The 57,671-nt window shown below is 72.5% G+C and carries 51 protein-coding genes (2 of these 51 only partly in view); 23 read left to right on the forward strand and 28 right to left on the reverse strand.

Going from position 1 to position 57,671, the window contains the following annotated elements; genetic code table 11:
* The 5 genes from V2J63_RS02585 to V2J63_RS02605 all read left to right on the forward strand — a co-directional run.
* Positions 1-1,081 carry the 3' portion of a mannitol dehydrogenase family protein gene (locus tag V2J63_RS02585; protein ID WP_331229414.1) on the forward strand. Its footprint begins 311 nt before the window's first position, so only the last 1,081 of its 1,392 coding nucleotides appear in the window; the start codon falls outside the window, past its left edge; it ends in the stop codon at positions 1,079-1,081.
* A gap of 2 nt (positions 1,082-1,083) precedes the next feature.
* Positions 1,084-2,676, forward strand: coding sequence for a gluconokinase (locus V2J63_RS02590; protein WP_331229415.1), 1,593 nt, complete (start codon positions 1,084-1,086; stop codon positions 2,674-2,676).
* Positions 2,677-2,773: 97 nt separating this feature from the next.
* On the forward strand, positions 2,774-3,055 hold the full coding sequence (locus V2J63_RS02595) for a DUF2277 domain-containing protein (protein WP_331229416.1): 282 nt from the start codon (positions 2,774-2,776) through the stop codon (positions 3,053-3,055).
* Positions 3,056-3,060: 5 nt separating this feature from the next.
* Entirely contained in the window at positions 3,061-3,660 is a 600-nt protein-coding gene (locus V2J63_RS02600) for an alpha/beta hydrolase family protein (protein ID WP_331229417.1), read from the forward strand.
* Positions 3,657-4,388, forward strand: coding sequence for a class I SAM-dependent methyltransferase (locus V2J63_RS02605; protein WP_331229418.1), 732 nt, complete (start codon positions 3,657-3,659; stop codon positions 4,386-4,388). Before V2J63_RS02600 ends, V2J63_RS02605 begins: the two co-directional genes overlap by 4 nt.
* An 8-nt stretch (positions 4,389-4,396) precedes the next feature.
* On the opposite strand, the gene V2J63_RS02610 is transcribed toward V2J63_RS02605, so the two are convergent.
* Entirely contained in the window at positions 4,397-7,801 is a 3,405-nt protein-coding gene (locus V2J63_RS02610) for a malectin domain-containing carbohydrate-binding protein (protein WP_331229419.1), read from the reverse strand.
* A gap of 113 nt (positions 7,802-7,914) precedes the next feature.
* Here V2J63_RS02610 and V2J63_RS02615 point away from each other — a divergent pair, with 113 nt between their 5' ends.
* Positions 7,915-8,751 (forward strand): PhzF family phenazine biosynthesis protein, encoded by an 837-nt coding sequence (locus V2J63_RS02615; protein ID WP_331229420.1) that lies wholly within the window; start codon positions 7,915-7,917, stop codon positions 8,749-8,751.
* 51 nt (positions 8,752-8,802) lie between these two features.
* Here the strand turns inward: V2J63_RS02615 and V2J63_RS02620 are convergent, their stop codons facing one another.
* From V2J63_RS02620 to V2J63_RS02630, 3 genes are all read right to left on the reverse strand, one after another.
* A complete protein-coding gene (locus V2J63_RS02620) occupies positions 8,803-10,392 on the reverse strand; it encodes an ABC transporter permease (RefSeq protein ID WP_331229421.1) in 1,590 nt (529 codons plus the stop codon).
* A 68-nt stretch (positions 10,393-10,460) separates the two neighbouring features.
* A complete protein-coding gene (locus tag V2J63_RS02625; RefSeq protein ID WP_331229422.1) occupies positions 10,461-11,378 on the reverse strand; it encodes an ABC transporter ATP-binding protein in 918 nt (305 codons plus the stop codon).
* Between the two features lie 64 nt (positions 11,379-11,442).
* Positions 11,443-12,198: a TetR/AcrR family transcriptional regulator gene (locus V2J63_RS02630; RefSeq protein WP_331229423.1), complete on the reverse strand. Its 756-nt coding sequence runs from the start codon at positions 12,196-12,198 to the stop codon at positions 11,443-11,445.
* A 138-nt stretch (positions 12,199-12,336) separates the two neighbouring features.
* Between V2J63_RS02630 and V2J63_RS02635 the strand changes: the two genes are divergently transcribed.
* Positions 12,337-14,262, forward strand: coding sequence for a glycoside hydrolase family 15 protein (locus V2J63_RS02635; protein WP_331229424.1), 1,926 nt, complete (start codon positions 12,337-12,339; stop codon positions 14,260-14,262).
* 297 nt (positions 14,263-14,559) lie between these two features.
* Here the strand turns inward: V2J63_RS02635 and V2J63_RS02640 are convergent, their stop codons facing one another.
* The 8 genes from V2J63_RS02640 to dnaB form a co-directional block, all read right to left on the reverse strand.
* Complete coding sequence (locus V2J63_RS02640) at positions 14,560-14,994, reverse strand: NAD(P)/FAD-dependent oxidoreductase (protein ID WP_331229425.1); 435 nt, start codon at positions 14,992-14,994, stop codon at positions 14,560-14,562.
* Positions 14,995-15,303: 309 nt separating this feature from the next.
* Complete coding sequence (locus V2J63_RS02645) at positions 15,304-15,705, reverse strand: type II toxin-antitoxin system VapC family toxin (RefSeq protein WP_331229426.1); 402 nt, start codon at positions 15,703-15,705, stop codon at positions 15,304-15,306.
* Complete coding sequence (locus V2J63_RS02650) at positions 15,702-16,394, reverse strand: hemerythrin domain-containing protein (protein WP_331229427.1); 693 nt, start codon at positions 16,392-16,394, stop codon at positions 15,702-15,704. Before V2J63_RS02650 ends, V2J63_RS02645 begins: the two co-directional genes overlap by 4 nt.
* A gap of 192 nt (positions 16,395-16,586) precedes the next feature.
* Positions 16,587-17,027, reverse strand: a complete 441-nt coding sequence (locus V2J63_RS02655; RefSeq protein ID WP_331229428.1) for an NUDIX hydrolase — start codon at positions 17,025-17,027, stop codon at positions 16,587-16,589.
* 56 nt (positions 17,028-17,083) lie between these two features.
* Positions 17,084-18,121, reverse strand: a complete 1,038-nt coding sequence (locus V2J63_RS02660) for an NAD(P)-dependent alcohol dehydrogenase (protein WP_331229429.1) — start codon at positions 18,119-18,121, stop codon at positions 17,084-17,086.
* Positions 18,118-18,342 (reverse strand): helix-turn-helix transcriptional regulator, encoded by a 225-nt coding sequence (locus tag V2J63_RS02665; protein ID WP_331229430.1) that lies wholly within the window; start codon positions 18,340-18,342, stop codon positions 18,118-18,120. Before V2J63_RS02665 ends, V2J63_RS02660 begins: the two co-directional genes overlap by 4 nt.
* Entirely contained in the window at positions 18,342-18,761 is a 420-nt protein-coding gene (locus V2J63_RS02670; protein WP_331229431.1) for a hypothetical protein, read from the reverse strand. Before V2J63_RS02670 ends, V2J63_RS02665 begins: the two co-directional genes overlap by 1 nt.
* A 117-nt stretch (positions 18,762-18,878) precedes the next feature.
* On the reverse strand, positions 18,879-20,243 hold the full coding sequence (dnaB, locus tag V2J63_RS02675) for a replicative DNA helicase (protein ID WP_331229672.1): 1,365 nt from the start codon (positions 20,241-20,243) through the stop codon (positions 18,879-18,881).
* Positions 20,244-20,576: 333 nt separating this feature from the next.
* Between dnaB and V2J63_RS02680 the strand changes: the two genes are divergently transcribed.
* Entirely contained in the window at positions 20,577-21,935 is a 1,359-nt protein-coding gene (locus V2J63_RS02680; protein ID WP_331229673.1) for an MATE family efflux transporter, read from the forward strand.
* A gap of 3 nt (positions 21,936-21,938) precedes the next feature.
* Here V2J63_RS02680 and V2J63_RS02685 read toward each other — a convergent pair whose 3' ends face one another.
* The 6 genes from V2J63_RS02685 to V2J63_RS02710 all read right to left on the reverse strand — a co-directional run bounded on the left by V2J63_RS02685 (position 21,939) and on the right by V2J63_RS02710 (position 26,557).
* The gene (locus tag V2J63_RS02685; RefSeq protein WP_331229432.1) at positions 21,939-22,157 is read right to left on the reverse strand and encodes a hypothetical protein; all 219 of its coding nucleotides are present in this window, start codon (positions 22,155-22,157) and stop codon (positions 21,939-21,941) included.
* Between the two features lie 143 nt (positions 22,158-22,300).
* Entirely contained in the window at positions 22,301-22,753 is a 453-nt protein-coding gene (rplI, locus tag V2J63_RS02690; protein ID WP_331229433.1) for a 50S ribosomal protein L9, read from the reverse strand.
* 14 nt (positions 22,754-22,767) lie between these two features.
* Positions 22,768-23,001: a 30S ribosomal protein S18 gene (rpsR, locus tag V2J63_RS02695; protein WP_331229434.1), complete on the reverse strand. Its 234-nt coding sequence runs from the start codon at positions 22,999-23,001 to the stop codon at positions 22,768-22,770.
* A 51-nt stretch (positions 23,002-23,052) separates the two neighbouring features.
* On the reverse strand, positions 23,053-23,607 hold the full coding sequence (locus V2J63_RS02700) for a single-stranded DNA-binding protein (protein ID WP_331229435.1): 555 nt from the start codon (positions 23,605-23,607) through the stop codon (positions 23,053-23,055).
* Positions 23,608-23,669: 62 nt separating this feature from the next.
* On the reverse strand, positions 23,670-23,960 hold the full coding sequence (rpsF, locus tag V2J63_RS02705; protein ID WP_331229436.1) for a 30S ribosomal protein S6: 291 nt from the start codon (positions 23,958-23,960) through the stop codon (positions 23,670-23,672).
* A gap of 188 nt (positions 23,961-24,148) precedes the next feature.
* Entirely contained in the window at positions 24,149-26,557 is a 2,409-nt protein-coding gene (locus V2J63_RS02710) for a penicillin-binding protein (protein WP_331229437.1), read from the reverse strand.
* A gap of 218 nt (positions 26,558-26,775) precedes the next feature.
* Here V2J63_RS02710 and V2J63_RS02715 point away from each other — a divergent pair, with 218 nt between their 5' ends.
* The 4 genes from V2J63_RS02715 (at position 26,776) to V2J63_RS02730 (ending at position 30,747) form a co-directional block, all read left to right on the forward strand.
* Positions 26,776-27,420 (forward strand): PadR family transcriptional regulator, encoded by a 645-nt coding sequence (locus V2J63_RS02715; protein WP_331229438.1) that lies wholly within the window; start codon positions 26,776-26,778, stop codon positions 27,418-27,420.
* Positions 27,417-28,496 carry an inositol-3-phosphate synthase gene (locus V2J63_RS02720; RefSeq protein WP_331229439.1) on the forward strand — a complete coding sequence of 360 codons (1,080 nt, stop codon included), beginning with the start codon at positions 27,417-27,419 and terminating at the stop codon, positions 28,494-28,496. The genes V2J63_RS02715 and V2J63_RS02720 overlap by 4 nt, the downstream gene beginning before the upstream one ends.
* Positions 28,497-28,737: 241 nt before the next feature.
* Positions 28,738-30,057 carry an MFS transporter gene (locus V2J63_RS02725; protein WP_331229440.1) on the forward strand — a complete coding sequence of 440 codons (1,320 nt, stop codon included), beginning with the start codon at positions 28,738-28,740 and terminating at the stop codon, positions 30,055-30,057.
* 177 nt (positions 30,058-30,234) lie between these two features.
* Positions 30,235-30,747, forward strand: coding sequence for a beta-class carbonic anhydrase (locus tag V2J63_RS02730; protein ID WP_331229441.1), 513 nt, complete (start codon positions 30,235-30,237; stop codon positions 30,745-30,747).
* Between the two features lie 18 nt (positions 30,748-30,765).
* Here the strand turns inward: V2J63_RS02730 and V2J63_RS02735 are convergent, their stop codons facing one another.
* Both V2J63_RS02735 and V2J63_RS02740 read right to left on the reverse strand, forming a co-directional pair.
* Entirely contained in the window at positions 30,766-31,200 is a 435-nt protein-coding gene (locus tag V2J63_RS02735; RefSeq protein WP_331229442.1) for a pyrimidine dimer DNA glycosylase/endonuclease V, read from the reverse strand.
* Positions 31,197-32,663 carry a CCA tRNA nucleotidyltransferase gene (locus V2J63_RS02740; RefSeq protein ID WP_331229443.1) on the reverse strand — a complete coding sequence of 489 codons (1,467 nt, stop codon included), beginning with the start codon at positions 32,661-32,663 and terminating at the stop codon, positions 31,197-31,199. Before V2J63_RS02740 ends, V2J63_RS02735 begins: the two co-directional genes overlap by 4 nt.
* A gap of 103 nt (positions 32,664-32,766) precedes the next feature.
* Here V2J63_RS02740 and V2J63_RS02745 point away from each other — a divergent pair, with 103 nt between their 5' ends.
* The 7 genes from V2J63_RS02745 (at position 32,767) to V2J63_RS02775 (ending at position 43,723) form a co-directional block, all read left to right on the forward strand.
* A complete protein-coding gene (locus tag V2J63_RS02745; RefSeq protein ID WP_331229444.1) occupies positions 32,767-33,291 on the forward strand; it encodes an NUDIX hydrolase in 525 nt (174 codons plus the stop codon).
* Positions 33,288-35,660 carry a DUF6049 family protein gene (locus tag V2J63_RS02750; RefSeq protein WP_331229445.1) on the forward strand — a complete coding sequence of 791 codons (2,373 nt, stop codon included), beginning with the start codon at positions 33,288-33,290 and terminating at the stop codon, positions 35,658-35,660. The genes V2J63_RS02745 and V2J63_RS02750 overlap by 4 nt, the downstream gene beginning before the upstream one ends.
* A 56-nt stretch (positions 35,661-35,716) precedes the next feature.
* Positions 35,717-39,781, forward strand: coding sequence for a murein biosynthesis integral membrane protein MurJ (locus tag V2J63_RS02755; protein ID WP_331229446.1), 4,065 nt, complete (start codon positions 35,717-35,719; stop codon positions 39,779-39,781).
* An 85-nt stretch (positions 39,782-39,866) separates the two neighbouring features.
* Complete coding sequence (trxB, locus tag V2J63_RS02760; RefSeq protein ID WP_331229447.1) at positions 39,867-40,865, forward strand: thioredoxin-disulfide reductase; 999 nt, start codon at positions 39,867-39,869, stop codon at positions 40,863-40,865.
* Between the two features lie 36 nt (positions 40,866-40,901).
* Positions 40,902-41,228, forward strand: a complete 327-nt coding sequence (trxA, locus tag V2J63_RS02765; protein WP_331229448.1) for a thioredoxin — start codon at positions 40,902-40,904, stop codon at positions 41,226-41,228.
* Between the two features lie 118 nt (positions 41,229-41,346).
* Positions 41,347-42,690: an aminotransferase-like domain-containing protein gene (locus tag V2J63_RS02770; protein ID WP_331229449.1), complete on the forward strand. Its 1,344-nt coding sequence runs from the start codon at positions 41,347-41,349 to the stop codon at positions 42,688-42,690.
* 31 nt (positions 42,691-42,721) lie between these two features.
* Positions 42,722-43,723, forward strand: coding sequence for a D-alanine--D-alanine ligase family protein (locus tag V2J63_RS02775; RefSeq protein ID WP_491062214.1), 1,002 nt, complete (start codon positions 42,722-42,724; stop codon positions 43,721-43,723).
* 42 nt (positions 43,724-43,765) lie between these two features.
* Here V2J63_RS02775 and V2J63_RS02780 read toward each other — a convergent pair whose 3' ends face one another.
* The 8 genes from V2J63_RS02780 to rpmH form a co-directional block, all read right to left on the reverse strand.
* Positions 43,766-45,184 (reverse strand): ParB/RepB/Spo0J family partition protein, encoded by a 1,419-nt coding sequence (locus V2J63_RS02780; RefSeq protein WP_331229451.1) that lies wholly within the window; start codon positions 45,182-45,184, stop codon positions 43,766-43,768.
* Complete coding sequence (locus V2J63_RS02785) at positions 45,177-46,133, reverse strand: ParA family protein (RefSeq protein ID WP_331229452.1); 957 nt, start codon at positions 46,131-46,133, stop codon at positions 45,177-45,179. The genes V2J63_RS02780 and V2J63_RS02785 overlap by 8 nt, the downstream gene beginning before the upstream one ends.
* A gap of 3,015 nt (positions 46,134-49,148) precedes the next feature.
* Positions 49,149-49,811, reverse strand: a complete 663-nt coding sequence (gene rsmG, locus V2J63_RS02790; protein ID WP_331229453.1) for a 16S rRNA (guanine(527)-N(7))-methyltransferase RsmG — start codon at positions 49,809-49,811, stop codon at positions 49,149-49,151.
* A gap of 35 nt (positions 49,812-49,846) precedes the next feature.
* Positions 49,847-50,383, reverse strand: a complete 537-nt coding sequence (locus tag V2J63_RS02795; protein ID WP_434056268.1) for a Jag family protein — start codon at positions 50,381-50,383, stop codon at positions 49,847-49,849.
* A 75-nt stretch (positions 50,384-50,458) separates the two neighbouring features.
* On the reverse strand, positions 50,459-51,634 hold the full coding sequence (gene yidC, locus V2J63_RS02800; RefSeq protein WP_331229454.1) for a membrane protein insertase YidC: 1,176 nt from the start codon (positions 51,632-51,634) through the stop codon (positions 50,459-50,461).
* A 12-nt stretch (positions 51,635-51,646) separates the two neighbouring features.
* On the reverse strand, positions 51,647-51,976 hold the full coding sequence (gene yidD / locus V2J63_RS02805) for a membrane protein insertion efficiency factor YidD (protein ID WP_331229455.1): 330 nt from the start codon (positions 51,974-51,976) through the stop codon (positions 51,647-51,649).
* Positions 51,973-52,347 carry a ribonuclease P protein component gene (gene rnpA, locus V2J63_RS02810; RefSeq protein WP_331229456.1) on the reverse strand — a complete coding sequence of 125 codons (375 nt, stop codon included), beginning with the start codon at positions 52,345-52,347 and terminating at the stop codon, positions 51,973-51,975. Before rnpA ends, yidD begins: the two co-directional genes overlap by 4 nt.
* A gap of 5 nt (positions 52,348-52,352) precedes the next feature.
* Positions 52,353-52,490, reverse strand: coding sequence for a 50S ribosomal protein L34 (rpmH, locus tag V2J63_RS02815; protein WP_231065466.1), 138 nt, complete (start codon positions 52,488-52,490; stop codon positions 52,353-52,355).
* 335 nt (positions 52,491-52,825) lie between these two features.
* Here rpmH and dnaA point away from each other — a divergent pair, with 335 nt between their 5' ends.
* From dnaA to recF, 4 genes are all read left to right on the forward strand, one after another.
* A complete protein-coding gene (gene dnaA, locus V2J63_RS02820; RefSeq protein WP_331229457.1) occupies positions 52,826-54,262 on the forward strand; it encodes a chromosomal replication initiator protein DnaA in 1,437 nt (478 codons plus the stop codon).
* Positions 54,263-54,907: 645 nt separating this feature from the next.
* Entirely contained in the window at positions 54,908-56,038 is a 1,131-nt protein-coding gene (gene dnaN, locus V2J63_RS02825) for a DNA polymerase III subunit beta (RefSeq protein WP_331229458.1), read from the forward strand.
* Positions 56,039-56,099: 61 nt separating this feature from the next.
* A complete protein-coding gene (gene gnd, locus V2J63_RS02830; RefSeq protein ID WP_331229459.1) occupies positions 56,100-56,996 on the forward strand; it encodes a phosphogluconate dehydrogenase (NAD(+)-dependent, decarboxylating) in 897 nt (298 codons plus the stop codon).
* Between the two features lie 18 nt (positions 56,997-57,014).
* Positions 57,015-57,671, forward strand: partial view of a DNA replication/repair protein RecF gene (gene recF / locus V2J63_RS02835; RefSeq protein ID WP_331229460.1) — the 5' portion only. It continues 540 nt past the right edge of the window; the window shows 657 of its 1,197 coding nt (coding positions 1-657); its start codon is at positions 57,015-57,017; its stop codon lies beyond the right edge, outside the window.

A 57,671-nucleotide genomic window follows, 5' to 3' on the forward strand; every position in this document is an offset into this window, starting at 1 on the left:
CTACCTCCGGGCGGAGGAGACGTCGATCATCACGCTCACCGTCACCGAGGCCGGGTACCTGCGCGGGTCCGACGGCGGCCTCGACCTCGGTCACCCCGACGTCAGGGCCGACATCACGGCCCTGCGCTCGGATCCGACGGCGCCCGCCCGCACGACCCCCGGCCGGCTCCTCGCCGGGCTCATCGCTCGTCGCACCGCCGATGCCGGCCCCATCACCGTCCTGCCGTGCGACAACCTGCCGGGCAACGGCGAGGTCGTCGCGCGCGTCGTGCGGGACCTCGCCGAGCAGGTCGAGCCCACGCTCCTGCCGTGGCTCGACTCCGACGTCGACTTCGCCACGAGCATGGTCGACCGCATCACCCCGGCCACGACGGACGCCGACCGCGCGACCGTCGTCGAGCGCCTCGGCGTCGAGGACGTCGCCCCCGTGCCCACCGAGCCGTTCAGCGAGTGGGTCATCGAGGGCGCCTTCCGCGCAGGCCGCCCACGCTGGGAGGACGCCGGCGCGCAGGTCGTCGCGGACGTGGCCCCCTACGAGCGGCGCAAGCTCTTCCTCCTCAACGGCTCGCACTCCCTCCTCGCCTACGCCGGCAGCATCCGCGGGCACGAGACCGTCGCCGAGGCCATCGCCGACCCCGTCTGCCGCACCTGGGTCGAGCAGTGGTGGGACGACGCGAGCCCGCACGTCGGCCTGCCGGCGGAGGACATCACGACGTACCGGGCGGACCTCCTGAGCCGCTACGGCAACCCCCGCATCCAGCACCTCCTCGCGCAGATCGCTCGCGACGGCTCGCAGAAGCTGCCGATCCGGGTCGTCCCCGCCCTGCGGGGCGAGCGCGCCGCGGGAAACCTGCCCGGTGGGGCCGTCGCCGCCGTCGCGGCCTGGGTCGCGCACCTGCGCGGCAGCGGGGCACCGGTCGGTGACGTCCGCGCCGAGCACGCCCTCGCCCTCGTCGCGGGCTCGCGCGAGGACGCCGTCCGCGCCGTCCTCGCCGACCTCGTCCCCGACCTCACGGACGACACCGAGCTGGCCGACGCGGTCCTCGCCCAGGTCACCGCCTTCGAGGAACCGGCGGCCTGAGCATGTCCGTCATCATCGGCCTCGACATCGGCACGACGGCCGTCAAGGCCGTCGCCTTCGACACCGAGTCGTCGTGGCGGCGCACCGCGCTGCGCGAGTACCCGCTCCTCGAGCCCCACCCACGCTGGCAGGTCCAGGAGCCGGCCGCCGTCCTCGCCGCCGTCGACGGCGCCCTCGCCGAGTGCGTCGCCGCCTGCGCGGGCCGGCGTGTGGACGTCATCGGGCTCAGCTCGGCGATGCACGGCCTCGTCGGGCTCGACACAGACCTGCGCCCGGTGACCGACATCCTCACGTGGGCGGACTCCCGCGCCCACCTCGAGGCCAAGGAGCTGCGCGCCCAGGGGCGGGCCCGCGAGCTCCTCCACCTCACCGGCACCCCGGTCCACCCGATGAGCCCGCTCGTCAAGCTTCGCTGGTTCGCCCGGCACGGCCGCGACGTCGCCGGCCGGGTGCACCGCTGGGCCGACCTCAAGGCCCTCCTCCTCCTCCACCTCACCGGGCGCCTCGCCACCGAGCTGTCCTCCGCCTCGGGCACCGGGCTCCTCGACCTGCGCACACGCGCCTGGTCCCCGGTGGCCCTCGCCGTCGCCGGCATCAGCGTGGAGGACCTCCCCGAGGTCCTGCCGACGACGACGGTGCTCGGCCTCGCGCCGGGCGTCGCCGACCGGGTGGGTCTGCCCGCCGGCACGCCGCTCAACGTCGGTGCCGCCGACGGCCCGCTGGGCAACCTCGGCACCGGCGCGATCACACCCGGGGTGGCCGGCCTGTCCGTCGGGACGTCCGGCGCGGTCCGCGTCGTCGTCCCCGAGCCCCGGTTCGACCCCGACGGGCGCCTCTTCTGCTACGCCCTCACGGAGGACACCTGGGTGGTCGGCGGGGCGGTGAGCAACGGCGGCCTCGTGCTGCGCTGGGCGGCCGACACCTTCGCCGCGGACCTCACGCCCGGGCCGGAACGGGACACGGCCGCGCTCGACCTCGCGTGCCGGGTGCCGGCGGGCAGCGACGGGCTCGTCATGCTCCCCTACCTCCTCGGCGAGCGGGCACCCCTGTGGGACCCCGACCTCCGCGGCGCCTACCTCGGCGTGCGGCGCTCCCACAGCCGCGAGCACTTCCTCCGCGCCGCCGTCGAGGGCGTGTGCCTCCAGCTCGCGGGACTCGTCGACATCCTCGAGGAGGTGACGACGGTGAGCAGCATCCGCGCGACGGGCGGGGTCTTCCGCTCCACCCTGTGGCAGCAGGTCATGGCCGGGGCCATGGGCAAGCCGGTCGTCCTCGCCGAGGACGCCGAGGGCACGGCCCTCGGAGCCGCCGCCCTCGCCCGGTTCGCGCTCGGCGAGGCACCGAGCCTCCTCGACGCCGTGCAGGACCTCAGCTTCGAGCAGGACGACACCGAGGTCCGGGCGAGCGAGGACGACGCCGCACTCTACGCGGGCCTGCGCCGGTCCGTCCCCGCCCTCCTCGACGCCTACGACGAGATGCGCGAGCACCTCGCCGCGGTCCAGGACCGGGCGGCGCTCCGCCACGGTGCGCCCGCACCGGTGCTCGACGCGCCCGACCGGCTCGAGGGTCCGATGCCGAGCCCCCTGCCGGAGTAGGGCCGTCCGGGCAACCGGCCGGGCCACCGCCCGGGCTGTCGGGCACGCACCTGGCTCGGGCCTTGGCACGGTCCGCAGCCCGTGCCACGCTCGACGCATGTGCCGAAACATCCGTCCCCTGCACAACTTCGAGCCTGCCGCGACGAGCGAAGAGGCCCGGGCGGCCGCCCTGCAGTACGTGCGCAAGGTGAGCGGGATGACGAAGCCGTCCGCCGCGAACCAGGCCGCCTTCGACGCCGCCGTCGATGCGATCGCCCACGAGACCGAGCACCTGCTCTCCCACCTCGTCACCCACGCCCCCCCGAAGGACCGCGAGGTCGAGGCGGAGAAGGCCAAGGAGCGCAGCCGGCGCCGGTTCGCCACGGCCGAGGCCTCCTGACCGGCGTGGGCGAGACGCTCGTCGACACCCCGCACGGTCCGGCGCGGATCCACCTCGACGCTCCCCCGCGCCCGCGAGCGCTGCTCGTGCTGGGCCACGGGGCGGGCGGAGGGGTCGGGGCCACGGACCTCGTCGCAACCGCGGAGGTCGCTTCCGGCACGGGGTTCGCGACGGTGCTCGTCGAGCAGCCCTACCGCGTCGCGGGGCGCAGGGCGCCCGCGCCCGCGCGTCAGCTCGACGCCGCCTGGTGCACCGTCGTCGCGCACCTGCGGGCCGAGGTGGGCGACGACGTGCCGCTCGTCGCGGGGGGCCGCTCCTCGGGGGCGCGCGTCGCGTGCCGGACGGCCGCCGCGACGGGAGCGCTCGCGGTCCTGTGCCTCGCGTTCCCGCTCAACCCGCCGAAGGACCGGCCGAGCCGGCTGCCCGAGCTGGAGACGGTCACGGTCCCGACCCTCGTCGTCCAGGGCACCCGCGACCCCTTCGGGATGCCGCCGGACGGGCCGGGCCGCAAGGTCGTCGCCGTCGCGGGCGACCACTCGCTCCGCGCGGATCTCCCAGGCGTGCGCGCCGCCGTCGGGGACTGGCTGGCGGGCGTGCTGGCATGAGCGACCACCGGTTCTACACCGACCTCGCGCCCTGGTGGCCGCTGCTGTCCCCGCCCGAGGAGTACGCCGAGGAGGCGGCCTTCCTCGCCACGCTCCTCGGCGCGGGCGAGGGCCGCGAGCTCCTCGAGCTCGGCAGCGGGGGTGGCCACAACGCCGTCCACCTCGCCCCGGACTTCACGTTGACGCTCGCCGACCTCTCCGCGGACATGCTCGCCGTCTCCCGCCGGCTCAACCCGGCTGCGGAGCACGTCCAGGGGGACATGCGCACCCTGCGCCTCGGCCGCACCTTCGACGCCGTGCTCATCCACGACGCCGTCGGATACATGACCACCGAGGACGACCTCCGCCGCGCCGTGGCGACGGCCTACGCGCACTGCCGCCCTGGCGGCCGCCTCGTCATCGCGCCGGACGCGACGACGGAGAACTTCCGGCCGGGGACCGGGTGCGGCGGCACCGACGCCCCCGACGGCCGGGGCGCCCGCTACCTCGAGTGGGAGTGGGACCCGGACCCCACCGACACGTGGACGCTCACCGTGTACGCGTTCGTCCTGCGGGAGGCCGACGGCACGGTGCGGTGCCTCGACGAGACGCACAGGACGGGGCTGTTCCCGCGCGCCGTGTGGCGCGACGTCCTCACGGACGCCGGGTTCGAGGCGTCGTCGGTGATCGAACCCGTGACCGACCGGACGCCGCGCGAGCTGTTCCTCGGGCGGCGCCCGGCCGGGTGAGCGTCCCGCTAGCGCGGGTTGTACGTCTCCACGACGGTCGAGTGGGAGAACCCGGCGGTCACGCCACCGCCGGCGACGACGATGCGGTTGCCGACGAGGACCGGGAAGATCCCGTGCCGGGCCGTCGGCATCGGCGTGCCGAGCCGCCACGTGTTCGACCCCGGGTCGTAGATGTCGACGCGGTTGTACACGCGCTGCGCCGTCGCCCCCGCGCCGTTCTGGGTCTCACCGCCGATGACGTAGAGCTCGCCGTCGTACCAGACGGCCTTGCCCATGCCGCCGCGGGCCTGCGGCAGCGGGGCCAGCCCGGAGCCGGGTGTGGCGCTCGAGCGCCACGTGCTCGTCGCCGGGTCGTAGACCTGGAGGGTGTTGAAGCCGTTGGCGACGACGTTGGCGTCGCCGCTGCCCGGGCCGCGTCCGCCCGCCACGTAGAGCTTGGCACCGTCCGTTGACGCCGCGGCGTGGTTGCGCCCCTGCGGCATGGGAGCGATCTCCGTCCACGTGTTCGTCGCGGGGTCGTACACGGCGCTGCGCGTCGTGGTCGACGAGCCGATGATCCCGCCCGCGGCGTAGATCTTGCCGTTGATGACCGCGGTCGAGCTCGAGCCGGCGGCGAACGGCATGTCCGCACCGAGCGTCCACGCGTTCGTCGCCGGGTTGTAGATCTGCACCTTGCCGCCGGCACCGCCGCCGAGCCCACCGATGAGGAAGAGCCGGTTCCCGACGACCTCGGCGGCGTGGTGGTGGCCCCGGTACGGCCGCACGGCGAGGTTCGAGCGCCACGTGGCGGTGGTGAGGTCGAACGCCAGTGTGGCGTTGTTGCTCTCCCCGATCATGTACAGCGTCTTGCCGATGACCCCGCCGGCGACCTCACCGATCGAGACGGGCATCGACGGGCCGGTCTCCCATCGGTCCGCGAACCGACCGGCCCAGGTCGTCACGGCGTGGCTGCCGGTGGTCAGGTAGAGGACGTCCCCGACCATCGCGGCGACCGCGGTCTTGCGCCCGCCCGGCAGCTGGGGCAGGTTCGTCCAGACGTCCTCGTCGGGGTGGTACGCCGTGACGTACCGGCTCGCGACATTGCCGGGGTTCGTCCCGCCGAGGACGACGATGGAGCCGTTGCGGACGACGACGGCCGTGTGGCTGCGCGCGACGGGCAGGCTCGCCACCTTCGTCCACGCGTTCGTCGCCGGGTCGTAGCGGTGGACGTCGGACTGCAGACCGGTGTTCTCGTTCTCGTTGTGCTGGCCGCCGATGGCGTAGACCTTGCCGTCGAGGGCCGCGCCGACGAGGTGGTTGCGCGGGTTGGGCAGCGGCGCCCGCGACTGCCACGTCGTGCCGCCGTCGAGGTTGAGCACCCAGTGGTCCGGCTCGTCCGGGTCCGCCGTCGAGCCGTCGACCCGGCTCGTCCCACCGAAGTAGTGGAGGGTGCGCCCGATGATGGCCGTCGCGCCCGCACCGCGTGGCTCGGGCAGCGGCGGTCCGGCGGACCACGTGCGCGAGACCGTGTCGAACTTCCACACGTTGCGCGTCGACCCGCCCGGGTGGTTGCCGTCGTACCCGCCGACGAGCCAGATCGTCGTGCCGTCGGCGACAGACGGTGAGTGGGTGAGCTGCTGCGGCATGTCGGGCAGCCGCGACCACGAGTTGGTCACGGTGTCGTAGACGTCGCTGCGCGCCGTCGTGGTCGTGCCGGTGTAGAAGCCGCCGAACACGTACACCTTGGTGCCGACCGCGGCGCCCTGGCCCTCCGACTTGCCGATGGGCGAGTTGGCCCGGCTGTCCCAGGAGAACGGCGACGGGTCCCGCGGCGACGGCGGGATCGGGTCCTCCTCGTCCGGGGGCGGGGGCTCCTCCTCGTCCGGCGGCGGCGTGGTGCCGCCCGGCGAGACGATCTCGATCGCGGAGACCTTCGGCTGGTCGGCCGAGGCGCTGAAGGCGAGGTTGAGCGTGCCGTCGGTGACGGTCGGGGTGAACGTGCGCACCACGGCGGCCTTCGAGCCGACCGCGGCGTGGATGTCGTAGTTGTCGATCTCGACGGGGCCACCCTCGAGGTTGACGTCGAAGATCCGCTTGCCGTTGGACGTCCAGTAGATCTCGGCGAAGTGCAGGCGCACGGTGTACGTGCCGTCCTGCGGGGCGGGAATGGCGTAGGAGAAGCCACCGAAGTTCTCGGTGGCGCTCCGCTCGGTGCGGTAGAGGACGTCGTTGGTCGTGCCGCTGATCGGGGTGGAGGCCGACGTCGACCAGGACTTGCCGCCCGAGACGTACGTGTCCGCCTGCCACGCGACGCCGCCGGTCGTGACCGCCGGGCCGCCGGCGTTGATGCGCAGGGTCGTGCCCTCGGCGGGCGGGTCGGTCGGGTCCGGGTCCGGCGTCGGGGTGGGGTCCGGCGTCGGGGTGTCCGGGTCCGGCGTCGGTGCCGGCGAGACGATCTCGATGGCGGAGACCTTCGGCTGGTTGACCGAGGCGGTGAAGGCGAGGTTGAGCGTGCCGTCGGTGACGGTCGCGGTGAACGTCCGCACCTGGGCGGCCATGGCGCCGACGGTGGCGTAGATGTCGTAGTTGTCGACCTCGACCGGGCCGCCCTCGAGGTTGACGTCGAAGACCCGCTTGCCGGCCCCACCCGCTCCCCCGCCCGTGGCGCCCCAGTAGATCTCGGCGAAGTGCAGCCGGACGGCGTACGTGCCGTCTTCCGGGGCGGGGATGGCGTAGGAGAAGCCGCCGAGGTTCTGGGTGGCGCTCCGCTCGGTGCGGTAGAGGACGTCGTCCGTCGTGCCGCTGATCGCCGAGACGCTCGCGTTCGAGTAGGACTTGCCACCGGAGAAGAAGGTGTCGGCCTGCCACTGGACGCCGTTCGTCGTCACGGCCGGGCCACCCGCGTTGATGCGCAGGGTGGTGCCCTCAGCAGGGGGGTCGGTGGGCGGCGGCTGTGCCGGCTCGCCGACCGTGAAGTTGATCTCGATGACCTCGACGTGACCGTCCGTGGCCGTGATGCGGGCGGTGATGGCGTGCGGTCCGTCGGCCACCGTGCTCGTGTTGAAGGGGTTGGCCGTCGTCGCCGACCCGCCGGCGAAGTCGTACGGTCCCTCGCGTTCCACCTGCCGCGCTGCGGAGCTCATGGCCGGGTTGTCGAGCCAGAACTCCACCTGCTGGATCGACGGGTCGGACGGGAGGTGGATGTAGGCGTTCCCGTCGATGGAGGCGCCGCTCAGCGGCGTCGAGCCCGTCCGGTTCGCATTCGCGCTCACCCACAGGTCGAGGTCGGCGGCGTGGCCGAGCGCGGGGAGCTGGGGGAAGAGCGCCGCGAGGAGGAACGCGGCGACGAGTGTCCACCACGGCCGGGGCCGCTGACGGCGCCGGGGGTGCAACGTGGTCCGAGGACGGATCTGCGGGCGCGACGAAGCGGACACTCAAGCCTCCACATGGAAAAACTGCCGTCCCCCGGGTGGGCCGAGCGTACGAGCATCGGCCCGGCGTGGCAAGCGTTTCCCGAAGCCGACGGCCGGCTCTCTAGGATCTGGCCATGGCTGAGCACCGCTTCTCCCAGGTCGACGTCTTCTCGAGCGAGCCGTTCCGCGGCAACCCGGTCGCCGTCGTCCACGACGCCGACGGCGTGGACTCCGCGACAATGGCCGCGTTCGCCCGGTGGACCAACCTGTCCGAGACGACCTTCCTCCTCGCGCCGCAGGAGGCCGGCGCCGACTACCGCCTGCGGATCTTCACCCCGGGCGGGGAGCTGCCGTTCGCCGGGCACCCGACGCTCGGCAGCGCCCGCGCATGGCTCGAGGCCGGCGGGGCGCCGCGGGGTGCGGGCGCCGTGGTCCAGGAGTGCGGGATCGGCCTCGTGCGCGTGCGGGTGGACGGCGGCGCCCTCGCGTTCGCGGCCCCCGCGCTGCTCCGCTCGGGTCCGCTCGACGCCGCGCTGCGCGAGCGCGTGGCGCGCGCGCTCGGGCTCGAGGCGGGCGCCGTCGTCGACGCCGCCTGGGTGGACAACGGGCCCGGCTGGATCGGCGTGCTCCTCCCGGACGCCGAGACGGTCCTCGGCCTGCGTCCCGACCTCGCCGCGCTGGGTGAGCTGCCCGTCGGCGTCATGGGGCCGCACGCGCCCGGCGGGCCGGCGGACTACGAGGTGCGCGCGTTCGTCCCGGGGATCGGCGTGCCGGAGGACCCGGTGACGGGGAGCGTCAACGCCGGCCTCGCCCGATGGCTGATCGGGGCCGGCCTCGCCCCGTCCTCCTACACGGTCGCGCAGGGGACCGCGCTCGGGCGGAGCGGCCGGGTGGGAATCCGCAGCGTCGACGGGGAGATCTGGGTGGGCGGTCAGGCGCGGACCCTCGTCACCGGTGCGGTCGACATCTGAGCCTGCCCAGACCCGCGTCGCCCCTCGTCCGAGCCGTCCCTCGCCAGCCCCTCACGTGGCCGTGAGGTCGCGCCGCTGGAACAGCGCGAGCCCGGCGGCGCCGGCCGCGAGGGCGAGCGCCGCCTGCACCGCGAGCGGCGCGAACGGGACGTCCTCGACCGGGTAACCGGGGGTGTGCTCCCAGGGCGAGAGGTTCGCCAGCCACGCCGGCGGGTCCAGCAGCGGGCCGAAGAACTCGACCACGCCGCCCACGACGACGATCACCCACGCGAGCGTGAGCGCGCGCGGCCGCGCCCCGTACAGGAGCGTGGCGAGGCCGAGGACGACGAGCACGGCGGGGTAGCCGACGAGCCCCCCGACGAGGAGCGTGGCGACGTGGCCGACGTCGCGCGTCACAGCCGCCGCTCCCACGCCCGTCGCGAGGCTGCCGGCGGCGAGGAGCACGAGGGCCGCGAGCGCGACGACGACGGTGTGGCCGGTCAGCCAGCCGGCCTTGCTCGTCGCGGTGGCGAGCACGGGCGCGGCCCGCCCCTCGAGCTCCTCCGCGCGGGTGCGCTGCACGGCGAGGACGACGAAGATCGCCGTCGCGATGATCATGAGGGACGCCATGAGCGCGAGGTACCCGCCCACCGGGTCCTCCTCCCCGCCGAGGACCGCGGCGAGGAGGTCGTTCATGTCCGCGAAGGCATCGACGAGTGCCTGCGTCGTCCCTCCGTAGACGAGACCGGCGAGGACGAGCCCGACCGTCCAGCCGCGCAGCCCGGAGCGGTGCAGGCGCCACGCGAGCGCCGCCGGGGTGCGGAGCCAGGCCGGCGCGTGCGCGGGCCCGCGGCGGGCCGCCCAGAGCCCGGCCCCGAGGTCGCGCCGGCGCGCCAGTGCGTACCCGAGGGCCGTCGTCGCGGCGGCGGCGAGCACGGACAGGCCCAGCGGCCACCAGCGGCCGTCGACGAAGACGCGCGTCTGCTGCGACCACGCGAAGGGGGAGAGCCACGACAGCGCGCTGCCGTGCTCCCCGAGGGAGTCGCCGGCGGCCCGGACGACGAACGAGGCGCCGAGGACGGCGCCGGCGAGCGCGGAGGACACGCGCGAGTACCCCGAGAGCTGCACCGTCGTGGCCGTGACGCCCGCGAGGACGAGCCCGAAGGCCCCGACCGCGCACCCGAGCAGCAGCGCCTCGCCCACCGGGGTGCCGTACCCCAGGAGGGCGAGCGTGAGGGTGCCCGCGAGCGCCGCGTCCGCGACGAGCGCGACGAGCACCGCAGCGGTGAGCGGCGCGAGCGGCCCGACGACGTTCGCGCGGACGAGCTCTGCCCGGCCGGTCTGCTCCTCGACCCGCGTGTGCCGGCTGACGAGCAGGATGTTCATGAACCCGGCCGCCACGAGGAAGTACAGCAGGTAGACGCCCGCGAAGAACGCGTGATGGGTGATGCCCTCGCCGAGGCCGTACCCGGGCCCGCCGAGCACCGTGACGACCGGGCCCTGGACGAACGACGCCGCCGTGAGCAGGTCCTCCCGCGTGGGGAAGATCGTGCGGAACGCGGTGAAGAAGTACGGGACGAACACCGAGATGCCCAGCACCCACGCCGGGAGCCGCACGCGGTCGCGGCGCAGCATGAAGCGCAGGAGCTCCGTTGTCCCCACGAGCGGTCCGCCGGGTCGCGCCGCTGCCCCGGGCCGGGGCGCGGGCGCTCGCGGGGCCGTGACGGCGCTCATCGCGCGCCCCCCGTCGTCGCGGCCGGCTCCTGGTCGGCGCCGTAGTGGCGCAGCAGCAGCTGCTCGAGCGACGGCGGGTGCGCGACGATCGCGCGGATCCCGAGCCCGCTGAGCGCGCGCATCGCGCCGTCGACGTGCTCGGTGTCGACGGCGAAGCGCACCTCGGCACCGGCGACCTCGAGGCCGTGCACGCCGGGCAGGCGCGCGAGCCCGTCGGCCGGGCGCGTCGTCGTCGCGACGACGGACGTGCGCGTGAGATGCCGCAGCTCGGCGAGGGTCCCCGTCTCGACGTTGCGCCCCTGCCGGATGATCGAGACGCGGTCCGCGAGGACCTCGACCTGGGCGAGGATGTGGCTCGAGAGCAGCACGGTCGTGCCCGCGTCCCGCGCCGCCCGGATGGAGTCCTGGAACACGGCCTCCATGAGCGGGTCGAGGCCGGAGGTGGGCTCGTCGAGGAGGAGCAGCTCGACGTCGGCGGCGAGCGCGGCGACGAGCGCGACCTTCTGCCGGTTGCCCTTGGAGTAGGTGCGGCCCCGCTTCGTGAGGTCGAGGTCGAATCGCCGGGCGAGCTCGGTGACCCGCGCGGGGTCACCGCCGCCGCGCAGCCGGGTGAGGACGTCGATCGCCTCCCCGCCGGTGAGGTTGGGCCAGAGCTCGACGTCCCCCGGCACGTAGGCGAGCCGGCGGTGCAGGGCCACGGCGTCGGCGACGGGGTCCTGCCCGAGCACCTCGGTGCTCCCGCCGTCGGCCCGCAGCAGGCCGAGGATGATGCGCAGGGTCGTCGTCTTGCCGGCGCCGTTGGGGCCGAGGAAGCCGTGGACCTCCCCGAAGGTGACCTCGAGGTCGAGGCCGTCGAGGGCGCGGGTGCGCCCGTAGGACTTGACGAGTCCGGTGGTGCGGATGACAGCGGTCATCGGGTTCTCCTTGGGGGCCGACGACGGCGTCGTCGTCGTGCGGGGGGTGAGGGGGGCGTGCGCGTCAGGGGCGCGCCGGGGACGCCGGCGGGTCCGTCGCGACGTCGTGCGGGGCGACGGCTGGGCCGGAGCGCTCGGAGCCTGCATGGCCCTCGCCGTCGGCCACCGGTGCGCCGGCCCGGGCCGCGAGCACCGTCTCGAGGACCCGGCTGTCGGTGAAGAGTCCGTCCGTGAAGAGCTCGAGCGCCGGCAGCATGCTCACCCGCTCGAACTCGTGCATGAACGCCGAGACGTCGGGCGGCCCGTCGTCGCGCGCCCGGTCGAGCCGGAGCTGGACGAGCATCCCGCCGAGCCCGACCTGGGTGAGGTACCTCGCTCGCGCGGCGGGGTCACGGCTGGGCCGGATGACGCCGTTGACGACGCCGGCCTCGAGATACTCCTCCGCGTCGGCGACCATGTGCTCGAAGAGCGTGCCGGCGAGGACCCCGCCGGCGTTGAGGCTCTCGACGACGTAGAGGGTCGCGTGCCCGAACTGGTCGACCTCGGCGAGCGCGCGGAGGACGGCCGCCGGGCTGCCGGTGCTCACCGTGGCGCGCTTGGACTCCCGGACGAGCCGCAGGACGTAGTCGTCGCACGCCTCGCGCAGGCCCGACTTGGACCCGAAGTGCCGGACGATGAGCGCGGCGCTCACCCCGGCCTCGGCGGCGATGGCGCGCAGCCCCACGGAGAACCCCTGGGTGCCGAAGAGGTGGACCGCGGCATTGCGGATCCGTGCCCGCGCATGCAGGTCGTCCTCGGGCGCCCCGGTCGGTGAACGCATGGTGACGATGGTAAACGCGCGTTTACCGTCTGGCAAGACCCGTCGCGCAGGGGGCGTCCGACGACGCGCTCGTGCGGCGGCCGGCAGCGTCCGCCGGCCCCGGGCTGCGTCTCCGCGCGTCCCTGCGACGATGGAGGCATGACCTCACCTGCGCCCACGCCCGTCGAGGCCCTGTCCTCCAGCCCCGCCCTCATCGAGGACTACGCCGTCCTCGGCGATGCCCACACCGTCGCGCTCGTCTCCCGTGAGGGGTCGATGGACTGGCTGTGCTTCCCCGGGCTCGACTCGGAGGCATTCTTCGCCGCCCTGCTCGGCACGCCTGACCACGGGCGGTGGTTGCTCACCGCGACCGGGGAGGACGTCCAGGTGGAGCGGCGCTACGTCGGGGACAGCTTCGAGCTCGAGACGACGTACACGACACCCACCGGGACCGCGCGGGTCGTCGAGGCGATGCCGACCGCGAACGGGCGCCACGACGTCGTCCGGCGCGTCGTCGGGGTCGAGGGAACCGTGTCCTTCGCGCACGACTGGGTGGTGCGCTGGGACTACGGCCAGACGAAGCCGTGGATCTACCGTGCCGCCGACACCGACGGCGAGGAGGTCCTGCGCGCGATCTCCGGGCCCGACGCCCTCACCCTCCACGCGCACCGGCTCCCGCGTGCCACGGGCGGGCGCCACCAGGACCGTTTCGACGTCGCCGCCGGGGAGACGTTCGACTTCGTCCTCACGTGGACCCCGTCCTGGGAGCCCATCCCGGGCTGGCTCGACGTCGACGCCGCGCTCGCGGCCACCCGCGAGCGCTGGGCGTCCTGGGCGCAGGCGAACACCTACGACGGGCCGTACCGCGACGCCGTCGTGCGCTCGCTCCTCGTGCTGCGGCTGCTCACCCAGGAGACGACGGGCGGCATCGCCGCCGCGGCGACGACGTCCCTGCCGGAGGAGATGGGCGGCGAGCGCAACTGGGACTACCGGTACTGCTGGCTGCGCGACGCGGCGCTCACCCTCGAGGCGCTCCTCGAGCTCGGGTACCGGGGCGAGGCCGAGAAGTGGCGGGCATGGCTCCTGCGCGCCGTGGCGGGGGAGCCCGACAAGGTGCAGATCATGTACCGGCTCGACGGCAGCCGTGACCTGCCCGAGCTCGAGGTCGACGGGCTCCCGGGGTACGAGGGCTCACGGCCGGTCAGGATCGGCAACGGTGCCGTGGACCAGGACCAGAACGACGTGCTCGGCGAGGTCATGCTCGCCCTCGACCTCGCCCGGCGCAGCGGCCTCGCCGAGAGCCGGCAGGCGTGGAACCTCCAGCGACGCCTCGTCGAGGGCATGCTCGAGCACTGGCGGGAGCCGGACCACGGCATCTGGGAGGTGCGGGGGCCCAAGCGTCACTTCGTCCACTCCAAGGTCATGTGCTGGGCGGTCCTCGACTGCGCGATCCGGGCGGTCGAGGACGAGGGTCTCGACGGGCCTGTCGAGCTCTGGCGCGAGGTCCGCGAGGAGATCCATGCCGAGGTGCTCGAGAAGGGGTACGACCCCGAGCTGGGGTCCTTCGTCCAGTACTACGGCGCCGACCACACCGACGCCTCCCTCCTCCAGCTCGTCCAGGTGGGGTTCCTCCCGCCCGACGACGAGCGCCTCCACGGCACGGTCGAGCGCATCCGCGCCGAGCTCGCTGACGGGCCGTGGGTGCTGCGCTACCGCACCGAGACGGGGGTGGACGGTCTCGCCGGGGACGAGCACCCGTTCCTCGCGTGCTGCTTCTGGCTCGTCGACGCCCTCGCCCGCACCGGGCAGGTGGCCGAGGCGACGACGCACATGGAGCAGCTCCTTGCCGTCGTCAACGACGTCGGGCTGCTGTCCGAGGAGTACGACCAGCACGCGCGCCGGTTCACCGGCAACTACCCCCAGGCGTTCTCGCACCTCACGCTCGTGCGCGCAGCCCACTCGCTCCAGTCCGCGGCGAGTGGCGAGCGGCCGCTGGGGGCGCACGTCGAGCCCGGCAAGGCCGCGCCGGGGGACGACGTGCACGCGCCGTCGTTCGCCCAGGACGAGCACGACGCCGGGTCCTGAGGAGCCCGAGACGACGCCCGAGGAGCAGTCCCCGCCGACGGAGCTCCCGCCGAGCCTGGGCAAGGTCGCGCGCCGGTCGCTCGCCCAGCGGGGCTGGACGCGGTTCGAGCAGCTGAGCGAGGTCACGCCCGCGGAGCTGCTGCGGATCCACGGCGTCGGCCCCAGGGCGATCCGGATCCTCGAGGAGGAGCTGGCGGCGCGGGGCCTGTCGTTCGCGCCGACCGACCGCTGACGGTCCGGGCAACGTCCGATCGACGGATGCCCGCAAGTCCTGCGGCTCGCCTGTGCCTGGCTCGATCAGCGGTGGGCGGTGGCGATCTCCTGTGCCACCCGCCTACCGATCTTCCCGACGTACCTGGTCAGGCCTGGGCGGTAGACATAACCGACGAACCGCAGGCCCGGAGCCACCTCGCCTCCAGCGATGTCGAGCGGCATGCCCCGGTCGTCCAGCACGCCGAGGCCTCCGACGAGGTCCTCCAGCCCGGTCCCGTACCCGGTCGCGAGGATGACGACATCGGCGTGGACGGACCGGCCGTCGGCCAGGACGACGTTCCCACCGTCGAGCGCGGCGACGGCGGCGATGCACTCGATCGATCCGTCCCTGATGTCGTCGAGAACCTCCGCGTCGACGACCGCGACGCCGGCCCCGCGGGTCTTGAGCTGGGTCATCGCACCCGTGGAGGGGAACGGCAGCCCGTGTGCGCTGAGGTCACCGACCGTCCTGCGTTGCACGGCGAACAGCAGCCGGTCCACAAGGGTGATCGGTAGGGACTCGGCACGGATCGGGCGCGGCGGATCGCCGCTGTGGCGCACCGGCTCCCGCGCACGGAGATCCTCGACCGCGTCCGGGACCTCACCGAGAGGCTCAGCGTCTCCCTGTCCGTCCCGCCGTCAACCTCTGGCCCTGCGCCCCCAGAGCCGTCGTGACCAGCGTCGTAGGGCGCGCCGGGCTGTCGCCCTGGGGTGGCTGTGCGGCGGCACGATCGGCTCGTCACGCTCCTCTATGCCGTCAGTGTGGGTCGGGCTGTCCAGGCTGTCCGCTCACCTGCGGCTGAGCGCCTCGAACGGCGCCACCGTCACGAGGGACCTCGCCGTCTCAGCGAGGTCCGGGTCGAGCGTGACGAACGCGTCGGCCTGCAGCTGCGTGAGCGCGAGGTACTCGGCCGCGAGCGTGTCCGGCCAGTCGAGCTGCTCGGCGACCGTCCACGCGACCCGCTGGAGGACCCGGTCCCCGAGGAGACGGATGCGCAGCCCGCGCACGTGGTCGAGCGCCCGGTCCGCATCCCCCCGCGTCATCTCGCCGCGGCGCACCGCCTCGTAGAGGAGGGACAGGACCTGCGAGCGCAGCAGTGTCGGGGCGACGAGCTGGTGCCCGTTCGCGGCCACCATCCCCTCGAGGGCGAGTCGCAGCGCGACGTCCGGACCGACGACGAACCTCGTCATACCGCCGCACCGAGGACGATGCGCTTGTGCGCCTCGAACTGGCGCCGGCCGAGGAGGGCGAAGATCGCGCGCGCGGGGGCGGGCAGGTTCTGGCGCGCCCACTCGCGCGCCTCGGCAGGGGACGAGAATGAGTCGAGGATCCAGCCGAGCTGGATCATCTGCCGGTCCCGCGGGACGGAGGCGCGTCCGTGCTCGCCGAGGGCGTCCCACTCGCGCTGCGACATCGCCGTCGCCGCGACGGGCAGGATGCGCTCCTCCTCCTGACCTAGGTGCTCCTCGAGGAGGGCGAGGACCTCGTCGAGCAGGGCGGCGACGCGGTCGCCGTCGGAGGGGTCGGCACTGGCGCGCCACAGGGGCAGCGCGTCACCGAGCTGGTCGAGGACGCGGGCGACCGCGGCGTGCTGCGCGCGCATCTGACCGACGTGGAGCGCACACGCCGGGGCCCTGCTCTCGAGCTCGTCCCACAGCAGCTCGTCCTCGGTGTGGTGGTGGTTGTGCAGCGCGCCGGCGGCCTCCGCCACGTGCTCGGCGACGACGGCCGCCCGCTCGGTGTCGCCGTCGGGCACGCCGCGGACGAGGCCCGGGGCGTCCGTGAACAGCATCCGGAAGAGCCGGTGGATGACCACCATGTCGGCCGTGTCGCACCCGACCTCGTCCGTGCGCGTCCCGCGCGCACCTCGTCCGCTCATCGCCGCCTCCTCGCGTTGCCGACGGAGTGAATCTAGGCGCCGTCGGCGCGGGCGGGGAGTGTTCGGGAGGGCGTGCGTCCCGCCGGACACGCTGCCCGTCCGGCTGCCCTTGCGGGCACCCGCGCGCCGCCCGTGGCCGTGGCGCGAGAGGGCGCAGCGCTCGTGCCGCCGGCGGCGGCACGTGACCGGGTGTCAGCGGCGGTGCCCGAGCACGCTCAGCGCGACGTCGATGATGTCCGCGCGCGGCCGTAGGGACGGAAGGTCCCCGATCGGTACCCACCGGGCGAACTCGGTCGAGCCGTCGACCTCGGTCGTCCCCAGCTCGCCCCCGGTGATCGTGGCCGCGAGGAGGAACCGCTGGGACCGCATCGGGCGGCGGTCTCCGCCGGCCGGGACGGCGACGTGGCTCTCGGCGAGGACATCCCCCGCCCGGACCGTGTAACCGGTCTCCTCGAACACCTCGCGGACCACAGCCGCGCGGAGCGTCTCGTCGAGCTCGACACCCCCGCCCGGCAGCGTCCAGCACGGCTCGCTGCGGACGTTCCCGCGGAACCAGGTGAGGAGGATGAGCCCGTCCTCGCTGGTGAGCAGCCCGTACGCAGCGAGCCGGACGTCGTACTCCGTGAAGTGCACGCGGCCACCGTACGGCTGCGCCGCCGGCCGCGGACATCCGGGCGCCTTGTCGGCCGTTACGGCACCAGGACGACGGTGCCCCGCTTGCGCCCGGTCTCCACGTAGGCATGCGCGGCGGCCACCTCGGCGAAGGGGTAGGCGCGGTCGAGAACAGGGCGCAGCAGCCCGCGGTCGGCCAGGTCGAGCATCCGGCGCAGGTCGGCAGCCTTCTGCTCCGGCCGGCGCAGACCAGTCAGAGCGATGCGGCCGCGGCGTCGGGAGCCGGGCACGGCCGCCGTCAACGTGTGCCAGGCGATGCCGGCGCTCGGCACGGTGCTGAGGTAGGTGCCGCCGTGCCGCAGGCTGCCACGGACCCGACGGAACGAGAGGGTCCCGACGGCATCGAAGAAGACGTCGAAGGCGTCCACCTCCGCCGTCACGTCGGCGGTCGTGTAGTCGACGACGCGGGCGGCGCCTAGCGCGAGCGCGAGCTCGGCGTTGCGTGCACTGCAGACGGCGGTCACGCGAGCACCCAGGGCGACCGCGAGCTGGACCGCCGCTGCTCCGACCGATCCGACTGCGCCGTTGACGCACACCGACTGCCCCGGCACCACCCTGCCGGCGTCCCGCAGGAAGGGCAGGGCAGTCAGCCCGCCCTCGGTGAGCGCGACGGCGTCGGGCGCCGAGAGGCTCGTCGGGATCGTGACGAGCCCCGCAGCCGGCACGCGGGCGTACTCGGCAGCCGCGCCGCCGGCCGCTCCCGTCGCCCCGAGGACGCGGTCGCCCGGGCGCAAGCCGGTGACACGCGGCCCGACGGCGACGACCTCACCCGCGAGCTCCGAGCCCGGCACCGGGTTCCGCGGGCGGCGCAGACCGGTGGCCAGGCGCGCCACCGGTGGGTCGGCTGCACGCATCGCGGTCTCCGCCCGCGAGACGCTGACAGCACCAACCCGGACGAGGACGTCCCCGGCGCCCGGCGCGGGTATGCGCATCTCCTCGACCTGCAGGACGCCAGGGGGGCCGTACCGGCGTGCAGTGACGGCGCGCATGGTGCCGGTCGGGCCTGGTGCGCCCTGCGCGGACGGGCCAGCCGCAGGTCGCGGATCGATCGTCATGGCTTCTCCTCGGCGGGGTAGTCGAAGACGTCCTCCAGGGCGGCCCCGAGCGCCCGGGCGATCTGGAAGGCCACCTCCAGCGACGGCGAGTACCGCTGCTGCTCGATGGCGATGACCGTCTGGCGGGTCACTCCTACCCGGGCGGCGAGCTCCGCCTGGGTCATCTCACGCCGTGCCCGATGGACGCGGATCGAGTTGGTCACGCGGGTGGGGCGGCCCATCACAGCCCTCGGCGGTAGGCGACGACCTTGAGGACCGACGCCACGACGACCTGGATGACGAACGCCGCGTAGATCGCGTTGGCGATCCAGAAGTGAGCGGCCTCGACGAGGGCGAGCACGAGGACGCCGGCGACCAGCACGGAGAGGACGATGCCGCCGACGTGGTCCCCGAACCGGGCGACCTCACGGTCCCGCACATCGGCCTGGTGCGACTCGCTCGGGCGGACGACCTCGAAGAGCACCCGGCCGACCGTGTTGGCGAGGATCGAGGCGCCCACGGCCCAGAGCAGCGGACCGACGTAAGCCACGTCGGCGAGAGAGCCTCCGTCCGCGCGTTGCCAGAGCACGACGACGTAGCCGACCCAGACCCCGACGCTGGCAACCAGGTACGCCCAGGTGCCCTTCTCCTCGTACGTCATGGCAACCCCTCATGTCAGAAATGTTTGACACGGCTAGTGTCAAACAGACCAGACATGATGTCAATAGTTTTAGACACGCGGCTCCGCTGCGCCTCACGAGCGGCGGTGCGTACCGGGTCAGTGCGCCATGTCGATGAAGCGCGCGTAGTGGCCCTGGAACGCGACGACCACCGTGTCCGTGGGACCGTTGCGGTGCTTGGCGACGATGAGGTCCGCCTCGCCCGCCCGAGGCGACTCGCGCTCGTAGGCGTCCTCGCGGTGGAGCAGGATGACCATGTCCGCGTCCTGCTCGAGCGAGCCGGACTCACGCAGGTCGCTCATCATCGGCTTCTTGTCGGTGCGCTGCTCCGGGCCACGGTTGAGCTGGGCGACCGCGATGACGGGCACCTCGATCTCCTTGGCGAGGAGCTTGAGCGCGCGGGAAAACTCCGAGACCTCCTGCTGGCGGGACTCGACGCGCTTGCCCGAGCTCATGAGCTGGAGGTAGTCGACGACGACGAGCTTGAGGTCGTGGCGCTGCTTGAGCCGCCGGCACTTGGCCCGGATCTCCATGAGCGACATGTTCGGGCTGTCGTCGATGAACATCGGCGCCTCGGACACCTTGCTCATGGCGGTCGCCACGCGCGTCCAGTCCTCGTCACGCATGGTGCCCTTGCGCATGTTCTGCAGCGGCACCTTCGCCTCGGCGGACAGGAGACGCATCGTGATCTCGGTCCGGCTCATCTCGAGCGAGAAGATCACCGACGTGAGGCCGTGCCTGATTGACGCTGATCGGCAAACGTCCAGCGCGAGCGTCGACTTACCGATAGCCGGTCTGGCCGCGACGATGATCATCTGGCCGGGGTGGAGGCCGTTCGTCAGCGCGTCGAGGTCGGCGAAGCCGGTCGGCACGCCGATCATGCCCTCACCGCGGTTGGAGGCGTTCTCGATCTCCTCCATCGTGAGGTTGATCGTGTCCCGCAGCGGGACGTAGTCCTCGCTCGTGCGCCGCTCGGTGACGGCGTACACCTCCGCCTGGGCGGAGTTGACGAGCTCGTCGACGTCCCCGCCGTCGGTGGCGTAGCCGAGCTGGGCGATGCGGGTACCCGCCTCGACGAGGCGGCGCAGCACGGCCTGCTCCCGCACGATCCGGGCGTAGTAGCCCGCGTTCGCGGCGGTCGGCACGGACGCGATGAGCGTGTGGAGGTACGGCGCCCCGCCGACGCGCCCCATCTCGCCGCGCTTGGTCAGCTCGGCCGCGACCGTGACGGCGTCGGCGGGCTCGCCTCGCCCGTAGAGGTCGAGGATCGCCTCGTAGACCATCTCGTGGGCGGGCCGGTAGAAGTCCTGGCCCCGCAGGACCTCGATGACGTCCGCGATGGCGTCCTTGGACAGCAGCATGCCGCCGAGCGCGCTCTGCTCCGCCGCGATGTCCTGCGGAGGCGTGCGGTCGTACCCCTCACGTCCCCCGGATCCCGTCGCCGATCCGACCCGTTCGTCCACGCTGGTCACAGCCGGCCTCCTCATAACGCCTTGAAACATGTGTACTGCTGACCTGTGACAAGGCCGCGGTCGGCAGGCCGCCTCGTTGTGGACAGCGGCGACAAGAGTCCCCGGGCGCCTGCAGCGCGACGGTACGCAGCCGAGGACGTCCACGCCAGCAGCCCCTGGGGACAGAACCGCCTAATCTGTGGATACACAGTGGACACCGGGCGGAACTGTGTGCACACACCGTGGACAAGTATGTGGATAACACCGGTGTCACTTCCGAAAAGTGGCGGAACCTCGCGCTTTCGGTCCTGCACACGGTGTGGAAGGAAAGTGGTCGGCACATTGGTGGACAACCCCACACCCCTTGGGGATAAAGGCGACGCCGGGAGCGCGCGGCGCCTCGACCGGCGGATCCTCGCCCTCGCGGTCCCGGCGCTCGGGGCCCTCGTCGCGGAGCCGCTCTTCGTCCTCGTCGACTCGGTCATGGTCGGGCACCTGGGTACGGCCCAGCTGGCCGGACTCTCGCTGGCCTCGACCCTGCTCGTCTCCGCCGTCGGCGTGTTCGTCTTCCTCGCCTACGCCACGACCGCCGCCACGGCCCGCCGGATCGGCGCCGGGGACCGCCACGGAGCGATCTCCGCCGGGATCGACGGCATGTGGCTCGCTCTCGCGCTCGGCCTCGTCACGGCGGCGCTCGCCCACGCGGCGGCGCCGTGGGTGGTCGACGCCCTCGGCGCGCCCCCGGACGTCGCGCAGCACGCCGTCGCCTACCTGCGGGCTTCGGCGCCGGGCCTGCCCGGCATGCTGCTCGTCCTGGCCGCGACCGGCACGCTGCGCGGCCTCCTCGACACCCGCACGCCCTTTGTCGTCGCCGCCGCGGGTGCCGTCCTCAACGGGGTTCTCAACGCGACCTTCATCTACGGCCTCGGTCTCGGTGTCGCCGGCTCCGGGCTCGGCACCGCCGTCACCCAGCTCCTCATGGCCGCCGTCCTGGTCAGCGCGGTCCTGCGCGGCGCCCGCGGCACGGCGGTGCCGCTGCGACCGACCCGCTCCGGCATCTGGGCGAGCGCGCGCACGGGCACCCCGCTCCTCGTCCGGACGCTCAGCCTGCGCGCGGCCATCCTCGTCACGGTCGCAGTAGCGACGTCGCTCGGGCCGACGGCCCTCGCCGCGCACCAGGTCGTCAACGCCCTGTGGGGGCTCGCGGCGTTCGCCCTCGACGCGCTCGCCATCGCGGCGCAGGCGATGGTCGGACACGGTCTCGGCGCGCGGGACGAGCGCACGGTCCGGGCCGTCCTGCGCCGCACGCTGCAGTGGGGCACCGCCGCCGGCGCGGCCATCGGTCTCGTCATCGGCGCGGCGGGGTGGTGGATCGCACCGCTCTTCAGCCCCGACCCCGCGGTGCGCCGTGCGACGGCGCTCGCCCTTGTCGTCACCGGCCTCTGCATGCCGGTCGCCGGGTGGGTGTTCGTCCTCGACGGCGTGCTCATCGGCGCCGGCGACGGGCGCTACCTCGCATGGGCGGGGATGGCCACGCTCGTCGTCTACCTGCCCCTGGCCGGCGCGGTCTGGCTGTGGGCACCGCAGGGGGCCGTCGGGCTCGCGTGGCTGTGGGCCGCGTTCGCAGGGGGCTTCATGGCCTCCCGCGCGATCACGACGGGACTACGGGCACGCGGGGACCGCTGGATGGTGCTCGGGACGTGAGACTCAGCTGGCGAGCCGGTGCTCCGTCGCCCGCAGCGCGAGCTGGCGGTCGATCTCCTCGAGGGCGGCGAGCGCCGCCCACTCGTCCGAGCACAGCCCGGTGGTGTGGGCGCGCTCGCACAGCTCGTCCTCGGTGATGTCGATGTCAGCGAGGACCCGGCGGCGCGCGCGGGCCAGCTCGGCAGTGGTGAGGTCGGTGTAGGAGCTCGTCGTCAACGTCATGCTCTGCACGTTACGACCGACCACTGACATCGCCCGGGACCCGCCCCCGCGAGTGTCGCCCCGAGGGTCCCGGAACGGCATCCCCCGGGTACGGCAACGGCCCGGCTCCCCGCAGGGAACCGGGCCGTCGACGATCCACGCGATCAGGCCTCGGGAACGACCTTGACCTCGAGCGTGGCCTGGACGTCCGCGTGCAGGCGCACGTGGACGCGGTGCTCGCCGAGCGACTTGATCGGGGTGGGGACCTCGATCTTTCGCTTGTCGAGCGCCGGGCCACCGGCGGCCGAGACCGCCGCGGAGATGTCCGTCGTCGTCACGGCGCCGAAGAGGCGGCCGTTGGCGCCGGAGCGCACCTTGACCACGACCGGCTTGTTCTGCAGCGAGTCGCGGACGGCGCGGGCGTCCTCGATCGTGTGGATCTCGCGCGACCGACGGGCGGCGCGGATCTGGTCGACCTGCTTCTGGGCGCCCTTGGTCCAGGCCGTGGCCAGACCGCGGGGCACGAGGTAGTTACGGGCGTACCCGTCCTTGACCTCGATGACGTCCCCGGGGGCGCCGAGGCCGGTGACCTCGTGCGTGAGGATGAGCTTTGCCATGATGCCTCCCAGCCTCAGCGAGCGGAGCTCGAGTAGGGCAGCAGAGCCATCTCGCGGGCGTTCTTGACGGCCTTCGCGATGGCGCGCTGCTCCTGGACGGAGACACCGGTCACTCGACGCGCGCGGATCTTCCCGCGGTCGGAGATGAACTTGCGCAGCAGCGCGGTGTCCTTGTAGTCGATGGCCTGTGCCTTCTTCAAGGGGTTGGCCTTCTTCTTGCCTGGCTTGCGAAGAACGGGCTTCGCCATGATGTGCTCCTCGATGTTCCGTGCGCGGACGAACCGCGCCAAAGGTCTGTACTAGAAGGGGGGCTCGTCGCCGAACGAGCTCGCCCCGCCTGTCGCCCACGGGTCGTCCGCCTGGCCACCGGCCGGCTGGCTGGCGTTGCCGCCACCGAAGCCGCCCTGGTTGCCGCCGCCGAACCCGCCGCCCTGGCCGCCGCCCTGGTTGCCGCCGCCACCGCCGAAGCCGCCACCGCCGCCGCCGCCGCGCTGGGTGCGCGTGACCTTGGCCGTCGCGTAGCGCAGCGAGGGAGCCACCTCGTCGACCTGCATCTCGACCACCGTGCGCTTCTCGCCCTCACGGGTCTCGAAGGACCGCTGGACGAGCCGGCCCTGGACGAGGACACGCATGCCCTTGCTCAGCGACTCCGCCACGTTCTCCGCAGCCTCGCGCCAGACGGAGCAGCGCATGAACAGCGTCTCGCCGTCCTTCCACTCGTTGCTCTGGCGGTCGAAGGTGCGCGGCGTGGAGGCCACGGTGAAGCTCGCCACGGCAGCCCCGGAGGGGGTGAACCGCAGCTCGGGGTCCGCCGTGAGGTTACCTACGACGGTGATGACGGTCTCGCCTGCCATGACGTTCTCCCTGGATCAGGTTGCCGGGGCCGGTGCGTACGGCCCCGCTGGGCGAAGGATGCTCAGTGAGCGTCGGGGCGCATGAGCTTCGTGCGCAGGATGGCCTCGTTGAGGCCGAGCTGGCGGTCGAGCTCCTGAGCGAGCGCGGGCGTCGTCGTCATGTTGACGACGGCGTAGATGCCCTCGGAACGCTTGCTGATCTCGTAGGCAAGACGGCGCTTGCCCCAGATGTCGACCTTCTCCACGCTGCCGCCGTCTCCACGGACGACCTGCAGGAGCTTGTCGAGTGACGGGGCGACGGTGCGCTCGTCGACCTCCGGGTCGAGGATGATCATCAGTTCGTACTGACGCATGCTGAGTACCCACCTCCTCTGGACTTGGCGGTCACGGTCTCTCCGTGACAGGAGGGTGCTGCGTTACGTCGGCCGCGCGGTGCGCACAGGTGCACGCATGCCACGGCCAGCGGTCAAGGCTACCGCAGGTGCGCCGACGAACCGACCGCCGCCGCGACGCTGTGGGCAAACGCACCGCAGCGCCCGCGCTAGCCGTCCCGACCGCCCCCGGCACCCGCCCCCGACCCGGCGCCGCCGGTCGGAGCGGTGGTGGGCTGCGGCGGCGGCGGCGCCTGCGTCGGCTGCGGCGGCCGGGTGGGTGCAGGCTCCTGGGTGGGCTCCGGTTCCGGCTCGGGCTCGGGCTCGGGCTCCGGCGGGGGTCCGCTCGAGACGACGACGCTCACGCTCGCCCCCTCGCGCACCTCGCTGCCGCCGCCGGGATCCGTCCCCAGCACAGTGCCCCGGGGGGAGTCCGACTCCTGCTCCGTCACCGTGGCCGCCAGCCCCGCCTCGCTGATCGTCGCGACAGCGCTCGCCTGGTCGAGCCCGACGACGTCGGGCACGACGACCGTCGCCGGCTCCTGGGTCTGCCGCTCCTGGGTCCGCTCGGGCTGCGGCGCGCGCGTGGGACGCTCGGGCTCGGGGCGTTCGGGGAGCTCCTCGACCTCCATCCCCTCGGTCGCGGCGATCATGTAGTCGCGCCAGATCGTCGTGGGGTAGGTCGAACCGGTGATGTTGTCGTACTCGCCGAAGGGTGTGAGCGTCTCCTCGGTGCCGTCCTCACCCACCTGGTACATGGCGACGACGGTCGTCAGCTGCGGGACGAACCCGGCGAACCAGGCCGAGCGCGCCTCGTTCGACGTGCCGGTCTTGCCGGCCGCGGGTCGGCCGAGGTCGAGGGCACGGACGCCCGTCCCCTCTTCGATGACGCTGCGCATGGCGAACGTCGCGTTGGCGATGACGTCGGGCTCGAAGACCTCCTCGCCCGCTGAGCCACCGGTGTAGACGACCTCCCCCGTGGCGCTGCGTACCTCGGCGACGATGTAGGGGTCGTGCCGCACGCCCTCCGCGGCGAACGTCGCGAACGCCCGCGCGAGGTCGATGGGATGGGGCGAGGCCGAGCCGAGCACGTTCGACGGCACCGGCTCGAGACCGATGGTGTCCTCCGGGATACCCGCGCGGACCGCGGCGTCCATCGTCAGCTCCGGCCCGACCTCGACGTTGAGCTGCGCGTACGTCGTGTTGACCGACTGCTCGGTGGCCTCGATGAGGTTGATCCGTCCCCGGTTGAACGCGTCGTAGTTGTTGACCGGGGCATCGAACCCCTCGATCTCCATCGGGGTGTAGCTCGTGTACCGGTCCTCGAGGGTGACGCCGTTCTCGAGCGCCGCGACGAGCGTGAAGGGCTTGAACGTCGACCCTGCCTGGGCGACGTCCTGCGTGGCCGCGTTGCGCGACTGGGAGACGAAGTCCGGCCCGCCGTAGAGAGAGACGACAGCGCCGCTGTCCGAGGCGAGGGAGACGAGCGCGACCCGGTTGTTCTCCGGGCGGTCCTCCGGCAGGGCGTCGACGGCCGCGACCGCCGCGTCCTGGGAGCGCTGGTCGATCGTCGTCGTGATCTGCAGGCCGAGGGTGTCGAGCTCCTCCTCGGTCATCTCGGCGTCCGAGACGAGCTCCGTGCGGACCATGTCGAGGAGGTAGCCGTTCGGCCCGGCGTACGTGTTCGAGCGCGTGTACTCGACCGCCTCGGGGAACACCTGCGCGTCGCGCTCCTCCTGGGTGATCCACTCGTCGCGGACCATGAAGTCGAGGACGCGGTTCCACCGGTCCTCCGCGCGCTCGGCGTCGACGCGCGGGTCCCAGTTGTTAGGGGAGGGGATGATGCCCGCGAGGAGGGCGGACTCGGCCAGCGTGAGGTCCGCCGCGGACTTGCCGAAGTACTGCTCGGCGGCGGTCTCGATGCCGTACGCGCCGCGGCCGAAGTAGATCGTGTTGAGGTAGTTCTCCAGGATCGTGTCCTTGGACTCCTCGCGGTCGATCTTGAGCGCGAGGATGGCCTCCTGGAGCTTGCCGGCGTAGCTCGTCGTCGTACCGAGGAAGTACCGCTCGACGTACTGCTGGGTGAGGGTGGAGCCGCCCTGGGTCGCGTTGCCGCGCACGTTGTTCCAGAACGCGCGGGCGATCCCGACGGGGTCGATGCCGACGTTCTCGTAGAAGCGCCGGTCCTCCGACGCGACGACGGCGTGACCGACGTGCTCGGGGAGCGAGGAGAGCGGCACGATCTCGCGGTCGTACTCGGCGAAGCTGCCCATCTCGGTCTCGCCGTCGGCGAAGTACACGGTCGTGCCCTGCGCCTGGGCGAAGTCGCCCGGCTCGGGGATGTCGGTGGTGACGTAGGCAGCCGCGAAGAGCCCGACGACGATCGCGACGCCGGTGACCGCCGTCGCCAGGACGATCCGCCAGCTCGGGAGCCAGCGATGGACAGGTCCCTTCCCCGGGCGCGGGTAGTTCCAGCGGCGCTTCTTGGCACCGCCGGGCCCGCTCGCTCCGCGACGGGACGCGCGGCCGCCGCCTGGGGACGGCGCCCGCCGCGAGCCCTGCTGGTTCTTCGCTGCCACGCCAACACGTCCTTCTGCCGGGGATAGGTCCACCGGGCCGCCGGGGTTCGCGGGTGCACCGCAAGCCTGGAGCCGGTCCTCAGTATGCGGCAGGCGCCTGGGCGGTGCTCGTGAGCGTCCCCGGGGGCCAGGGGTCGCACCGCGCGGCGCACCGCGGCGAGACCCGCACCCTGTAGTGTGTCGCGATATATCGGGCCGATATATCGAGGGGGGGCAGGGTGGGAAGTCGCGCGGACGTCCTCGAGCTCGCCATCCTCGGCCGGCTCAGCGCCGCCCCCATGCACGGGTACGAGCTGCGCAAGCAGCTCGGGGCCAGCCTCGGGGCGGTGCGGACCCTGTCCTACGGATCGCTCTACCCGGCACTGCGTCGACTCACCGACGCGGGGTACATCGCGGAGTCGGCGACGGCGGAGCCTCCCCACGCCCTCGCCGGCAGGCGCGGGCGGATCGTCTACCAGCTGACGGCGAAGGGCAGGGAGCACCTCGCTCGCGCGCTGGCCAGGGCCGAGCCGAGCGCGTGGGAGGACGAGGCGTTCACCGTGCGCTTCACCCTCTTCTCCACGACCGACGCCCGCACCCGGCTGAGCATCCTCGAGGGGCGTCGCGCCCGGATGGTCGAGCGCCTCGAGCTCCTGCGCTCCTCGTTCCACCACACCCGCGAGCGCATGGACGCCTACACCACGGAGCTTGCCCGGCACGGCCTCGAGCAGGCCGAGCGGGAGGTCGCGTGGCTGGAGGACCTCATCGACACCGAGCGCGGCACCCGCGGCGCTCTCGACCTCCGGGCGGCACCGCAGCCGTCCGGGCCCCGCACCCAGGACGCCCCCGGCGTCCAGACCACCACCACCAAGGAGAACGAATGAGCTCGATCCGCGTAGCGATCGTGGGCGTCGGCAACTGCGCGTCGTCGCTCGTCCAGGGCGTGACCTTCTACGCCGACGCCGACCCGTCCGGCACGGTCCCCGGTCTCATGCACGTCATGTTCGGCGAGTACCACGTGCGCGACGTCGAGTTCGTCGCCGCCTTCGACGTCGACGCCAAGAAGGTCGGCAAGGACCTCTCCGAGGCCATCGGCGCCAGCGAGAACAACACGATCAAGCTGTGCGACGTGCCCGAGCTGGGCGTGCCCGTCCAGCGGGGACCGACGCTCGACGGGCTCGGCAAGTACTACTCCGAGACGATCACCGAGGCGGACGCCGAGGCGGTCGACGTCGTGGCAGCGCTCAAGGACGCCCGCGCCGACGTGCTCGTCTGCTACCTCCCCGTCGGCTCCGAGGACGCGGCGCGGCACTACGCCCAGTGCGCCATCGACGCGGGCGTCGCGTTCGTCAACGCCCTGCCCGTCTTCATCGCCGGCACGAAGGAGTGGGCCGACAAGTTCACCGCCGCCGGGGTCCCCATCGTCGGTGACGACATCAAGTCGCAGGTGGGCGCGACGATCACGCACCGGGTGCTCGCGAAGCTCTTCGAGGACCGCGGCGTCGTCCTCGACCGCACGTACCAGCTCAACGTCGGCGGCAACATGGACTTCAAGAACATGCTCGAGCGCGACCGTCTCGAGTCCAAGAAGATCTCCAAGACCCAGGCCGTGACGTCGAACGTCCAGCACGACCTCGGCGCGCGCAACGTCCACATCGGCCCGAGCGACTACGTCCAGTGGCTCGACGACCGCAAGTGGGCCTACGTGCGCCTCGAGGGCCGCGCCTTCGGTGAGGTCCCGCTCAACCTCGAGTACAAGCTCGAGGTCTGGGACTCGCCGAACTCCGCGGGCATCATCATCGACGCGATCCGCGCGGCGAAGATCGCCCTCGACCGCGGCGTCGGCGGCCCGCTCCTCGCGGCCTCGAGCTACTTCATGAAGTCCCCGCCCGAGCAGCGCGCCGACGACGACGCGCGCGCCGACGTCGAGGCGTTCATCCGGGGCGAGCTCGAGCGCTGACCCGCCCACCTCACCGCGCGCCGCTCGCGCTCCCCGAGCCCCGGGCCAGCCGCCACGGGCAGCCGCGGCCTGTGCTGAGTATCCGTCAGGACGTGCCTGACGGATCCTCAGCACAGTCGTCGGCGCAGGTGAGGGGCGGTAGGGCCAGCGGTCCCCGCACCGCGGCGGGCCGGGGCCCGGCGAGTGTCGGATAGCCTGCACCGGTGCCGCCCCTCGCCCAGTCCGCCGCGGTGAACGCCGCATGAGCGTGCTGGGGGACCTGCGCACCGTCGCCGTCCACAGCGGCTTCCGCAAGCTCTTCGCCGTCCGCCTCGTCTCCCAGTGCGGGGACGGGATGTTCCAGGTCGGCCTCGCCACCCTCTTCTTCTTCTCACCCCAGAACATGGCGACGGCGGCCGGGGTGGCGACGGCCTTCGCCGTCCTGCTCCTCCCGTTCACCGTCGTCGGTCCCTTCGCGGGCCCGCTGCTCGACCGGTGGCGCCGCCGGCAGGTGCTCCTCGTCGGTAACGCCGTCCGCGTGCTGCTCGCGCTCGCCCTCGCGGTCCTCATCGCCACCGCCGGCGTCGGCCCCGCGGTGTACGTCCTCGCGCTCGTCACCCTCGGCATCAACCGGTTCCTCCTCGCCGCGCTCTCCGCGGGGCTCCCGCGCGTGGTCCCCCGCGACCAGCTCCTCATGGCCAACGCCATCACCCCGACGCTCGGAGCGGTCTCCGCCGTCATCGGCGCCGCGCTCGGGTTCCTCATCGGAGCGCTCGGCCCCGACGGCGCGGTCGGCGACTCAGCCGCCCTCACCGCCGCGGCCCTCCTCTTCGCCGGTGCCTCGGCGCTCGCCCTGCGCCTCGGGCGGGACCAGCTCGGCCCGGAGCCCACGCAGGTCGCCTCCTCGCTCCGGGCGGACGTCCGCGCCACGGTCGCGGACATGGCGGCCGGCGCCCGCTACCTCGTGGCCCGCGGCACCCCCGGGCACGCCCTCGCGGCCATGGCCACGCACCGCTTCTTCTACGGCATCAACTTCATCGCGCTCATCCTCATCTCGCGCAACCTCCTCGCCGACCCGACCGACGCGGCCGCCGGGCTCGCCACCTTCGCCGTGCTCACCGGCGTCTCCTTCGCCGGGAACGGCGCCGCGATCGTCCTCACCCCGATCGCCCACGAGCGGATGCGACCCTCGACGTGGGTCGTCCTGTGCCTCGGCATCGGCGCGCTCAGCCAGGCGCTGCTGGTCCTCACCCCGGCCCGCGGCGTCGTCATGGCCTCGGCCGTCCTGCTCGGGCTCAGCGTCCAGGGCGCCAAGATCGCCGTCGACACGATCGTCCAGCGCGACACCGACGACGCCTTCCGCGGGCGCGCCTTCGCCCTGTACGACGTCATGTACAACGCCGCCTTCGCGGGCGCGGCGGCCCTCGCCGCCGTCGTCCTGCCGGACACCGGCTGGTCGCGCCTCGCCTTCGCCGGCCTCGCGCTCGCCTACGTCGTCCTCGCCCTCGCCTACCGCGCCGGCTCCGTCCGCCTCGGGTACGACCCCCGGCCCGTCCTCGAGCGTGAGCGGCACGCCACCTGACCCGAGGCGTAGCCAACCCACCCCGTGGTGGAGGGTGAGGCCGGTGAGGTCACGCGTTCCGCACCGCCTCTCTAGTCGTACGGCACCTCTGCAAGATCACCAGGAATGAGGCGGTCACGCTGCTCGGATGGTGACCCGGGGGGAGCCGCCGCGGGGGGCGGCGGTAGCGTTGCGGCCGTGAACCAGCGCCCCTTGGACTCAGCCTTCACCGACCTCCTCGCCGCGAACAAGCGTTTCGCCGAGAACTTCGACCTCGCCGGGTTCGACGGCGTGGCTCGCGCCGGCGTCGCCATGGTCACGTGCATGGACTCGCGCATCGACCCGCTCGGCATGATCGGCCTCAAGCCCGGCGACGCGAAGATCCTGCGCAACCCGGGCGGCCGGGTGACGGACCAGGTGCTCGTCGCCCTCGTCCTCGGCGTCACGCTCCTCGGGGTCGAGCGCGTCCTCGTCGTCCATCACACGCGCTGCGCCATGGCGTCCGCGAGCGAGGCCGAGCTGCACCAGCGCATCTCCACCGCGAGCGGGCTCGACGCGTCCTGGATGTCGCTCGGTGTCATCACCGACCAGCTCGAGAGCATCCGCGAGGAGGTCGCCAAGGTGCGCGCGCACCCGCTCGTCGCCCCGCACGTCACGGTCGGCGGATTCCTCTACGACGTCGACAGCGGCCTGCTCGAGCCGGTCGTCTGAGCAGGAGGCCCGTCGGCGCTAGACGATCTCCCACTGCGCGACGGGCCCGGGGACGACGACGAACAGCGGGTGGGTGTCCGGCGTCTCGACCCCGCGGAGGTCCGCTGCGCGCGCGGGGCTGCGGATCGCGAGCTTGGCCATGAGGTGGCCCCACTCGTGGGCGACCTGGCCGTCGCTCACCGTCAGCCGCTCCATCGCGGCCGCGCCCGGGTGCTCGATCTTGGTGGCGTCGTACCTGTACCCACGCGCCCGCGCCTCCTCCTCGACGCCGAGGAGGTATCCCCCGATCGCCGCGAGAGGCTCCGGGCACTCCTTGAAGCGCGTGAGCTGGGGGTGGTTGCGGTACCCGCGCGTCCGGCCGGCGAGGACCGCCTGGGCGAGGAGGGCCTCGCGCCAGCAGGCGGTGAGCCCCTGCCGGTCGAGGTAGCGCGGGTGGAGCGACCAGATCCTCATCCGGTGCTCTGCTGCTCCGCCCACCAGCCGAGGAGCGCCTCGGTGGCCGCGTCCTCGCCGATGATGCCGCGCTCCATGCGCAGCTCGAGGAGGAACCGGTAGGCCTGGCCCACGACCGGGCCGGGGCCGACGCCGAGCACCTCCATGATCCGCCCGCCGTCGAGCTCGGGTCGCACGGCCGCGAGCTCCTCCTGCTCGCGGAGGGCGGCGATCCGCTCCTCGAGGTCGTCGTACGCCGCCGCGAGGCGCATCGCCTTGCGGCGGTTGCGCGTCGTGCAGTCGGCCCGCGTGAGCCGGTGCAGGCGCTCGAGCTGCTCTCCCGCGTCGGTGACGTAGCGCCGCACCGCGGAGTCGGTCCACGCGCCCTCGCCGTAGCCGTGGAAGCGCAGGTGGAGCTCGACAAGCCGCGAGACGTCCTTGATCGTGTGCTTGTCGAACCGCAGCGCCTTGAGACGCTTCGTCGTCATCCGCGCACCGACGAGCTCGTGGTGGTGGAAGCTCACCCCGCCGCCCGGCTCGAACCGCCGCGTCGTCGGCTTGCCGATGTCGTGCAGGAGCGCTGCGAGACGCAGGACGAGGTCGGGGCCGGGCACCGGCCCGTCCGGGCCTGTCTCCATCGAGACGGCCTGGTCGAGGACGGTGAGGGTGTGCTCGTACACGTCCTTGTGCCGGTTGTGCTCGTCGACGGTCTGCTGCAGCTCCGCCACCTCGGGCAGCACGACCGCCGCGACGCCCGTGTAGACCATGAGCTCGAGCCCCCGCCGCGGGGAGGGCGACAGGAGGAGGCGCTCGAGCTCGGTGCGCACGCGCTCCGCGGAGACGATCTCGAGCCGCGAGGCCATCGCGGCCATGGCGTCCATGACGTCCGGCGTGACGTCGAAGCCGAGCTGGGCGGCGAATCGGGCGGCGCGCATGATGCGCAGCGGGTCGTCGTCGAAGGACTGCTCCGCGGAGACGGGCGTGCGCAGCACCCGCTCGGCGATGTCCTCCATCCCCCCGTGGGGGTCGACGAACTCGAGCGACGGCAGCCGCACCGCCATGGCGTTGACCGTGAAGTCGCGTCGCGAGAGGTCACCCTCGAGCGTGTCCCCGTACTCGACGACGGGCTTGCGGGAGCCCACCTCGTAGGACTCGGTCCGGTAGGTCGTCACCTCGACGACGACGTCGCCGCGCCGGGCGCCGATGGTGCCGAAGTCGCGCCCGACGTCCCAGTGGACGTCGCCCCACCGAGCGAGGAGCCGCTCGGTCTCGTCCGGGCGCGCCGACGTGGCGAAGTCGAGGTCGTGGCTGACCCGGCCGAGGAAGGCGTCGCGGACCGGGCCGCCCACGAGCGCGAGGTCGTGCCCGGCGTCCGCGAACGTGGTCCCGAGGGACAGGACGTCCGGTGGCAGCGCCGTCAGGGCTTGCGCTGCCGTTCTGACGAGCGGCTCCGACGGGGTCGTAGGTACGGAGGAGGGGGGCACCTGCCCAAGCCTGCCACGCCGCGCACGGCCCGAGCGCCCTCGGGCGGGGCACGCCCGGCCGTCCCCCGCGCCCGGTCGGCGCGAGGTTCATTACAGTGACCTTATGTCCGCTGCCGTCCCCGCCCCGCGCCGCCGCGTGCCGACGCCGCCCCGGCGCCGGCTCACGCACGTGCGGCCGGCCGCCCTGCCGGTGGTGGACGAGACCTCGGCCGGCGGGCTCGTCGTCGACGTCGTCGAGGGTTTGGCATACACGGCCGTCATCGCGCGGCGCAACCGCGCCGGGCGCCTCGAGTGGTGCCTGCCCAAGGGCCACCTGGAGGGTACGGAGACGGCCGAGGAGGCCGCTGTCCGCGAGATCGCGGAGGAGACCGGCATCGACGGCCGGGTCCTGCGTCACCTCGCGACGATCGACTACTGGTTCGCCGGCGACGACCGCCGCGTGCACAAGGTCGTCCACCACTACCTCCTCGAGGCCACGGGCGGGTACCTGACGATCGAGAACGACCCCGACCACGAGGCGGAGGCCGTGGCCTGGGTGGGGCTCGACGAGGTCGCCGCCCGCCTCGCCTATCCCAACGAACGGCGGGTGGTCGCCACCGCCAGGGACGTGCTGGCCGGCCGCGCATGAGCGCGTCGAGGCCCGGCCGCCAGGCGGGCCCGCGCGACGGCGGTACCGGTGCAGGGGCGGCGAGTCCAGGACGGCCCCGCGCGCTCCTCGCGATCGCCGTGCTCCTCCTCTGCGTGCTCGGCCTCGCTCCGCTGGCCGTGCCGGTACCGGCCGCGAGCGCCGTCACCGGCGAGGAGGGACCCGACGGCGCGAGCGGCGGAGATCCGCTCGCCGTCGAGCTCACCGCCCTCGCCCCCGCCGTCCTCGTCCCCGACGCCGACCTCACTCTCACCGGCACGGTGACCAACACGACGACGACGACGGTCGAGCGCCCCACCGTCCGGGTCCGGATGCAGCTGTCGACCCCGATCAGCCGCTCCATCCTCGAGCGCTGGCTCGAGCCCGACTCCCGCTCGGCGACGACGCTCCTCGCGTACGAGGAGGACGACGCGCCGCTCGCCCCGGGTGAGGAGCGACGCTTCACCGTCACCGTCCCGGCCGGGAGCCTGCCCCTCACCCCGAGCTACGTCGCCTGGGGGCCGCGCGGCCTCGAGGTCGAGGTGAGCGACCCCGCTGCCCAGGAGCGCCGGGGCAGCGCACGCTCCTTCCTCCTGTGGTGGCCCGAGCTGGACGTCACGCCGACCCCCGTCGGTGTCCTCGGCGCGCTCGTGCCGACGGCGGCGGAGCGGGTCGCGACCGACGCCGCCGGTGCTGCGCTCGCCGACACCGCGGCCCCGCGCCTCGGCCCCCTGCTCGAGGCCCTCGACCGCCCCGACGTCGACGTCGCGCTCGACCCGGCGCTGCTCGGCACCGCGCTCACGAGCATGCCCGGAGACGCCGGCCCGTCCGGGGAGGCGCCGGGGACCGCCGACCCGACCGCACCGGGCACGGCCTCCGCCGGGCCCACGGGCGACGAGGCCGCCGACGACGAGACCACGACGGCGCCCGGGCAGGACGAGGCGTCACCCGGGACCGCGTCGCCCGCCGGGGCAGGACCGCCGGAGGCAGGGGGCGCTGGCGCCGAGCTCCTCGCTGCGCTGACCGAGCGGGCGGACGGCCCCCGCCGTGACGTCCACGCCCTGCCGTGGGCCGACGCCGACGTCGCCGCGCTCGCGCACGCCGAGCGCACGGACCTCGTCGCCGACGCCGTCGCGCGCACCGTCGAGGCCCTGGACGCCGCCGGGCTCGACGCGAGCACCGACCTCGCGTGGCCGGTCGCCGAGGTTCCCGACCGCGCGACCGTCGGTGCCTCCGTCGAGGCGGGGGCCGAGGCGGTCGTCCTGCCCGCGGACTCCCTCGCCGCGGCCCGGCCGCTGACGTACACGCCGACGGGACGGGCGACGCTCGACGTCGACGGGCGAGAGGTGCCCGCCGTCCTCGCCGACGAGCGGATGTCGGCGATCCTGTCCGGCACCCACCGGAGGGTCAACGCCGACGGCGCGCCCGACGCGCCGCTGGACGACCTCACCGCCCGTCAGTTCCTCCTCGCCGAGAGTGCCGTCATCAGCCGCGAGCGTCCCAGCGACGGCCGGGGTGTGCTCCTCACCCTGCCCCGTGACTTCGCCGGCGACGCCGAGGCGCTCGCGGAGCGGCTCGACGCCCTCGCGGACGCACCGTGGGTCGACCGGGTCGGCATCGACGAGCTGCTCGCGCGCGAGGCGCCCGAGCTCGAGCGCGACACGCTGCCGGTGCGCGAGGTCGAGGCGGGCGAGATGAGCGCGGCGGAGCTCGAGACCTACAGCCGCGTCCTGGCGGGTGCCGAGGCGCTCGCACACGTCACCCCCGAGCCGGAGCGCCTCCTCGCACCCGTCCGTGAGGCCCTCCTGCCCACGCTCTCCGCGGCGTGGCGCAGCGCCCCGGACGAGCGCGACGCCCGGCTCGCCGCGGCGGCCACCACGGCCGCGGAGCAGGCCGCCTCCGTGGCCGCCCAGCCGGGCAGCACCCTCAACCTCATCAACGACGAGGCGCACATCCCCGTGAGCGTGACCAACGGCCTCGACCAAAGCGTGCGCGTCCAGGTCCGCCTCGAGCCACGCGACGTCCGCCTCGTCGCGGAGGACGCCGTCACGCTCGAGGTCCCCGCGCAGCAGTCGGCCACGGCCCAGGTCCCGGTCCGGGCGATCGGAAGCGGCGACGTCGTCGTCGACGTCCTCCTCGAGTCCGTCTCGGGCGAGCCGATCGGGGTCGCGAGTGAGATCCAGGTCCGCGTGCGCGCCGACTGGGAGAACGTCGGGACGGGGGTCGTCGCCGGCCTCCTCGTCCTCATGCTCGTCATCGGGCTCGTGCGTACCGTGCGCCGGGGCCGACGCCGGGCCGTGGCCGTGGCCGTGGAGGCGGGCGCCGGCACCGAGGAGGGCTCGACGCCCGCAGACGAGGGGGACGCGCGATGAGCGGGAGGACGGGAGGCGCCGAGGCGGGAAGCGCGCCCGGCGGGAGCGGCGCAGGGGTGAGCAGCACGACGGGTGCCCGCGGCCTCGCCGGCTCCGCCGCCGTCATGTTCTCCGGGACGCTCGTCTCCCGGCTGCTCGGGCTCGTGCGCAACGTCGTGCTCGTCGCGGCGATCGGTGTGACGGGCGCCGCCAACTCGTTCTCAGTGGCGAACAAGCTGCCGAACGTCATCTACATGCTCGTGGCGGGCGGCGTGCTCAACGCCATCCTCGTCCCGCAGATCGTCCGGGCGATGAAGGCACGGGACGGCGGCGACGAGTACGTCAACCGGCTGCTCACGCTCGCCGGCGTCGCCCTCCTCGGGCTCACCCTCCTCCTCACGGCCGGCTCGACGGTCCTCGTCACGGTCTACGCCTCCGAGCTCGACCCGCAGTGGTTCGCGCTCGCCGTCGCCTTCGCCCTGTGGTGCATCCCCCAGCTCTTCTTCTACGGGATGTACACGCTCCTCGGGCAGGTGCTCAACGCGCGGGGCATCTTCGGCCCGTACATGTGGGCGCCCGCCGTCAACAACGTCGTCGCCATCGTCGGCCTCGTCGCCTACATGATCGTCTTCGGGCCGGCGTCGACGGGGGCACCGGAGGACCCGGGCGCGTGGACGCCCCTGCGCATCTCGATCATCGCCGGCACCGCCACGCTCGGGGTCGCGACGCAGGCGCTCGTCCTCATCCGACCGCTGCGCCGCGCGGGCTTCCGGTTCCGCCCCGTGTGGGGGCTGCGGGGCTCCGGCCTGGGCACGGCGAGCCGGGTCGCGATGTGGGCGTTCGCCGCCCTCGCGGTCGCCCAGCTCGGGTTCGTCGCCATCTCCAACCTCGCCGCCGCCGCCTCCGGCGCCGCGGTGGGCCGCGCGCTCACCGCCGTCGAGGGCCTGCCCCGCATCGCGGCGCAGGCCGCGGCCACCGGAGGGTTCGTCCCGGGGAACGCGGCGTGGGACAACGCGAACTTCATCTACATCCTCCCGCAGTCCCTCATCACGGTCTCCCTCGTCACGGCCCTCTTCACCCGGATGTCGACGTACGCCGCGACGAAGGACCTCGCGGGCGTGCGCTCCGACCTCTCGCTCGGGCTGCGCACGATCGGCGTGTTCACGGTCTTCGCCAGTGCAGCCCTCGCCGTCGTCGCGCTCCCGATGGTCCAGGCCGTGCTCCCGACGACGACGGTGGACGAGGCCCGCGGCATCGCCCGCGTCGTCGTCGCGCTCCTCGCCGGCATCGCGGCCCTCGGTGCGCTCACGATGATCCAGCGGGTCTACTACGCCTTCGAGGACACCCGGTTCCTCTTCTTCCTCCAGCTCCCCATGACGGCGATCGTCGTCGTCGGGTGCTTCGCGGCGATGTGGCTCCCGGAGGACTGGTGGCTCGTCGGGGCCGGCGCGGCGAACACCCTGTCCAACGTCGTCGGGTCGGTCGTCGCCTACCTCGCCCTGCGCCGTGTCCTGCCGAGCCTCGACGGCGCGCGCGTGCTGCGGACCCACGTCCGGCTCGTCCTCGCCGCGGCGCCGGCGGCGCTGCTCGGCTGGGGCCTGCTCCACCTCATGGGCCCGATGGCGACGGCGGAGAGCATGCCCGTCCGCATCCTCGAGGCGCTCGCACGTGTCGGGCTCGCCGGTGTGCTCATGACGGCCGTCTACCTCCTCCTCCTGCGCCGCCTGCAGGTGGACGAGCTCTTCACGATGGTCCGGCCGGTCGGGTCGGTGCTCGCGCGGGTCGGCGGCCGGCTCCCGGGGGCACCGGGCGGGGCCCTCGCACGGCTCGGGCGCACGCTCGCGCAGGCGGGCGGGGTGCGTACGATGAGCGCTGATGGCCCGCGGACCCGGGCCGCCGGGACCGACGTGGGGAGCAGGGCGCTGGACGGGCAGGGGGCGACACAGGCCGCGACGATCGCGCGCGGGACAGTACTCGCGGGGCGCTACCGGCTCGAGGACGAGATCACGTGCACCCTCCCGAAGTCGGTCTGCTGGCGCGGCCGCGACCAGATCCTCGACCGCGAGGTCCAGGCCACCATCCTCACGACGGCGCCCCCCGCGTCCGCCGAGACGCTCGACGCCGCCCGCCGGGCTGCCCTCGTCAACGACCCGCGCCTCCAGCGCATCCTCGACGTCGGCACCCAGGACGGCAACGCCTACATCGTCGCCGACATCCTCACCGGCCCCTCGCTCGCCGAGCTCGCCGGCGGCGGCACCTTCCCGGTCGAGCAGGCACGCGCCGTCGTCGGGGAGGCGGCGAGCGCCCTCGAGGCCGCCCGCCGCCGCGGCGTCCACCACCTCGCGCTCTCCCCGTCGTCCGTCCACCTCACGGCGGACGGGCAGGTGCTCCTGACGGGGACCGGCGTCGAGGCCGCCGCGCGCGGGCTCGACGACGCGAACCCGCTCGCCACCGCGCGCGAGGACGCCGTCGGGCTCGTCCGCCTGCTCTACTTCGCCCTCACGGGCCGCTGGCCCGGTGACCACGCCCAGGTGCCGGCCGCCCCGCGGACCGAGACGGGCCCCCGCCCGCCCGTCGAGCTGCGGGCGGACGTGCCGCGCGACCTCGACGCGCTGTGCCGGACAGGGCTCGGGCCGGGGACCGACGGCCCGCGCAGCCCGTCCGAGGTCATCCGCGAGCTCGCACCCTGGCGCGACATCAACGTCGACGCCCTCACCTCCGACGACGGCTCCTGGGTGGGCGTGGCCGCCGCCGGGTCCGCCGCCGCGCTCGGAGCGGCGCCGAGCGCCGCAGCCTCCGGGTCCGGTGGAGCCGCGGGCCTGGCCGCAGCCGCGGTCCCCGGGGCGCCCTTCGCGCGCCTCGTGCCCCCGCCCGCGGACGCCGAGGCGGGCGGGCCGGGTGGCCCGCAGGTCACGGACGGCGAGGACGCGGGGCCCGCCGACGCGGCGGGGCCCGTGAACAGCGCCGACGACGACGCCCCCGTGAGAGGCGCGGAGGCCGACGACGCCACCGTCGCCCCGCGCGACGAGGCGGTCGACGGTGGGCCGGACGACGCAGCTCCGGCGTCCGGCGCGCTCAGCCCGGACGCGCCCGACGAGGCACCCGTCGACGTCGACGGCCCTTCCGGCGATGCCGACGGCGCCACCCGGGACACGAGCCACTGGGCTCCGCGCGCCCCGCGCGCCGGCGCCGGGACGGCACCCGCCTTCGACCGCCTCCTCAGTGACGCCGAGGACACTCCCGCGCAGACCACCGCCCGGCACGGCCGCGGTGCGGGGGTCGTCGGCGCCCTCGGCGCAGCCGCCGCCGGTGCCGCCGCCGCGACGGCCTCGGTCGCGCGGACCGGCGCCCAGACCGTGCGCTCCTCCGTGACGTCCGGCCGCGCGCGCCTCGGCGACGCGACCGAGGCCCGCCAGGCCTCCCGCGATGCCCGCGCCGAAGAGGCGTGGGTCGAGACCGCCGACGGGGATGCGCCGGTCGCCGAGGAGGTCCCCTTCACCGAGCGGCGGATCGACCCGACGCCGATCGTGCTGCTCGTCGCCACCCTCCTCGTCATCCTCGGTGGCATCTGGGCGTTCCAGACCCTCACCGCCGAGCCCGGCCCGCGCCAGACGACGGGTAGCCCGACGGCGGTCGAGACGACGGCCGAGCCCACGCCCACCGCGACGACCCCCGCGGCGGAGCCGACGACGCCCCCGCCCCCCGCACCCGCAGCCCCGCCGCAGATCGCGGCGATCGCCCCGCTCGACCCGGAGGGCGACGGCGCCGAGAACCCCGAGCTCACGTCGAACGCGTTCGACGGGGACCCGGAGTCGTACTGGCGCTCGCGCTCCTACGTCGACCCGGCGTACGGCATGAAGAGCGGGATCGGCCTCGCCATCACGCTCGCGGAGGAGACGCTCGTCTCCGAAGTCCGCATCGACCTCATGGGCAACGGCGGCAACGTGCAGATCCGCGCCACGGACCCGGCCACGCCCACCGAGGGCACCCTCCTCGCCGAGGGTCCGATGGGTCCCGGGTCGACGTTCGCCCTCGCCGAGCCGACGACGACGAGCACGATCGTCCTGTGGTTCACCAGCCTCCCGGTCGCCGACTCCGACGGACGCAACCGCCTCGAGGTCGCCGAGATCGGCCTCGGCTGAGCCGACCCGTGCGCGGCGGGCGGGGAACAACGACACCCCGCACGTGGTTCCGCCTACAGCCCCCGACCGAACGGACAAGGACTCCATGACGTACGACGCAGCCATCCACGAGATCGTCATCATCGGCTCCGGCCCCGCTGGGTACACCGCGGCCATCTACGCCGCGCGGGCGAACCTCAAGCCCGTCGTGCTGGCGGGCTCGATCACCGCCGGTGGCGCTCTCATGAACACGACCGAGGTGGAGAACTTCCCCGGCTTCCCGGACGGGATCATGGGCCCGCAGCTCATGGACAACATGGAGGCCCAGGCCAAGAAGTTCGAGGCGGACGTCCGCTACGACGACGCCGTATCCGTCGACCTCTCCGGCGACATCAAGACGGTGACGACGGGCGAGGGCGAGACGCTGCGCGCCCGCGCCGTCATCCTCGCCAACGGCTCCGCGTACAAGGAGCTCGGCCTGCCCGCGGAGCAGACCCTCGGCGGGCGCGGGGTCAGCTACTGCGCCACGTGCGACGGCTTCTTCTTCCGCGAGCAGCACATCGCCGTCGTCGGCGGCGGCGACTCGGCCATGGAGGAGGCGACGTTCCTCACGAAGTTCGCCTCGAAGGTGACCGTCATCCACCGCCGCGACGAGCTGCGCGCCTCGAAGATCATGGTCGACCGCGCCATGGCGAACGAGAAGATCGAGTTCGCCTGGAACAGCGAGGTCGCCGCCATCAACGGGGAGGACCGCCTCACCAGCCTCACCCTGCGCGACACGGTCACCGGCGAGGAGCGTGAGCTCGACGCCACGGGGCTCTTCGTGGCGATCGGCCACGTCCCGCGCACCGACATGCTGCGCGGCCAGGTCGACCTCGACCCGTCCGGCTACATCGTCGTCAGCTCCCCGTCGACAGCGACGAGCGTCCCCGGCGTCTTCGCCTGCGGCGACGCCGTCGACCACACCTACCGCCAGGCCATCACGGCCGCCGGGACGGGCTGCGCCGCGGCCCTCGACGCCGAGCGCTACCTCGCCGCCCTCGGGGTGGCAGCCGAGCCCGACGCGCAGGCCTCGCAGACCCCGCAGGGCGCCGTCGCGCTCTGATCCCCGCACGTCCACCCGCGAGAGAAGGACACACCCATGAGCAACGTCACCGCCGTCACCGACGACACCTTCGACGCCGAGGTCCTCGGCGCAGAGGGACCGGTCCTCGTCGACTTCTGGGCCGGCTGGTGCCAGCCGTGCCTGAAGATGGCCCCGATCGTCGACGAGGTCGCCGCCCAGCACGGCGAGAAGCTCAAGGTCGTCAAGATCGACATCGACGCCAACCCCGACGTCGCGCGCCGCTACGGCATCGTCTCGATCCCCACGTTCAACGTCTACACCGGCGGCGAGCTCGCCAAGACGATCGTCGGCGGTCGCCCGAAGCCGGCGTTCGTCGCCGAGCTGCAGGAGTTCATCGCCTGAGCATGCCTGACCCCGCCCCCGCCGGCTCGCGTCGCGACCCCTTGCGGCAGCCGGCGGGGCGCGCGTGGCAGACTGCAGGCGCGGCGTGCGTTGCGCCGCAGCACGAAGGGCGGCGCAGGTGACCAGCGAGCAGCACGAGGGCAGTGGGAGCACAAGGCGCCCCTCGGCACCCGCCGGTACACGGCTCGACCCGTGGTTCAGCTCCTACGCCCAGCGCGCGCACGGCATGCGCGCCTCGGAGATCCGCGCGCTCTTCGCCGTCGCGAGCCGGCCCGAGGTCGTCTCCCTCGCCGGCGGTATGCCCAACATCAGCGGCCTTCCCGTCGACTTCCTCGCCGAGATGTCGGCCAAGCTCCTGCGTGACCGGGGCCCCGAGGCCCTCCAGTACGGCAGCGGCCAGGGCGAGGTCGAGATGCGGGAACAGATCGTCGAGGTCATGCGCTACGACCACGTCCACGCGCACCCCGACGACGTCGTCGTCACGACGGGCTCGCAGCAGGCGCTCGACCTCGTCACCGAGATCTTCGTCGACCCGGGCGACGTCGTCGTCGCCGAGGCCCCGAGCTATGTCGGCGCGCTCGGTGTGTTCCGCGCCTACGAGGCGGACGTCGTCCACGTCGAGATGGACGCCGACGGGCTCGTGCCCGCGGCGCTCGAGCGGACCCTCTCCGACCTCAAGCGCGCCGGCCGCCGCGTCAAGATGCTCTACACGGTCCCGAACTTCCACAACCCCGCCGGCGTGAGCATGTCCGCCGAGCGCCGACCGCAGGTCGTCGAGATATGCCGCCGCCACGGCGTGCTCATCCTCGAGGACAACCCCTACGGCCTCCTGGGGTTCCACGGGGACCCGCTGCCCTCGCTCAAGAGCTACGACCCCGACGGCGTCGTCTACCTCGGGTCGTTCTCCAAGACGTTCGCACCCGGCTACCGCGTGGGCTGGGCCGCGGCGCCGCACGCCGTGCGGGAGAAGCTCGTCCTCGCGAGCGAGGCGGCGATCCTGTCCCCCTCGCGCCTGAGCCAGCTCTCGGTCACCGCCTACCTCACCGGCTACGACTGGTACGGCCAGGTCAAGGAGTTCCGCGTCCAGTACGAGGAGCGCCGCGACGCCATGCTGTCCGCGCTCGCCGAGTACCTGCCTGAGACGAGCTGGACCGTCCCGACGGGTGGTTTCTACACGTGGGTCACCCTGCCGGAGGGTCTCGACGCGAAGGCGATGCTGCCGCGCGCGGTGACGAACCTCGTGGCCTACGTGTCCGGGACGGCCTTCTACGCGGACGACCAGGGCTCCGACCACATGCGCCTGTCCTTCTGCTACCCCACCCCCGAGCGGATCCGGGAGGGCGTGCGCCGCCTCGCCGGAGTCGTCCGGGCCGAGACCGAGCTGGCGCAGATGTTCGGGACGCACCGACCCGCCGGCGAGGGTCACCGCACCGTGGACATGCCCGCACCCGACCAGGCCTGAGCACAGCGACGTGAGCGACGAGGAGTCGACGATGACGGCAGGACCCGCGACGACCACCACCGGTGCCGCTGAGCGCCCCGCCGGGGACCTCACCGTCGTCGTGCTCGCCGGCGGGCTCTCCCACGAGCGCGATGTCTCCCTGCGGTCCGGCCGGCGCGTGGCCGAGGCGCTGCGGGAGAGCGGCGTGACCGTCCACGTCCACGACGTAGACACCACGATGCTGCCGTTCCTCGCCGAGCACCGTCCCGACGTCGTCTGGCCTCTCCTGCACGGCTCGACGGGTGAGGACGGCTCCCTGCGCGCCGTCCTCGAGCTCCTCGACCTGCCCTACGTCGGCAGCGACTCCGCGGGGAGCCGTATCGCCTCGCGCAAGCCCGTGGCGAAGAGCATCGTCGCCGGGGCCGGCGTCCTCACCCCGACGTCGGTCGCACTTCCGCAGAGCCTCTTCCGCGAGCTCGGCGCTCAGGGAGTCCTCGACGCCGTGCTCGCGAGCATCGGTCTGCCCGTCGTCGTCAAGCCCGCCGACGGCGGCTCGGCCCTCGGGGTGTCGTACGTCGCGAGGGCGGAGGACCTCCCCGAGGCCATGGTGACGTGCTTCGCGTACGGCGACTCGGCCCTCATCGAGCGCGCGGTCGTCGGGACGGAGGTCGCCGTCAGCGTCATCGACCTCGGTGACGGGCCGCGCGCCCTGCCGCCCGTCGAGATCGTCACCGAGGGGCCCTACGACTACGACGCGCGCTACAACGCCGGGCGGACGCAGTATTTCGTGCCCGCCCGCCTCGACGACGCGCAGTACCGGACGGTGTGCGAGACGGCCATGACCGCCCACCGGGCGCTCGGGCTGCGCCACCTCTCCCGGTCGGACATGATCCTCGACGAGGACGGCCAGGCGTGGTTCATCGACATGAACGTCGCGCCCGGCATGACGGAGACGTCCCTGTTCCCCCAGTCCGCGCAGGCCGAGGCCGCCGACGGCGGCATGAGCGCCGTCGATCTCTACCTCGCGCTCGTCCGGGCCGCCGCCCGCGGCTGAGGCGCCGGCGGCTGAGGCGGGCGGGGACCGCAGTTCCTGCGACTAGCTCGCCTCGGACCGGGCCCGCACCGCGGGCTCGTCCGGCGCGAGCATCTCGAGGATCCGGTTGAGGTCCTCCATGCTGGCGAACTCGATGTTGATCCGGCCCTTGCGCTGACCGAGGGCGATCTTCACGCGCGTGTCGAACCGGTCGGCCAGCCGGCCGGAGAGGTCGTTGAGCTCCGCCGTGTGCTCCCCGATCCTGGGTCGACGACGCATCTCGGGCTGGACCGGCTCGTCGCCGAGGGCGACGATCTCCTCGGTCGTGCGCACGCTCAGTCCCTCGGAGACGATGCGCTGCGCGAGTCGCTCCATCGCGGCCCCGTCCGAGAGCCCGAGGAGGGCGCGGGCGTGGCCGGCCGACAGGACGCCCGCGGCGACGCGGCGCTGGACGAGCGGCGGGAGCTTGAGCAGCCGGAGGGTGTTCGAGATCTGCGGGCGCGAGCGCGCGATGCGCGCGGCCAGCTCGTCGTGAGTGCAGCCGAAGTCCTCGAGGAGCTGGCTGTACGCGGCGGCCTCCTCCAGGGGGTTGAGCTGCGCGCGGTGGAGGTTCTCCAGCAGGGCGTCGCGGAGGAGGTCGGTGTCCCCGGTCTCGCGGATGATGGCCGGGACCGTGTCGTTGCCGGCGAGTCGGGATGCACGCCAGCGCCGCTCACCCATGATGAGCTCGAACCGGGCGTCGTCACCGTCCGGGAGCTCCCGGACGACGATCGGCTGGAGGACACCGACCTCGCGGATCGAGGACGCGAGCTCGTCGAGGTCCTCCTCGTCGAACACCTGACGCGGCTGGCGCCTGTTCGCGACGATGTCGTCGATCGGGATCTCCGCGAACGATGCTCCGGGCACGGCCCGCAGACCGCCGTCGTCGGGGGTGTCCGCCTCGACGCGCGCGGCGGGGGACGGGCCCGCATCGGATGCCGCTGAGGCGTCCTCGCCGACCCCTGCGGCGTCCGCTGCGACCAGGGGCCGGACCGCTGCGCCGACGGCGCCTGCGTGCACCTCTCCGGCCTCGGTGGGCCGGGCTGCTGGCGCCTCGAGGACGCTGTCATCGGCCTCCCGCTGAGCCACGGGCGAGTCTGGCTGAGCCAGGGGCGCGTCCGGCTCGGCCGCGGACGCCGCCTCGGCCCCCGCCGTCGTGGGCGCCGGCGCCGTCGGACGGGAGGACCGGCTGGTGGAGGAGCGCGTTCCTGACCGGCTCTTGCCGGCGGCCGCCTTTGTTGACGCATCAACCATTGCGCGGACAGAGGCCGCTGATGTGTCGCGCGAAAGGCCGCGCGGCGCCGCTCCCTCCCGCTGGTCCTGGGCGCCGGTCCCCGCGTCTTCGTGGTCGGCGAAGAAGACATCGATCGGCCGCCCCTGAACCGGTGCCGACGGGATGAGAGCACCCAGCCCCTTGCCCAGGCCGCGTCGCTTCTCAGTCATTTCCATCCTCCGTCGTTCCGCCGCTGCGCCCGACTGACGCAGCCGGCCCTGCCGCTTCTTGGGCGTGTGCGCCCCGCTCGGTCATCTCCTTCGCGGCGGCCCGGTACGCGAGGGCTCCGGAGGAGCCGGGGTCGTAGGTGAGCACCGTCTGCCCGTAGCTCGGGGCCTCCGAGATCCGCACGGACCGCGGGATCCACGCCTCCAACGTCTCGGCCGGGAAGTGCTGGCGTACCTCGTCCGACACCTGGTGAGCGAGGTTCGTGCGCTTGTCGAACATCGTCAGGAGAATCGTCGACACGTGTAGATCAGGGTTGAGGTGTCCTCGGATGAGCTCGATGCTCCGCAGGAGCTGGCTGAGGCCCTCCAGTGCGTAGTACTCACACTGGATCGGGATGAAGACCTCCCGCGCGGCGACGAAGGCGTTGACCGTCAGCAACCCAAGGCTCGGGGGACAGTCGATGAAGATGTAGTCCAGCCGCGGTTCGCCACGTTCGTCCCTCGCCGCGAGATACGCCCGGATGGCGTTCCGTAGTCGGTTCTCCCGGGCAACCATCGAGACGAGCTCGATCTCGGCGCCGGACAGGTCGATCGTGGCCGGGGCACAGAGGAGGCCCTTGACGGATCCGCACGCCTGTACGACGTCGGCCAGCGGCGCGTCGTCGATGAGAACGTCATAGATCGACGGCGTGCCGGCCTGGTGCTCGATCCCAAGCGCGGTCGATGCGTTCCCCTGTGGGTCGTTATCGATGACGAGGACGTTGAGACCGCCGGTAGCCAGCGCAGCGGCCATGTTGACCGCTGTCGTCGTCTTGCCGACGCCACCCTTCTGGTTCGCAACCGTGAGGACCCGCGTCTCTGTCGGAGCGGCGAACTTACGCCCTTCCAGACCGATCCGCCGACGCGCGTCCTCCGCGAGCTGCGCCGCCAGCGGAGTGGAATCGTCCGCCATCGGTATGGAGCTCAGGAGTGCGTCCCGCCGGTCCTGTCGCGCCCCGGACCCGTCAGAACCCGCAGGGTGGCGGTCGTCAGGTCGGTCCGATCGTCCTGCTGACACTCTCACGCGCGCCCCTCGTCCCAGGTTGGATGCTCGTCCCATCGTAGTCTGCCGCACTCATGTGACCGACCTTCTGTGCACAGGTGTCGCAAGAACGGAGGGGCGCGTTCCGGTGAGAGTGGGGGCGTGCCACAGTTCCACGTGAAACACGGAGGGCCACCGGCGTCTGCAAGGCAGGTGGGCGCGCGACGCTACATCATGCGTGAAACGGCGCGGCCGGTGGCGCAACGTTTCACGTGAAACGCGAAGCGAACGCCAAGGACCACGGGACGCCGGCACGTTTGGGCCGCGTAGCGCCGTGACTCAGCACTTGGCTACTCTGCCGCCCCGCGATGCGAGCGAGCTGGCGACATTTCCCGGCCAGGCGTTGTTTCACGTGAAACGCCGCTGGCGCCGCTCCGAACTACCCACCGCCAGCGTGCGTCGACGCGCGACGCTACACCACGCGTAGCGTGGCCCGACTAGTGGCGCAGTGTTTCACGTGAAACGCGGAATGACCTGCCAGGGACCACGAGACGCCCACATTTGGGCCGCGATGCGCCCGGAGCCAGCTCTTGGCACAGTGCCATCCCGCGCGATGCGAGCGAGCTGCCGGGGATTGTTTCACGTGAAACGCCGCTGGCCCCGCTCCCGAACCACCCACTGGCAGTGTGCGGCGCCGGTGCGCATACACGCCAGACAATAGGAACGTGAAGCGGACGCGGACGGGCGGTTCTGACGTGAATCCACATTCGGAGGATAGGCCCGGCGCAGTGCACGCCAGGACTGCGCCCGAACTTGGTCGGGCTTGCTGTTATCACAGCGTGTCACGTGGAACCTGAGCCGGTGGGTGAGTGACCTTCCAGCAACACAGGGTCCCCGGGCACGGCATAGCGGCGCACGGTGACAGCGACAGCGACAGCGACGTCCGGGCGAGGTGGGCTTCTTCCACGTTTCACGTGAAACCCAGGGCACCACTTCGTCGCGGCCGTGTACCCGACCCGCCCGTGCAGGGTCCCCGGACAGCGCCTAGTCAGCGTGGGGCTAGAGACGCAACGGTAGCCAACAGTATGGGCGTCCGCGCCAAGTTTGCTCGCTTCACGCGAACCGAAAGAGTTGCCTCAGCGCCCTTCGCCGGCACGGCCCCTGAGCTGCTGGAGCCTTCGGGGACGCACGATCGCCCGAGCCGAGTTGATTGGGGTTACCGGTGCCATTGTTGCCCGCGTCGGCGCCACCGTTCGCGCTCGCACCTCACCGCGACTACGCGGCGAGCAAGACGCCACTTCGGCAGCTCGACAGGCGTGTGATCGTGCGCGGGCATAGAGCTCCACCGGGCGTCCCTTGCCCCGATCTGCTTGGGGAGCGCCGCACTCACGCGAAAGAGTGCTCGTTTCACGTGAAACACCCCGGGTTCCACGTGAAACAGGGAACCAATAGCCGGGCCGCTGACGACGTAGACGCACGCGACACGGCATATGCCCCGGCTCAACCGGGGACTACACCGCAACGATGAGTCCTTCGGCATCACGCCGGGGCTTCGGAGCGCGACCCCCTTCGTCGCAAGAAAGGACCCGTCATAGGGCAATCGCCAATCACAGTGCGCTCACTAGCGTTCCCCGCAGCCGGCACTCGCATGGTCCTCCGTTTCACGTGAAGCGGAGGTCTTCGATTTCACGTGAATCACGCTAGCTACGAGTATCGTCGTAAGAGTTCCGCGCCTGAGCAGTGTGAGAGCGTCTATCGCATGCCGGGCATCCGCCAGCATCCCTCCGTAGACGCAGCCCTGTACGCGCCCCGCCGAGAGGTACAGCGGCAGGCCTCCGGCCGCGCCGGCATCGCGGACGCGCCTCGCGCTGCCGCGAGCATGGGAAGGCGCTGCGAAAGATCCCAGCCGCGAGGCTAGGCGCTAGCGGACGGCTGTGCCGCCTCAAGTGGCAAAGCTGGACTGGAACAGGCGTAGTAGGGATCTGCCGCCGACCGGCATGTTCCACGTGAAACAGGCATGGTGCGCGAGCTAAGGCGGACCCGGATGCTAGACGCGCCGCGGTCACCCATGGGATGACGCTCTATAAATTCCCAGTTAATGCCCGGGTAACGTCCGACGGCGCAAGGAGCGTTCCAACTCCGGCGCGGCGGCGTGGCCTCGTTCCACGTGAAACGTTGCGGTCGGTGCGAACGGAACGCGCACTAGCAGCCCCTAGTAACGCGCCGGTGGCGCAGAGCCGACCGACCACGTAGAACTCCGCGCATCAGACCATCGGGATCCATCGTCGCGCCGTCGATGCGGTCATGCTGGAAGTATGACTCGCTCGGACCTGGAGCCCGCACCGGGCGACGTTTCCGATCCGCACGCATTGACCGCCTTTACGATGGACAGCCTCGCGCCCGGCATCAAGCGGACTACACAGCTCGGAGCGTTCCTGCAGCGTCGACAAGTCGCGTCGATTGGCGTCCGGGCGAACGCGCGTACGATGCATCGTTCCCCGCCCTTCGTCGTCGAGCTCGCTCCTGCCGATCGCGCCAATCCTCGCTCCACGAGGCACCCGTGCCGAATCTCGTGCTGGCCTGGAGAGACACTTCCGCGGGGCGACGACGCCGCCGTCGTCTCTCGTCGACCCCAATTCGCTCGCGGTGTTCCACGTGAAACGTCGCGACCCTGGCGAGCGCGCTCCACGAAGCGGGTATGCGACGCTGTGGCGAAACCTCGATCGTCGTCGCTTCGCGGTGGATCTGAGCCGGGCGGCCGCCTCCCTAACACTGCAGTACATAGGCATACATCTATGGGAGGTTGGGTGTGTCACTTCCGCGGCGTCCGACACGCGGCCAAGCGCGTCATTGGATACTTATCCGTCCGCACCAATATATTCTGCCCGTCTTTCGCACTGCGGTTCCGTCGACGCGGTCAGGCGGCGCCACAGGCACCGCTCGCGCCTAGGCGCGCTTCCGGACCTCGACCACAGTCGTCGCGCTGCCGCCCATGGGCGACGCCACCTCGTGCACGTCCACCGATACTGCGCCAAGCTTCTTGAGAACGTACTTCGCCTCGCCGACCTCCTCCGCCGCACGTTCCCCCTTGAGAGCGAGTAGCGCGCCCCCGGGCGCGACGAGCGGCATGGTCCACCGGGCGAGCTTGTCCATCGCGGCGACGGCACGTGCACTGACCACGTCGAAGCGCGCGCGCTTGTGCAGCTCCTCCGCACGAACACGGTGGACGGTGACGTTGTCGAGGTCGAGCTCGGCGACGACGTCAAGCAGCCACGTGACCCGTCGCTCCATCGGTTCGACGAGGTGGACCTCGGAATCCGGCCGCATGAGGGCGAGCACCACGCCGGGGAAGCCGGCACCGGATCCCACATCCGCGACAGAGCACTGCTCCGGGACGAACGGCACGACGGCCGCCGAGTTGACGATGTGGCGAGACCACAGGCGGGGCACCTCGCGGGGCCCGATGAGCCCGCGCAGCTCACCCTCCGCCTCGAGCATCTCCGCGAAGCGGACGACGCCGCCCCATGCGAGCCCGAAGAGGTTGCGGACCTCTGGTCCCGGTACCTCGACCGGCTCGGCCGTGCCCGGCCCTGCCGCCTCCTCAGCCACCCCCGATCGCCCCGTCACCTCTACGGCGTCCCGGCTCAAGCCGGGTCGCTGGGCAGGACGACGACGTGCCGGTCGGGCTCGACGCCCTTGGAGTCACTCGCCAGGCCGGCGGCCGCCACGACGTCGTGGACGACCTTGCGCTCGAAGGGATTCATCGGGTCGAGCGCCACGGACTCGCCCGACCGCCTGACCTCGGCCACCGCCTTCTCCGCCACGACTGTCAGCTCCGCCTTGCGCTGCTGACGGTGGCCGGCGATGTCGAGCATGAGCCTGCTGCGCTCCCCGGTCCGGGTCTGCACGGCGAGGCGCGTCAGCTCCTGGAGAGCATCGAGAACCTCTCCGTCCTTGCCGACGAGCTTGCGCAGCCAACGTCCCTCGGTCTCCTCGGCGACGATCTCCACGGCCGCGCGGCCGTGGTCGATCGCGATGTCGATGTCGCCGTCGAGGTCGGCGATGTCGAGGAGCTCCTCGAGGTAGTCGGCAGCGATCTCGCCCTCCTCCTCGAGTCGCTTGATCGTCGCCGATGCCCCCGTCGGCACCTGCTCCTCCACGGTGGTCTCTTGCTCGCTCACGTTGATCCTCTTCTCGTCAGGACCCGCCGACGGCGGACGGCTCGGTGCCCCGGCCAAGGGGCTCACAGGTGGGCGCTACTTGCGCTTCTTCTTGGGCTGGTTCCCGCCCTGCCGGGCGCGCTCCGCCCGACGACGCTCCGCCCGCTCGGCGTGGCGCTTGGCCGCACGCTGCTCGGGTGTGAGGCCGTCCTGGCCCACCGTCGTCGGTGGCAGGTCGCTCTCCTCCTCGGGCGTCGTGGACTCCGCCTCGTCCGGCGACTCCTCGCTCGGCTCCATGGCGGTGGATCCCGTCGCGGGGCCGCCCACGGTCGGCTTCTTGTTGCGGTCCTTGCGCTTGGGCTGGACGCGCTGCCCGCGCTGGATCTCCTGGACCGCCTCGGGCTCCTCCACCTCGGGCGCGATGCCCTTCTTGGCCGCCTTGCGCGCCTTGCGCTCGTTGAGCTTCGCCTCAGCCTCGGATCCGGGGGCGGGCATCTTGCGGATCGTGTAGAACTGCTGCCCCATCGACCAGAGGTTCGTGGTCAGCCAGTACAGCAGGACACCGATCGGGAAGTTGACGCCGGAGAAGGCGAAGACCAGCGGAAGGATGTACATGAGCATCTTCTGCTGGCGCGCCATCGGGTTGTCGAGCGCCGAGGCGGGCATGTTCTTCATCGTCAGCTGGCGCTGCGTCGTGAACGTCGTCACGGACATCGCGATGATGAGGATGACCGTGACGATCCGAACCTGCGTCGTGGCGTCTGGCTGGAGGAACCAGGATGAGAGCGACGCTCCGAAGAGGGTCGAGGTCTCGATCTCTCCCGCGATCTGCTGCGTCATGGGCCCGATGGCCGCACGGTCACCCGATGCGATGTCGCTCAGGGAGTACAGCACCCTGAACAGGGCGAAGAAGATCGGGCTCTGCGCCAAGATGGGCAGGCACGAGGCGAACGGATTGGTCCCGTGCTTCTTGTACAGGGCCATCATCTCTTCCTGCATCGCCTGGCGGGATGCAGGGTCGGTCTTGTTCTTGTACTTCTTCTGCAGCTTCTTCATGTCGGGCTGCAGCATCTGCATCCCACGCGAGGCCTTGATCTGCTTGAAGAAGAGCGGGATGAGCAGGATCCGGATGACGACGACGAGCCCGACGATGGACAGGATCCAGGAGAGGCTCCCGCCGACGCCGATGACATCCAGGGCCTGGTGGAACGCCACCATGATCCATGCGACCGCCCACATGATCGGCGACAGGATCGTGTCGAAAAAGCCCATGGGCCTGCTCTCCTAGGAGTCTTTCGGCGCGACATTTCGCGCCCCACCGGTACCTGCCTCGAGGGTACGTGCTCCCTCAACGTTCTCTTGCACGGGGTCGTGGCCCGGCACGTGGTCCACCCCGCCCTCGCTCCACGGGTTGCACCGCAGCAGCCGCCACAGGGCGAGCCTCCCCCCGCGGAGCGGCCCGTGCCGGTGAAGCGCCGTCACGGCGTAGGCCGAGCAGGAGGGGTAGTACTTACAGCTCGCCGGGAACCACGGCGAGACGATGAGCTGGTAACCCCGCACGAGTGCGAGGAGCACGAGCGTGAGCGGGTTGCGTGGGCGCCCGTCCCCGCTCACCGCTGCTCCGCACCGATCGCACGCGCCAGCCGGCGGCGGGCGCCGCGCAGTGCCTCGTCGAGATCGCGCCCGAGGTCCTCGCTCGTTGCGTCGAGTGCTGCGGGCAGAGCGCGGACGACGATGACGTCACCCTGGCGCAGGTGGCCCAGCCGCGCGGCGACGACGCCGCGGAGCCTGCGCTTGACCTGGTTCCGCTGGACAGCGCCGCCCACGGCCTTGGAGACGACAAATCCGGCCCGGGCGACCTCAGCGCTCCCGGAAGGACCGGGAGCAAGGTGCACGACGAGCCGGCGGGACCCGCTACGGGCGCCGCCCCGCACCGCGCCGCTGAAGTCCTCTGAGCGACGCAACCGGTGCTGGGGCGGCAGCACGACTCTCAGGCAGAGAGCTCGCTGCGGCCCTTGCGGCGACGCGCGGCGAGGATGGAGCGGCCGGCGCGCGTCCGCATGCGCAGGCGGAAGCCGTGCACCTTGGCACGGCGCCGGTTGTTCGGCTGGAAGGTCCGCTTGCTCACGGCATTACTCCAAAACGTCGGTGGATCTGACAAGAGGCACCGCCACGAGCGGGCAGTGCGTGCATGCGTCGGAGGATCTCGCGGTACCCGGTATGAGGGCACGGTGGTAGAGCTGCCGACACGGCCTGTCAACGGTACGTGAGGGCGCCCGCAGGGTCAATTCGCGCGTGCCGCCCCGAGAGCCGCGGCACACCGCCGGGCACGTTACCGCGCAGCCGCCGCCCGTGCGTCGTGGGATCGCCCGTGTGGTTCCTCACAGACTGTGGATAACTGTGTGGATTCGGGGCGAGAGTGCCACACTCGGACGAGTCGACGGCCCTTCGAGAGGAACTTCTGTGCCCGAGAGCAAAGACATCGGTGAGACCTGGGCACGTGCTGTCGAGCTCCTCACGAGCAGCGGCGAGATCGGCGGCGCGCAGCTCGCGTTCATCCGGCTGACGCGCCCACTCGGTGCCGTCGACGGCACCCTGCTCCTCGCAGTGCCGAGCGACTTCGCCAAGGACTTCCTCGAGACCCGCGCCCGCACCGCGCTGACCGACGCGCTCACCGCGGCGTCCGGCTCCCCGGTCCGCTTCGCGGTCACCGTCGACCCCACGCTCGAGGACCTCTCACCCGCACCCGACGGCGGCAGCTCGCGTGCCGACGAGGACGTCGACGAGCCCGAGGAGCGTCGCGAGCCCCGCCAGCGCACGTCGGCGGAGCGGGGTCGGTCAGCCAACGACAACGCGACCGAGGCTGCGCGGCTCAACCCGAAGTACACCTTCGAGACCTTCGTCACCGGCTCGTCCAACCGGTTCGCCCATGCGGCGGCGACGGCGGTGGCCGAGGCGCCGGCAAAGGCCTACAACCCACTCTTCATCTACGGCGGGTCCGGCCTGGGCAAGACCCACCTCCTCCACGCCATCGGCCACTACGCCCGCAACCTCTACCCGGGCGTCCGGGTGCGCTACATCAACTCGGAAGAGTTCACGAACGACTTCATCAACTCCATCCGTGACGACAAGGCCGAGGCCTTCCAGCGCCGGTACCGGGAGGTGGACGTCCTCCTCATCGACGACATCCAGTTCCTCCAGGGCAAGGAGCAGACGATGGAGGAGTTCTTCCACACCTTCAACACCCTGCACAACGCCGAGAAGCAGGTGGTCATCACCTCCGACCTCCCGCCCAAGCACCTCAACGGTTTCGAGGACCGTATGCGGTCCCGCTTCGAGTGGGGCCTGCTCACCGACGTCCAGCCGCCGGACCTCGAGACGAGGATCGCGATCCTGCGCAAGAAGGCCGGGAACGAGAACCTCCAGGCCGGCGCCGACGTGCTCGAGTACATCGCCTCGCGCATCTCGACGAACATCCGCGAGCTGGAGGGGGCACTCATCCGCGTCACCGCGTTCGCCAACCTCAACCGCCAGCCGGTGGAGCTCTCCCTCGCCGAGATGGTCCTCAAGGACCTCATCACGGACTCCGAGAGCGAGGACATCACGCCGGCGCTCATCATGGGCCAGACGGCGGACTACTTCTCGATCTCGATCGACGCCCTGTGCAGCGCCGACCGCTCCCGCGTCCTCGTCAACGCCCGGCAGATCGCCATGTACCTGTGCCGCGAGCTCACCGAGCTGTCGCTGCCGAAGATCGGGCAGCTCTTCGGCGGGCGCGACCACACCACCGTCATGCACGCGAACCGCAAGATCCGCGAGCAGATGGCGGAGAAGCGCTCGACCTTCAACCAGGTGACCGAGCTGACGAACCGGATCAAGCAGAAGGCCCGCAACGGCTGATCCCCAGGCGCGGTCCGCGCCTGGCGCGCCGCTCCTCGCGTGCCTCGGATCCGTCGTCAGGTACGGGAGCTGCTCGCCTCCTCGGCACGCCTCCCTCCTCGGCCCGGACAGCTCCGCCCGTACACCTCCCGCGCCCTACTCCGTCCCGCGCCGGAGCGGCGTCCGTCCGCGCCAGGCGTTGCCCTGTCGCGCCAGCGCTTGGTCATGACCGCGCCACGAACGACGAGGCCTTGCGAACGACATCGATGCCGCGCTATAGCGGATTCACAGGTGTGGACACGCCTGTGGATAGCGGTGGACGAAGGTGAACGATCGGTGGACAGACCATCAACCACCGGTGGACAGAGCATGGGACTGAATGACACATCCACGGCCGGCACAAGTTGTCCCCAGGTGCGACCCATCCGTCCTGCACATCCCGCCACTCATGCGGACCTGCGACGACGCTGCCCGTCCACCGAATCCACAGGCGCTACTACGACTACGAACCCCTTATAGAGAAATGTCTGTGAACAACCACCACTGCTGGGCCGGACCGTGCTGAGCCCGCCGGCCGGACCCTGCATCTGGGTGGGAGGACTGCCGTAAGGTTTCCCGTGCGCTGAGTACCCCCTCCGCCGCACTGTCGAGAGAAGGTCATCCATCGTGAAGCTCAGGGTCGATCGCGACGTCCTCGCTGAGGCTGTCACCTGGACCGCACGGTCCCTGCCCGCCCGGCCACCCGTCCCCGTCCTCGCGGGCGTGCGGCTCGAGGCCGACCGGGACGGCACCCTGACGCTCTCCAGCTTCGACTACGAGGTCTCAGCGCGTTCGCAGGTCGCGGCCGAGGTGGAGGAGGCGGGCGTCGCCCTCGTCCTGGGCAAGCTCCTCGCCGACATCTGCAAGTCGCTCCCCTCGAAGCCCGTGGACCTCGACGTCGACGGCTCGAAGGTCGTCCTCACGTGCGGCGCGAGCCGCTTCACGCTCCACACGATGCCCGTCGAGGACTACCCCGCGCTGCCGGGGATGCCGGAGACGTCCGGGTCCATCGAGGCAGGCACCCTCACGGAGGCGGTCGCGCAGGTGAGCATCGCCGCCAGCCGGGACGAGACGCTCCCGCTCCTCACCGGCGTGCGAGTCGAGATCGAGGGCGAGAAGCTGACGCTCCTCGCGACCGACCGGTACCGGCTCGCCATGCGCGAGCTGACGTGGGCGCCGACGTCCCCGTCGATGTCGGCCGTCGCACTCGTGCGGGCACGCACCCTCTCTGACGTGGCCAAGTCCCTCACGAGCGCCGGCAGCGTCGACGTCGCACTCTCCACCGAGGCCCCGTCCTCGCTCATCGGCTTCGAGGCCGGGGGCCGGCGCACCACCTCGCTCCTCGTCGACGGCGACTACCCGCCCGTCCGCCGCCTCTTCCCGGAGCAGACGACGTCCCACGCCGTCGTCAGCACCGCCGCGCTCGTCGAGGCCGCCCGGCGCGTCGCCCTCGTGGCCGAGCGCAACACGCCGATCCGGCTCACCTTCGCGGAGGGCCAGGTTGTGCTCGAGGCGGGCCAGGGTGAGGATGCTCAGGCCACGGAGGTGCTCGAAGCGAGCCTCGTCGGGGAGTCCATCACCACGGCCTTCAACCCGCAGTACCTGCTCGACGGGCTGGGTGCGCTGACGACGGACTTCGTCCGGATGTCGTTCACGCACCCGAGCAAGCCGGCGGTCATGAGCGGGCAGGAGTCCCTGGAGGGCGAGGACGTCCCGTCCTTCCGCTACCTGCTCATGCCGATCCGCTTCGCCGGCTGAGCGCCCGGCCACCGCGCTGCGAGCCCGCGGCGCGGGCGACGACGCGAACGAGGGGAAGACGATGCACATCGGGATGATCGGTCTCGGGCGGATGGGCGGAAACATGCGCTCCCGGATCGAGGCGGCCGGGCACGAGGTCACCGGATACGACGCGAACCCCGCCGTCTCGGAGGTCCCGTCGCTCGCGGCGCTCGCCGAGGCGCTCCCGGCCGAGGGCCGGGTCGTGTGGGTCATGGTCCCCGCCGGAGACCCGACGCTGAGCGTCCTCCGGGAGCTCGCCGAGGTCCTCAGCCCCGGGGACCTCGTCATCGACGGCGGGAACTCCTACTACAAGGCCGACGCGACCAACGCCGCGATGCTCGCCGAGCGCGGCATCGACTACGTGGACGCCGGCGTCTCCGGCGGCATCTGGGGGCGCGACAACGGCTACGGCCTCATGGTCGGCGGCTCGGACGAGGCCGTGGCCCGCGTCATGCCGATCTTCGACGCGCTCCGCCCCGAGGGCCCTCGTGAGGAGGGCTTCGTCCACGCGGGTCCCGTCGGCGCCGGGCACTTCGTCAAGATGGTCCACAACGGCATCGAGTACGGCCAGATGCAGGCTTACGCCGAGGGCTACGAGATCATCGCCTCCCGGACCGACCTCGTCCCGGACACGACGGCGGTCTTCCGCGCCTGGCAGCGCGGGACGGTCGTGCGCTCCTGGCTGCTCGAGCTGCTCGTCGACGCCCTCGAGGAGGACCCGGCGCTCGAGTCCATCTCGGACTACACGGCGGACTCCGGCGAGGGACGCTGGACGCTCGAGGAGGCGATCGACAACGCCGTCCCGGCGCCGACGCTCTCCGCCGCGCTCTTCGCCCGCTTCGCCTCGCGCCAGGAGTACTCCCCGGCGATGAAGGCGGTGGCGGCCCTGCGGCAGGAGTTCGGTGGGCACACCGTCCGCCCCATCCTCGAGGACTGAGGGCCCGGTGGGCGGCTGATGTACGTCTCCGACCTCGCCCTCAACGACTTCCGTTCCTACCGCGAGCTCGTCCTCGCCCTGGATCCGGGGGTCACCGCCTTCGTCGGCAACAACGGCCAGGGAAAGACGAACATCGTCGAGGGCCTCGCCTACCTCTCGACGTTCTCCAGCCACCGTGTGGCCGCTGACGTCGCGCTCGTGCGGCACGGGGCGGACGGCGCCGTCGTGCGCGCCAAGGTCATGCACGGCGAGCGCCCCAGCCTCGTCGAGCTCGAGATCATCGCCGGGCGTGCCAACCGCGCGCGCCTCAACCGGTCTCCCGCCACGCGGGCACGGGACGTCCTCGGGGTCGTCCGTACCGTCCTCTTCGCACCGGAGGACCTCGAGCTCGTCAAGGGTGACCCCGCGCACCGCCGGCGCTTCCTCGACGACCTCCTCGTCCTGCTCACGCCGCGCCTGGCGGGGGTGCGCGCCGAGTACGAGAAGGTCCTGCGCCAGCGCGGCGCCCTGCTCAAGAGCGCCGGCGCCGCACGTCGCCGCGGCGCCGCTGCCTCCTCCGAGCTCGGCACGCTCGACGTGTGGGACGGCCACCTCGCCGCAGCGGGCGCACAGATCGTGGCCGCGCGGGTCGCCCTCGTGCGCACGCTGCGGCCGTTCGTCGCGCGGGCCTACGAG

Origin of the sequence: Georgenia wangjunii, assembly GCF_036421975.1 — a bacterium.
GTDB classification, from domain to species: Bacteria; Actinomycetota; Actinomycetes; order Actinomycetales; family Actinomycetaceae; genus Georgenia_A; species Georgenia_A wangjunii.

What these genes read in the sequence shown, in the direction of transcription:
- V2J63_RS02590 (WP_331229415.1), top strand. Translation starts at nt 1,084, where the DNA reads ATGTCCGTCATCATCGGCCTCGACATCGGCACGACGGCCGTCAAGGCC.
- V2J63_RS02595 (WP_331229416.1), top strand. Translation starts at nt 2,774, where the DNA reads ATGTGCCGAAACATCCGTCCCCTGCACAACTTCGAGCCTGCCGCGACG.
- V2J63_RS02605 (WP_331229418.1), top strand. Translation starts at nt 3,657, where the DNA reads ATGAGCGACCACCGGTTCTACACCGACCTCGCGCCCTGGTGGCCGCTG.
- V2J63_RS02615 (WP_331229420.1), top strand. Translation starts at nt 7,915, where the DNA reads ATGGCTGAGCACCGCTTCTCCCAGGTCGACGTCTTCTCGAGCGAGCCG.
- V2J63_RS02625 (WP_331229422.1), bottom strand. Translation starts at nt 11,378, where the DNA reads ATGACCGCTGTCATCCGCACCACCGGACTCGTCAAGTCCTACGGGCGC.
- V2J63_RS02630 (WP_331229423.1), bottom strand. Translation starts at nt 12,198, where the DNA reads ATGCGTTCACCGACCGGGGCGCCCGAGGACGACCTGCATGCGCGGGCA.
- V2J63_RS02635 (WP_331229424.1), top strand. Translation starts at nt 12,337, where the DNA reads ATGACCTCACCTGCGCCCACGCCCGTCGAGGCCCTGTCCTCCAGCCCC.
- V2J63_RS02645 (WP_331229426.1), bottom strand. Translation starts at nt 15,705, where the DNA reads ATGACGAGGTTCGTCGTCGGTCCGGACGTCGCGCTGCGACTCGCCCTC.
- V2J63_RS02650 (WP_331229427.1), bottom strand. Translation starts at nt 16,394, where the DNA reads ATGAGCGGACGAGGTGCGCGCGGGACGCGCACGGACGAGGTCGGGTGC.
- V2J63_RS02660 (WP_331229429.1), bottom strand. Translation starts at nt 18,121, where the DNA reads ATGACGATCGATCCGCGACCTGCGGCTGGCCCGTCCGCGCAGGGCGCA.
- V2J63_RS02665 (WP_331229430.1), bottom strand. Translation starts at nt 18,342, where the DNA reads ATGGGCCGCCCCACCCGCGTGACCAACTCGATCCGCGTCCATCGGGCA.
- V2J63_RS02670 (WP_331229431.1), bottom strand. Translation starts at nt 18,761, where the DNA reads ATGACGTACGAGGAGAAGGGCACCTGGGCGTACCTGGTTGCCAGCGTC.
- V2J63_RS02685 (WP_331229432.1), bottom strand. Translation starts at nt 22,157, where the DNA reads ATGACGTTGACGACGAGCTCCTACACCGACCTCACCACTGCCGAGCTG.
- rplI (WP_331229433.1), bottom strand. Translation starts at nt 22,753, where the DNA reads ATGGCAAAGCTCATCCTCACGCACGAGGTCACCGGCCTCGGCGCCCCC.
- rpsR (WP_331229434.1), bottom strand. Translation starts at nt 23,001, where the DNA reads ATGGCGAAGCCCGTTCTTCGCAAGCCAGGCAAGAAGAAGGCCAACCCC.
- V2J63_RS02700 (WP_331229435.1), bottom strand. Translation starts at nt 23,607, where the DNA reads ATGGCAGGCGAGACCGTCATCACCGTCGTAGGTAACCTCACGGCGGAC.
- rpsF (WP_331229436.1), bottom strand. Translation starts at nt 23,960, where the DNA reads ATGCGTCAGTACGAACTGATGATCATCCTCGACCCGGAGGTCGACGAG.
- V2J63_RS02720 (WP_331229439.1), top strand. Translation starts at nt 27,417, where the DNA reads ATGAGCTCGATCCGCGTAGCGATCGTGGGCGTCGGCAACTGCGCGTCG.
- V2J63_RS02725 (WP_331229440.1), top strand. Translation starts at nt 28,738, where the DNA reads ATGAGCGTGCTGGGGGACCTGCGCACCGTCGCCGTCCACAGCGGCTTC.
- V2J63_RS02735 (WP_331229442.1), bottom strand. Translation starts at nt 31,200, where the DNA reads ATGAGGATCTGGTCGCTCCACCCGCGCTACCTCGACCGGCAGGGGCTC.
- V2J63_RS02745 (WP_331229444.1), top strand. Translation starts at nt 32,767, where the DNA reads ATGTCCGCTGCCGTCCCCGCCCCGCGCCGCCGCGTGCCGACGCCGCCC.
- V2J63_RS02750 (WP_331229445.1), top strand. Translation starts at nt 33,288, where the DNA reads ATGAGCGCGTCGAGGCCCGGCCGCCAGGCGGGCCCGCGCGACGGCGGT.
- trxB (WP_331229447.1), top strand. Translation starts at nt 39,867, where the DNA reads ATGACGTACGACGCAGCCATCCACGAGATCGTCATCATCGGCTCCGGC.
- trxA (WP_331229448.1), top strand. Translation starts at nt 40,902, where the DNA reads ATGAGCAACGTCACCGCCGTCACCGACGACACCTTCGACGCCGAGGTC.
- V2J63_RS02775 (WP_491062214.1), top strand. Translation starts at nt 42,722, where the DNA reads ATGACGGCAGGACCCGCGACGACCACCACCGGTGCCGCTGAGCGCCCC.
- V2J63_RS02780 (WP_331229451.1), bottom strand. Translation starts at nt 45,184, where the DNA reads ATGACTGAGAAGCGACGCGGCCTGGGCAAGGGGCTGGGTGCTCTCATC.
- V2J63_RS02785 (WP_331229452.1), bottom strand. Translation starts at nt 46,133, where the DNA reads ATGGCGGACGATTCCACTCCGCTGGCGGCGCAGCTCGCGGAGGACGCG.
- yidC (WP_331229454.1), bottom strand. Translation starts at nt 51,634, where the DNA reads ATGGGCTTTTTCGACACGATCCTGTCGCCGATCATGTGGGCGGTCGCA.
- gnd (WP_331229459.1), top strand. Translation starts at nt 56,100, where the DNA reads ATGCACATCGGGATGATCGGTCTCGGGCGGATGGGCGGAAACATGCGC.